Below are 57,671 nucleotides of genomic sequence, written 5' to 3' on the forward strand. Positions count from 1 at the left end.
GTGGCGCATTATAGGGAGTTTTACGGCGCTGACAATAGTTTTTTTCGATTTTCTTTCTGTTCGTATTTTTTTTCCTCAAAACGATGTAACAATCAGCAAAAAGGCTATTTTTGAGGCTCTTTATCACACGACATTTGCAAAAACGCCTCAGAAAAATAGTCTACCTGTTCCCAATCTGTATATTCGATTTCTTTTGTAGTATCTGTCTCCCCCCCAGTCATTCGCATAATGAGTTGAATCATGATGCGATCTAACCAGCGATAACGTGGATAAAGTAACGCTCCTGCAAAAACGCCACATAAATCCGGTTGCCACGGACTTTTGATTAAGAACTTACGTACGTAAGCATTCGTCTCTGGGGTTCTTTTTTCTGGTTTTCTCGCTGTTAAATTAACACCAAAGAAGGCCGTTGGCATTTGGTTCAATTGTTGTTGGTGGCGAGTGATAAACTTATGCAATACAGAATTGAAATGACCATAACGTATCGATGCCCCTATCATCACTTTTTGATAAGGCATCAAATTAATCTGTTTTACTGTAGCGAGATCTCTTAAGTCGCACTCAATACCCGCACGACGGAGATTTTCTGCGATACAAATGATAATTTTTTTGGTCTGTCCATCCTGAGTGGAATAAAGCAACAAATAACTCATAGATACGCCCTTATTAAATAACGTCTTATATATAAAGACGCTGTAGATAATTATTCACGCCAAAAAGTCGGGGTGAAAAGAACTAATAATGTGAACACTTCCAAACGTCCGAATAACATAGTTACGACCAATATCCATTTAGCTGTCGGATTCATGGCCGTAAAGTTATCAGCAACAGCTCCCAATCCAGGGCCCAAATTATTCAGGGTTGCGGCAGTGGCAGAAAAAGCGGAAAACTCATCAACACCCGTTGCAATCAATAACAGCATACTAATGATGAAAACCAGCGCGTAAGCAGAAAAGAATCCCCATACTGCTTCAATGATTCGTTCTGGTAATGCACGATGCCCTAATTTGATGGTGTATACCGCATTCGGATGCACCAGACGTTTTAATTCACGGGAACCTTGCAAAAACAGCAACAAAATGCGAATGACTTTCAGACCACCCCCTGTCGAGCCCGCGCATCCCCCAATAAATGCAGAGCATAACAACAAGAAAGGCAGGAACAGAGGCCATTTGGCAAAACTATCTGTGGTAAATCCCGCTGTTGTCGCCATGGAGACGACTTGAAAGAAAGCGTGATTAAGCGCTTCCAGTTCTGACGCATAAACGGAATAACGCCACAATATCAGTATACAAATCGCCAGTAATGCCAACTGAATGGTAATGAACATGCGAAATTCAGGATCGCGCCAATATACTTTCAAGCTTCGTCCAGAAAGGACCGCAAAATGCAGACCAAAATTACAACCTGATATCAGCAAGAAAATAGCTATGATGGTGTTAATGGTCGGACTATTGAAAAAACCGATGCTCGTATCATGAGTGGAAAACCCACCAATGGCGATGGTAGAAAAGCTATGGGAAATCGCATCAAATACCGACATACCCGCAGCCCACAGTGCTATAGCGCAGGCAATGGTCAACAATACATAAATCAACCAGAGCGTTTTTGCTGTTTCTGCAATGCGAGGACGCATTTTATTGTCTTTCAATGGCCCCGGCATTTCAGCTCGATAAAGCTGCATTCCGCCAACACCAAGCAAGGGCAAGATCGCCACAGCCAGAACGATGATTCCCATTCCGCCCAGCCATTGCAACATTTGTCGGTAGAAAAGAATGGCTTTGGGAAGAGAATCAAGACCAACAAGCGTCGTCGCTCCTGTTGTCGTCAAGCCTGAGAATGACTCAAAAAAGGCATCGGTAACTGAAAGATTGGGTTTTTCAGAGAAAATAAACGGTAACGCACCGACACTACCCAACACAGTCCAAAACAGAACGACGATCAAAAAGCCCTCTTTCGGTTTGAGCTCATGTTTTTGTTCTCGATTGGGTAGCCATAACATTAACCCAATAACGAGAGCAAAAATAAATGTCTGGCTGAATGCCCTACCTGCACCATCGCGATAAATCAATGCCACCAAACCCGGAATAATCATTGTGACAGAGAAAAGAATGACAAGTAGCCCAACAATACGGGTTATAGCGCGAAAATGCATTCGGCTGGTTCCTTAGAAATCCGATATAGCAAAATAATTATGATTTTGGTGTTAAAAACAGAGCACCACGACTTAGGTCTCGTAATTTATCACCTATTTCCCCCGCAAGGGTAGCTGGCAATGAAACTTGCAATGTGACGTTTTCAGCATAATCGCTGGCAATCACTTGCCCAGAAAATTGCTGTAGTAATTGCTCCACCATCGAGATATGCGAGTACTCACACTGTAATTGGTACAGCTTTTGCGGTACTTTGTATTCGGTTTCCAATAATTTCAGCGCTTGCTGCACGCCATTGCCATAGGCTTTTACCAATCCGCCCGTACCAAGTTTTATGCCGCCAAAATAGCGAACAGACACGGCAGTGATTTCACCAAAACCGCTTCCTATTAGTTGAGCAATCATGGGCTTACCGGCAGTTCCGGTCGGTTCTCCATCATCGGAAAAACCCAACTGCTGGGAATCATCCGGCGCACCTGCCACAAAAGCCCAGCAATGATGCCTTGCATCAGGATATTGTTTCTTGATGCTTTGGATAAATAATTTTGCCTCATCCACCCCGCTGGTGTGTTCCAGCAGGGTAATGAAACGACTCTTTTTTATTTCTTCAGTAAAACTGACTGAAGCCGCAGGGATCAAATAAGGCTTCATTACGATAATTGTAAATCTCTGGTCATGTTCTCAATTTTTCCATCGTGAATAACGATGTTATCTTCAAGACGAATACCACCATACGGTTTCAGCATGTCGATTTTTTTCCAATCGAAATGCTGACGGTATTCACTTTCGCGCCACTGCGCCAATAAGGTTTCAATGAAATAGAGTCCTGGCTCAATGGTTAAAACCATTCTCGGCTCCAAGATACGGGTACAACGCAAATAAGGATGCATTTCCGGGGCGGCCAGATGGGTTCCGCTATCATCTTGCATAAATCCCGCAGCATCATGTACCTGCAAACCCAGTGGATGACCGAGTCCATGTGGGAAAAATGGCGTTGTTAACCCTTTCTCAACCATGCTCTCCTCACTGATGCCATGAATAATGGAATGTTTTCTCAGCAGCTTGGCTATGCGGTGATGCATATTAATATGGTAGTCGGTATACCGAACTCCCGTTTTAATCGTGCTAATAATCGCTTGCTGTTCTTCATTCAGATCCTTGATCAATGAGGCGAAATCGTTATTAGATTTTGCTGCATAGGTTCTAGTGATATCCGCAGCATAGCCATTATATTCTGCTCCGGCATCAATCAAGAAACTGCGAATTTCAGAAGGTACGGTCTGCCGTAATTTGGTGTAATGCAAAACTGCCGCATTTTCATTCAGAGCAACAATATTATCATAAGGAACATCGGTATCACGGTGCCCCGTTGCCATCAAATAGAACATATTGATTTCAAATTCGCTCACACCAGATAAAAATGCGTCATAAGCCGCCTGATGACCATTAACAGCAGTTTTCTGAGCTTCACGCATACAAACCAATTCGTAATCTGTTTTATAAGAGCGATGGTAATTCAAATAATCCAAGACTGCTTTTGGGTTGATATTATGTTCAAGGATTCCCAAAGACTTAGCACGCTCAGTCTGCTCACCAATATAAGCTGCATTCTGTTTTGATAATCCACTTAATTGCGCGCTGATATCATCAGCTTTTGCCAAATGAATCATGTCTACTTCGTCAGTCCAATAACTATTGGGCAATGGCTCTACGCTATGCCAGTAATCCACTGGCGAATAAAACCAAAGTTTCGGTTTATTAACACCATCAATCCATAACCAGCAATTCGGTACTTTGGTTACAGGAACCCACGCTTTAAAGTGTGCATTTCCCTTGAAAGGATAATGGCTGTCATCAAGAAAAACTCGTAATAATTCACCAGAGTGAATAAGCAGGGCGTCAAGCTGGGTTCGTGCCAATATTTCACGGGCGCGTTTTTGTAACGTTTTAATATGTTCGTGATACAGAGATGCCAACTTTTCCATCTTAATTAGCCTTTTGTTTTTCTAGCAGAAGCTTAAATATTACCACAATTCATTATTTGGGGAGCTACCACGTGAAAAACAGCCTTTCTGGAGTTAAATGACAATATTTATATTTTTCAAAACGCTAACAAAAGATATTGCTCTCTGTCATAAATATTACCTGTGATCCGTCCTACAAAAAATTAATCATTAGTTTGCATTAAATTAACACACTAATCACAATCAACTGCATCTGGTCATACCAGATGGTATGCACTCATTGAGGAGAATGACATGCTCTACCTAAGTGAAACTATTCAAGTAAAATGGCTGAAAGATGGCATTGCAGAACTGATCTTCAATGCGCCAGCTGCAATTAATAAATTAGATACAAAAACGGTTGCTTCACTGGATAAAGCCGTTACCGCCCTTGAGCAACAAGCGGAACTGAAAGGGCTATTATTACGTTCTGAAAAACAAGCCTTTATCGTTGGTGCTGACATCACAGAATTTTTATCATTATTCAATGCACCAGCAGAAAAACTTCACGAACTGCTGAATCTCGCTAACAGTATTCTTAACCGCATTGAAGACCTCCCTGTTCCTACTGTCTCCGCCATCAACGGTTATGCTCTTGGTGGTGGTTGTGAAGTGGTACTTTCAACTGATTTTCGTGTTGCATCCCCCGATCTTCGCATCGGATTACCAGAAACTAAATTAGGTATTATGCCGGGCTTTGGTGGTTCTGTCCGCTTGCCACGCTTAATTGGTTCGGATAACGCCCTCGAAATTATTTCCGCTGGAAAAGATATTGCGGATGAAGAAGCGCTGAAAAATGGTCTGGTTGATGCTGTAGTTCCTGCCGAAAAGCTAGTTGACTCTGCCGTCTCGATTCTGGAACAAGCCATTAGAGGCGATTTGGATTGGAAGGCCGCCCGTCAGCCTAAACTGATGCCACTGAATCTCAATGAGATCGAACGTACCATGAGCTTTACCGTCGCAAAAGGCATGGTAATGAAAGTTGCTGGTCCCCATTACCCAGCACCAATCACTGCGGTAAAAACCATTGAGAAAGCGGCTACACTGGGTCGCGACGAAGCCCTGAAATTGGAATCCTCCAGTTTTGTTACCCTGGCGCACACCACAGTTGCTCGTGCTCTAGTCGGCATCTTCCTGAATGATCAATATGTCAAAGGGCTGGCGAAAAAACACCTGCAAGCAGTCACAACACCTGAACATGCGGCTGTACTGGGTGCAGGGATCATGGGTGGAGGCATTGCCTATCAATCAGCGCGCAAGGGTATTCCTATCCTGATGAAAGACATCAACCAAAAAGCGCTGGATTTAGGAATCAATGAAGCAGCCAAGTTGCTGAATAAGCAATTTGAACGCGGACGCCTGGACGCCATGAATATGGCCAAAATTTTGTCGTCCATTCAACCAACGCTTAATTATGCAGGTATTGAGCAATCTCAGATTGTTGTCGAAGCTGTGGTCGAAAATCCCAAGATTAAAGCGGCGGTTCTGGCAGAAACAGAAATACATATCAGCGATGGCTGTATTTTGGCGTCTAACACCTCCACAATTCCAATCTCTGACTTGGCAAAGTCGCTGAAACGCCCAGAAAATTTCTGTGGTATGCATTTCTTCAATCCAGTACATCGTATGCCACTGGTTGAAATTATTCGTGGAGAAAAAACTTCAGATAAAACTATTTCGACCGTCGTCGCTTATGCCAGCAAAATGGGCAAAACTCCGATTGTTGTCAACGACTGCCCTGGCTTCTTCGTAAACCGCGTCTTGTTCCCTTATCTGGCTGGTTTCGGCATGTTGCTACGCGATGGTGGTGATTTCCGTCAAATCGACAAAATCATGGAAAAAGAATTTGGCTGGCCAATGGGCCCTGCTTATCTCATTGATGTTGTTGGTATTGATACCGCCCACCATGCACAGACTGTCATGGCACAAGGTTTCCCAGACCGCATGAGCCGCAATTATCGGGACGCCATCGATGTATTATTCGGAACTCAGCGTTATGGTCAGAAAAATGGCGTTGGTTTCTATAAATACACCCAAGATAAAAAAGGCAAACCGAAAAAAGCGCAAGATGAGGCTGTCGATCAATTACTGGCAGACATCAGTAAACCGAAACAGACTTTCTCTGGCGAAGAGATCATTGCTCGTACCATGATCCCTATGATTAACGAAGTCGTTCGCTGTTTGGAAGAAGGTGTCATTGCTAGCCCGGCAGAAGCCGATATGGCACTGGTTTATGGTTTGGGATTCCCTCCATTCCACGGTGGTGTTTTCCGTTATCTGGATACCATGGGAACAGCAGCCTACGTGAAGATGGCCGAAAGTTATGCCCACTTGGGCGCACTCTATCACGTACCCGCTGGCCTGAAGGCGAAATCCGAAAGTAATGAAAGTTACTACCCTGCCCCAGCAGAACTTGCTGTTAATCCAGGCGAAAAAGCGTGAGGTCTGAAAACATGGAAAACGTAGTTATTATTGATGGTATCCGTACCCCAATGGGGCGCTCAAAAGGTGGTGTATTCCGTCAGGTCCGTGCCGAAGATCTCTCCGCACATCTGATGAAATCAATACTCAAGCGCAACCCGACCGTTCAGCCAGAGCATATCGACGATATCTCTTGGGGATGTGTGCAACAAACACTGGAACAAGGGTTCAACATTGCACGTAATGCCGCATTATTGGCAGGTATTCCCCATTCAGTTCCCGCTGTAACCGTTAACCGCCTATGTGGTTCTTCAATGCAGTCACTGCATGACGGCGCCCGCATGATCATGGCTGGCGATGCCCATATTGCGATGGTCGGTGGTGTTGAACATATGGGGCATGTTCCCATGACACACGGTGTCGATTTTCATTCCAAATTAAGCCGCAACGTTGCAAAAGCAGCAGGTGTTATGGGCTTAACGGCAGAGATGCTGGCTAAAATGCACAGTATCAGTCGCGAAATGCAAGATGAATTTGCCCTGCGTTCTCATCAACGTGCAGCACAAGCAACGGAGTCCAAGGCTTTCGCCAACGAAATAGCCCCTATATATGGGCATGATGCTGACGGAAATATGAAGCTCGTCGATTTTGATGAAGTTATCCGCCTTGGTACTAATTTGAAAGATTTGGCTGCTCTGCGTCCTGTCTTTGATCCTGTCACCGGAAGTGTTACTGCGGGTAACTCCTCAGCTCTTTCCGATGGCGCATCTGCAATGCTGATCATGAGTGAAAGTAAAGCCAAAGAATTAGGATTGAGGCCTCGTGCTCGTATCCGTTCAATGGCGGTTGTCGGCTGCGATCCTTCCATCATGGGTTATGGCCCTGTGCCAGCAACTCAAATGGCATTGAGAAAAGCTGGCTTAAATCTTTCTGATATTGGCCTAATGGAATTGAACGAAGCATTTGCTGCCCAATCCTTGGCTTGTATGAAAAGTCTGAATCTGTTGGATAGCATGGATGACAGAATCAACCTGAACGGCGGTGCAATTGCTCTCGGACACCCACTAGGTTGTTCTGGCACTCGCATCACAACCACCCTACTTAATCTGATGGAACGCAAGGATGTACAGTTCGGACTGGCAACCATGTGCATTGGGTTAGGTCAAGGCATTGCCACGATTATTGAGAGAGTGTAGTACTCAAGTTTAGCTATAGAGAGTATCTGATGATTGAGATTTGTTAGCATTTTTCCCCTTGTCTGTCTTATCTATTGCATCACTCTAATAAGTTGTTGCCGTAGTTTCCCGCCTGTCAGGGGCGGGTTTTTTTATTTTTATCGTTTTATTTCTTACCGGACAGCAGATCAGATAAACTCAAACGCATCACTATACATGCGATCAATAGATGCATCACGTTCACTGCAAAACCGCTCACGGGCAATTTTGACCATTTCAAAGCGACCAGCGATATAGATATCATGGCTTGTCAAACTACCGAAATCTTCCAAAACTGCGCTGAGAACTGTACCCGTTCTCCCTCGCCAGTGTTCATCAACCTGCTCAACGACAGGAACAACAGTCAAATTGGGATAGCACTCACTCAATGTCTGTAATGCTTTCAAATCATAAAGGTGTTGCAGCTCGCGCCCTCCCCAATAGATTGAGATTTCACGGTTAGGATTTTTTTCCAATGCAGCCAGTAAGATAGAGCGGGTATAGGAGAAGCCCGTTCCACCAGCAATCAATAACATAGGGTTTTCACTGTCTTCACGAAACCATGCTTGACCATGTGGAATATCAATATCGATGACTTTCTGATCCAGTATTCTGTCCATCACCGCCATTGCATAGAGATTTAGTTCAGAAGCCCCAATATGCAGCTCAATCGTCTGTTTTTCTGATGGGGATGATGCCATAGAGAAAGGACGCTTATCTCTTTCATCCATAACCACCATCAAATATTGCCCTGCACGGAAAGAAAAAGGCGAATCAGGTAATAAACGAACCCGATAAACTGTATCTGTAATGGAGTCAACCGATGTTACTTTACAGCTTAGTGTTGTCATGCGTTCCCTCTTATCGCTTCAAAATATCTAATTGATCCCAAATTTCATCGACACGGATCCGAATCTCATCACTCATCACTATCGGACGCCCCCACTCCCTTTGTGTCTCTCCTGGCCATTTATTCGTTGCATCTAATCCCATTTTCGATCCTAACCCAGAAATAGGAGATGCGAAATCGAGATAGTCGATTGGTGTATTTTCCATTAAGACAGTATCTCTCTGCGGGTCCATTCGCGTTGTTATCGCCCAAATGACATCATTCCAATCTCGAGCATTGATATCATCGTCACAAACGATAACAAATTTTGTGTACATAAATTGCCGTAGATATGACCAGACGCCCATCATGACTCGCTTGGCATGGCCTGCATATTGTTTTTTCATCGTAACGACAGCAAGCCGATAAGAGCAACCTTCTGGCGGCAGATAAAAATCTACAATTTCAGGAAATTGTTTTTGCAATATCGGCACCAGAACTTCATTCAACGCAACACCCAGCACCGCAGGTTCATCCGGCGGGCGCCCAGTGTAAGTGGAATGATAGATGGCGTCACTACGCTGAGTTATATGGGTTACCGTAAATACTGGGAACATATCTACTTCATTGTAATAGCCAGTATGATCACCATATGGCCCTTCTGGTGCCATTTCGCCGGGTTCAATGTAGCCTTCAAGAATAATCTCAGCACTTGCAGGCACTTCCAGATCATTGGAGACACATTTAACAACTTCGGTTTTATGTCCACGCAACAATCCAGCAAAAGCATATTCAGATAAAGTATCAGGAATTGGAGTAACCGCTCCTAATATCGTGGCAGGATCAGCCCCCAATGCAACGGACACAGGAAAATGCTCTCCCGGATGTGCCTGACACCACTCCTGAAAATCGAGCGCACCACCACGGTGGGATAACCAACGCATAATAAGTTTGTTTTTACCCAATACCTGTTGACGGTAGATGCCCAGATTTTGGCGTTCTTTATTTGGCCCCTTAGTTACCGTCAGTCCCCATGTGATCAACGGCGCAGCATCTTCTGGCCAACAATGCATAACCGGAATACGAGTGAGATCCACTTCATCCCCTGCCAAAATCTGCTCCTGACAGGGCGCAGAACTAAGGCGTTTAGTTGGCATGTTCAGAACCTGTTTGAATTTAGGTAGTTTACCTACCAGATCACGAAACCCTTTTGGCGGCTCTGGTTCTTTTAGAAAGGCCAATAACTTACCAACATCATGCAATGCCTTAACATCCTCCTGCCCCATTCCCATAGCAACCCGCTTAGGTGTCCCAAACAAATTGCACAACACTGGCATCGAATATCCTTTAGGATTTTCAAATAATAAGGCAGGGCCACCGGCACGAAGAGTACGATCTGCGATTTCAGTCATTTCCAGATAAGGATCCACTTCCATACGAATTCGTTTTAATTCACCTGATTGTTCCAGCAAGGAAAGAAAGTCTCTTAGATCGCGGTATTTCATATTGTTCATTTGTGCCGATTTTTAAGGGGGGAAGAACATTATAAGCCCTCCCATGAGGGTTACAAGGTAAACTCATAACTTACTAAAAAGCAATGAATTTAGTGTGATCTTGTGGGTTAAATACTTTAGATACAACGAAATGGAACCCAAGCCCCTAATGCCTGTGTATCAAATTGTTCAGGGAAAATGTTTTACTATGCTGGAAAATTTTAAGCCCTTCATTTCTACTGCTAGAATAATACAATTCTTCCCCTTTAATGTGCAAACCGCTGCCTTCACGTAATCCAATCACAATTTCCTCTGGATTAATGGCACAAAATTCTGCAATTCTCTCATCACGGGTTTCTCCCATATACCCACTGATATAGCCATCAATATAATGCGGATTAATTTGGACGGGGAATAATCCTGGGGAAGGCATCACAATGGCATTGCATACTGGCATATCGTTGGTCGTTCTAATACTAGGTGTAGCCACATTACAGCCCGCTGGATAGGTGTAATCAAACCCTGTTCATGTAATTGCTGATTCAGCAACCATGTATTGCCACCACTGACCAGTATACATTCGGCATTTTCAATCGCTTGAATGGGAAAAGCAAAATCTTCAATACAAGCCACCTTGATACCCAATGATGCTTCAAGTTCTTTCGCCCGTTCTCTATGGAAAGAACGAATAACAGCATAAGCAATAAATACCACAGATCGGATATTACGTTCTGAGAACATGACTGCCAGACGATCTTTTGCGTAACTTAGCCATTGATTATTATCGGGGAGTTTACCGTTACTCAGCAAAAATACTTCTATCTTCCGTTTCCTCTATGAAAATTAAATCATCATATCATTCATAATTAGTGGCAAACTTTCCACCATAACGTAATACATAGATTTTTACTGGAAATAAACACTACAGAACATAAAAAACATGGTTTACATCTTAAATAACTTTTAGCTTTATTGATGACCCCTTAGCACTGGTTTTGTTATGCTAGACATTCTAAGCAATGGAGTCGGAATATTATGGGAAACTGGTACCTTCTTTACTGTAAACGTGGACAAATCTCTCGGGCGATAGAAAACTTAGAGAGACAAGATGTTATTTGCCTGACACCTACAGCCAAAATTGAAAAAATCATTCGGGGTAAGCGAACCATCGTGACTGAACCATTGTTTCCCAACTATCTTTTTGTACGCTTTGATCCTGAGGTCATTCATACCACTACCGTTAATTCAACACGTGGTGTAAATAATTTTATTCGGTTCAGTACTTATCCAGCCATTGTCCCACAGACATTAATTGATGAGTTGATGTCCGTCACTGAACAGGAATATGTCGCACCAGAAACTCCAGTGACTGGTGATACTGTACTGATCACTGAGGGAATTTTCGAAGGTATTCAAGCAATTTATAACGAACCGGATGGAGAAACCCGTTCCATTCTCCTGTTGAATATTCTCAATAAAGAAGTATCTAAGATATTAGATAATAAGCAATTCATCAAAGTTTAATCAGAAAACGGGCAGAATTGCCCGTTTTCTGTTATTTATTTTCTATTTCACTATAGAGCTGTCTTCATACCGGATAATCAGTATGTTTTAACTAGTACTTTTGTTCATGCAGCCACTGCGCTACACGCTTGGCAAAATAAGTCAGGACGCCATCCGCTCCCGCCCGTTTGAAACACAACAGTGATTCCATAATGGCTGGCTGTTCTTTCAACCAGCCATTTTGAATGGCTGCCATATGCATCGCATATTCACCAGAAACCTGATAAGCAAATGTTGGCACACCAAAAGTATCTTTCACCCGCCGGATCACATCCAAATACGGCATACCGGGTTTCACCATGACGCTATCTGCACCTTCCTGCAAATCTTGCGCAATTTCCTGCAACGCTTCATCACTGTTTGCTGGGTCCATTTGATAAGTCATCTTATTACCCCCTTTCAAGTTACCACTGGAGCCGATTGCATCCCTGAATGGTCCATAGTAACAAGAGGCATATTTGGCAGAATAAGCCATGATCTGGGTATTAACATGTCCACCCACCTCAAGCTGATCACGAATAGCACCGATGCGACCGTCCATCATATCGCTTGGCGCAACAATTTCAGCCCCTGCTTCAGCGTGGGATAACGCCTGCTTGATCAGAATATCTTTGGTAATGTCATTAATAACATAACCATCCTGATCAATGACACCATCCTGCCCATGAGTGGTGAATGGATCGAGTGCCACATCCGTCAGAAGGCCCAATTCAGGCACAGCATCTTTCAGAGCACGTATGGAACGCTGGATCAAACCGTTTGGATTATAGGCTTCTTTCGCATCCAATGATTTTTTGTCCGCTTCAATGACCGGAAACAAGGACAAAACAGGAATACCCAGTCGGGCAATCTCTTCAGCTTCTTTCAGCAAAAGATCGATTGTCAGACGATACACTCCTGGCATTGAAGACACTTCCTGACGCTGATTAGTGCCTTCCATAACAAATACGGGATAGATCAGATCATTGACAGTAAGTTGATTCTCAGAAACCAAGCGGCGGGAAAAATCATGGCGGCGCACACGGCGCATACGACGACCGGGAAATGTTCCCGGAAATACATAGCTCATACTGCTCTCCTAATGTAAAACCCAGCGACAAGGCGCTGGGTTAATAGCCATCGCTTCGAGCTAATGATGTTAACATCATCAATCAGTTAGCGATAATCATAGATGACCGGAATCAAGTTATTTTTTAAGATTATCACCTGCATCACGGTCTGATTCATTTTCTGAATTGATTGATTTACGTTTACCCGATTTGCCAACATAGAACTGAGAAAGCAAAATCCCCAGTTCAAATAACAAATACATGGGAACCGCCAGCAAAGTTTGCGAGAAAACATCGGGCGGCGTTAACAACATACCAACCACGAACGCCCCTACCAAAATATAAGGACGTTTTCTTTTCAGTGATTCCGGCGTCACTATCCCACCCCAACACAACAGAATAATGGCAATCGGTATTTCAAATGAAACGCCAAAGGCCATAAATAACGCCATGACAAAGCTCAGGTAATTACTGATATCTGTCGAGATCAAGACTCCTGCTGGCACCGTCTTAATAAAGAAACCAAATACAATGGGAAAAACCACAAAATACGCGAATGCCATTCCCAGATAAAACAATAAACTGCTGGAAAATAGTAGAGGCATGACTAAACGGCGTTCGTGCTGATATAGCGCCGGAGCAATAAATGCCCAAACTTGATAGAGGATCATCGGTGCCGAAACAAAGATAGACACCATGATGGTCAGTTTTATCGGTGTAAAGAAAGGCGATGCGACATCCGTCGCAATCATATTTGCGCCTTTAGGTAATTGTTCCATTAAAGGCGCAGCAATAATCCGATAAATATCATTGGAAAAATAAACCAATGCCAAGAAAACTACCAGCACAGTAATCAAGCTATTTAAAATTCGCTTACGCAGCTCAATCAGATGACTGATAAGGGGTTGGGTATCATCCACAGGCATGTTTTAGTGTTCGCCATTTGCTTTTTCAGGGGATTTCTTTTTCTGCTGCTCTGGTTTTGCGGTCAATTGTTCTGGGGTTGATTGTTCAGAAGCAGACTGGGGCACAGAAGAGTGATAGTGTGTTTCATCTTCCTCTAATTCCCCAATTTCATCAGGCTTAAGCTGATACACATTTTTCAATGATTCAGCCGCTTCCCTTAACTCTTCCATTGATGCCTTCAATTCTGGAGACAGCGATTGCATATCGGCTTTTTCTTCCATTTTTTTCAGGCTATCCTGAAGTTCTTGCAATTTCAGTTCTTGAGCAAGTTCATTCTGGACATTAGCCGCCATCGAGCGTAATACCCGAAGCCATCCAGCCACTGTTTTGACTGCAATAGGCAAACGCTCAGGCCCCAGAACAATCAAACCAATAACCATCACCAGCAGCAGTTCACTAAAACCAATGTCAAACACGGTTTATACCTGCTCTTTATTTTTGCTCTCTGATTTTTCAGATTGTGCAGCCGTAGACTTTTCAGCGAGATTTTTAGTCTCGAAATCAGCATCATGGCTATGTTTTTCAGCCTGATCTGATTTCTCATCATCACTTATTGCCTTTTTGAAGCCTTTAATCGACGCTCCCAAGTCCGAACCCAAGGTACGAAGCTTATTAGTACCGAACAACAATACGACAATGACAGCAATAATGAGTAATTGCCAAATACTTATACCACCCATACTGACCTACCTCTATTCATAGGGAATATCATTAATGATTCCATTATAAACTACGAACTTTATGTTCGAAAATACCGCAATCATACCAAACGCCGCAGCAAAGTAATCTTTACTTACTTTTAACCTTACTTACTTTTAATCATCGCTGACGTTTGCTCAAGTTACGCCAACCTAATACCCACGATGTAATTCCGGCTCCCATCAGCCCCCATGACACATGTTTCTGGCCTGTGATGAAAAACAGGCTACCACAGATAAATAGTGCTGCGCCGATCCCCAATAAATAGAGAGACTTGCGCTGCCTGAGCTGCTGGTCTTTGAATTGTTGCGATATCTGATCAATGCTGATTTGCAAGCGTCTGTGCTGTTGGAGTGTGCCATATACCAGTTCAGGAAGTTCCGGTAGTTTTTCCGCCCAATAGGGGGCTTTCTCTTTAAAAGCACGCACAATAGCGGGTATCCCAACCTGATCATGCACCCAATTTTCCAGAAAAGGTTTTGCTGTTTTCCATAGATCAAGCTGAGGATAAAGTTGACGCCCCAAACCTTCAACATACAGTAACGTTTTTTGTAGCAGAACCAACTGGGGCTGAACAGCCATATTAAAACGACGGGCAGTATTGAAGAGATTTAACAGAACATGCCCAAATGAGATTTCAGCCAGTGGTTTTTCAAAAATCGGCTCACAGACAGTGCGGATGGCAAATTCGAAATCTTCCACATTGGTATCGGCAGGAATCCAACCAGAATCAACATGCAGTTCAGCCACTCGGCGGTAATCACGATTAAAGAAGGCAATGAAGTTTTCAGCCAGATAGCGTTTATCTTCTTTATTCAAGGAACCGACAATACCGTAATCGATGCCGATATAAGTAGGGTCTTCCGGTTTTTCATAACTAACAAAAATATTACCGGGATGCATATCCGCATGAAAAAAACTATCGCGAAATACTTGTGTGAAAAACACCTGAACACCACGCTCTGCCAACAATTTCATATTGGTGTTCTGTGCGTTCAAAGCCGTAACATCAGACACAGGTATGCCATAAATGCGTTCCATAACCAATACACTCTCCCGACAATAATCGGGATAAACTTCTGGCACGTAAAGCATCGGACTATCTTCAAAATTTCGACGCAATTGAATCGCATTTGCAGCTTCACGTAACAAATTCAGCTCATCAAGCAAAGTTTTCTCGTATTCGCACACGACTTCACGCGGACGAAGACGACGGCCATCCGGCAACAAAGGCACCAAATTCGCCAAACGATACATCAATCGTATATCGGCTTTGATGACAGGCAGGATATCCGGACGAATTACCTTCAGAACAACTTTTTTACCATTTTCCTTCAACCGAGCAGTATGCACCTGAGCGATAGACGCTGACGCCAATGGCTTCGGATCAAAATCCTCAAACCACGTTTCCAAGGGCCCCTCTAGTGCAGTTTCAATTGACTTTCGTGCCACAGCGCCATCAAAGGAAATAACCCTATCTTGCAGCATTGAAAGCTGATCAGAGATCGCCGTAGGGAACAAATCGCGACGGGTAGAGAGCATCTGACCAAACTTGATCCACACAGGGCCGAGTTCTTGCAACGCCAAACGTAAACGCTCACCGAGGGGTTTATCCTTATGCCGATTAGGTATCCAAAACAGGAAGTAACGCCCGAAACGCAACGGCCATGTCAGACGAATATTAGGAATAAGTTCATCCAGCCCATAGGAAAAAAATACTCGGATGATAAAGTAAAGTCGTTTGATTTCACTGGGTGTCATGTTTTCCCTCCAGCGCTGCCAATCGTTTTTCGATTTGAGTTATCTTATTAGCAACAGCATTAACTTCTTCACTGAAATACGCCACTTCCAGCGCGCTTGGGGCCATTTTCCATTCTTCTGTCAATGATTCAATGAAGTAAGTTTTCTTCCTTGCAATGGTATTACTGGCAAGCTTAAGGCATTTCTTCATTATCCGGCTGATACCTTCTGCAACAATATCGCCGACATAAGGGGAAAGGTAATGGGCAGGATCCCACTCAGACATATCCAGCAAAGCTGACCATTGCTGAATAACCTGCATATCCCCTTCAATGACAATTTCACCGCTGTTAATCAGCGCCGAAAGACACTGACGATCCCGTAGTTTGAATAATGCGGGGAGCGTCGTTTTCATTGAGCAATCCGCAGGTTCTAGCCATTGGCTCAAAACATCCACTTGTTTCTCACTGAATATCAATACTAGTGGCGTTTCGATTTCTTTTAATTCGATGGACAGTGTTTTGCCCGCCAGTCTCAGACGGGCAGGCTTTAATACGGTTTCACGGTATAACAGATGATTCAAGGTCGTTTCCAGAAAGGCCACCAGAACCGGAAATAATACCTTGTCATTCGATATCGTAGAATTTGATACCGCAGAATTTTCGCTATGACTTGATGAGGGTGTTTCCATTTCAGAATTTGAATCCTTTATGCAGTGCAACGACCCCCCCGGTCATATTGCTATAGGAAACTTGGTCAAAACCAGCTTCTTCCATTATGCCTTTTAAGGTTTCCTGATCAGGGTGCATACGGATGGATTCTGTCAGGTAACGGTAACTGTCCGCATCTTTGACAACCATCTGGCCAATTCGAGGTAATACATGGAACGAATAAGCATCATAAATTTTGCTCAACGGTGCCAATACAGGTTTGGAGAATTCCAGCACCAATAAGCGCCCGCCTGGTTTAAGCACCCGACACATGGAACGCAGGGCTTTTTCTTTATCCGTGACATTACGCAGACCAAAAGCAATGGTAATACAGTCAAAATAGTTATCTGGGAAAGGGAGTTCTTCTGCATTGGCTTGGACATAACTGACATTGCCCACAATACCGATATCACGTAATTTTTCGCGACCAACTTTCAACATCGAGTCGTTAATATCCGCCAGAACAACTTGTCCTTTTTCACCCACAATCCGGGAAAATTTCGCCGCCAAATCGCCTGTTCCACCAGCAAGATCAAGCACCTTATGACCACGGCGGACACCACTTGCCTCAATAGTGAAACGTTTCCAAATACGATGAATGCCAAATGACATCAAATCATTCATCAAGTCATATTTTGCGGCTACAGAGTGAAACACCTCTGCCACCATGTCTTTTTTTTCTTCTTTGGCTACGGTGCGGAAACCAAAATCAGTGGTTTCTTTTGATTGATCTGCCATGTTATTTGTCCGCTTTTTATTCAAAAAATTTATAGCAAGTGTACCAGCCTTTCCAGCAAAACCCTATCCAGACTTCACTCATTAACCTGCAACGATTGGAAAGATTTATCAATCAACTGTGAATCAATAGGGCGCTTCACATCCACACCTAAATCGCGAAATCCTTCGGCCTGACTAATCAAATTACCTCGCCCCTCGACCAATTTTTTCATTGCAAAATGGTAACTCGCCTGTGCTTTATTGAGGCTTTGCCCCAACCCTTGCATATCATCCACAAACAACCGCATTTTGTCATACATTCTGGCGGCCTTATCAGCAATCAGACGCGCATTTTGGCTCTGATATTCATAACGCCAAAGATTATTGATAGTACGAACAGCAACCAGCAAAGTGGATGGGCTAACCAGCATGATATTATGTTTCAGCGCTTCATCCAGTAACTCAGGCGACTGATTGAGTGCCACCAAATAAGCCGGCTCCACAGGGATAAACATCAAAACGTAATCCAGCGATCGTAAACCGGGCAATTGCTGATAATCTTTCCGGCTCAGGCCACGTATATGCCCTTTTATAGAGTTGATATGTTCCTGTAATGCCTGCGCCTGCTGTTCTTCATCATCACTGTTGAAATAACGTTCATAAGAGACCAAAGACATTTTGGCATCAATGATCACGTCTTTCCCCTGCGGCAGATGCACAATCACATCAGGCTGAAAACGCTCACTGTTTTCAGTTTTAATGTTAACCTGTGTATGGAATTCATATCCTTCACGCAAACCAGAAGCTTCCAGCACACGGGCCAACACCATCTCTCCCCAGTTCCCCTGAATTTTATTATCTCCTTTCAGGGCCTTCGTGAGATTAATCGCCTCTTTTGCCATCTGCGCATTAAGTTGCTGAAGATTACGAATTTCATGAGTTAAGGTATGACGCTCACGAGCTTCCTGCCCAAAACTGTCTTGCACCTGACGACGGAATCCTTCAAGTTGTTCGCGAAATGGCATCAGAAGATTATTGATATTTTGGCGACTATATTCGTCGGTACGGAGCCGATTTTGCTCAAAAATACGATTGGCAAGATTTTCAAATTGGGTATTCAGACGCTGTTCACTGTTGATCAATAAACGTTGTTTTTCCTCGGCCGCCAGTCTGCTTTCTTCAAGCCGAGTGCTCACTTCTCGTAACTCCGCTTCCTGTGCGCTATTAATTTCGCGCTGGGCCAGCAATTCCTGGTTTAATTGCTCACATTCAGTACGCCAATAGTGGGATTGTTCCAGCTTTTCATGACTGACAGCCAGTTGGCTATATAACTCACGTAGTTCCTGCTCTTTTTGTTGGATGCGCTGATGAACGGAAAGCCAGACGAAGCTCCCTCCGCCCAGCAGTCCACTTAAGCCGCCAATCAACATATATAACCACTGGATATCCACCTATACACCCTCGCTAACGCCGTTGTAGCTAAATTCCGGTTAACTCTTCTGGCTCTCTGGCCTCAATGTAAGTTAAATAGACGCTGTATAGATGTCCAGAGTATTTAATAGGTTTATTTCAGTTTGCAAAGCGGCTCGCAATTACTCCATCCGCTCTTATCCCATCCACTCGGCCAGCCAGCGCAGGCCGAAAGCTCCCGGCGCTAAAATACCGAATGCCCAGATCAATGCAGAAGCGAAGTTAGCGAGCTGAAAATGACGTTTTGGCATGGCACAAATTCCGGCTACCAGCGGCACAACGGCCCTCAAGGGACCAAAAAATCTCCCAATGAAAACGCCCCAAACTCCCCAGCGTTCAAAAAAACGATGGCCACGAACCAAAGTTTGAGGATGACGAGAAAGTGGCCACATCTTGCCGACATTTTCTTTGTAGTGGAAACCAAACCAGTAAGAAACCCAATCGCCAAAGAAGGCTCCTGCTGCTGCGGCTATCCATATTGGCCAAAAATTCAATCCACTTTCACCAATCAATGCCCCCAATCCCAATAAAATGATCGTCGCTGGCAACAATAGCGAGATAAATGCCAGTGATTCACCAAATGCAAGGAGGAAAATGATGGGAATTGCCCAAGCTTCATGCGCTTTTACGAAGTTCGTGACCAGTTCGATGATTTCATGCAGGCTCACATTAGTCTTTCCTGTGTTATCAGTGTGATGTCATAGGTTAGCACTGAAAAAACAAACCAATGCTAACCTAATATTTTTATTGAAGAAAATAAGATTGTATTTTTTCACGGGCAGCCATATCAAGCCCGATATCTTTTTCCAGCCAAATATCTACGCTGCCGTAATGCCGATTAATACTATTAAGCGCAGTCAGTAAAAACTCTTCCTTGACGGAATAAACATAAGCAAATTTTTCAACCACACTTTCATTCATGACTTTTGCGTGTTCATTCAATAAATAGTCTCGGTACTGGGCCAGAGTGATATTCGTCAGCAAATAATCTTCCATCACCGTATCCAAATCAGCGCCCAGTGTTAGCAAGACCAGAGCGGACCCAACCCCCGTTCTGTCTTTACCGACCGCACAGTGTTGCACAATCCCGCCTTTCTCTGGTTGCAGCAATAACGTAGCCAATTTTTTATAAGCCAGGTTGTTGATGGGGAGCAATTCGTATAGACGTGACATAAATACTTTGGCATCGAATTGCTCCAAAATCGCCTTATCTAACTTATCCAGATTAGCATCCACTTCTTTGGAAAGCGGGTTTGCCGGAGCATGATGATAATGAGCCCCATTCCATACCTGATCCGGTTTATCCATGATTTCGCTATTATCGCGATAATCGATGATCTGGAAAAGGTTATGATCCACTAAAAAAGCCTGATCGTTTTCTGTCAATCTGTCCAGTGAGCCGGAACGAAATAGCAGCCCTGATTTGATTTGAGCGCCATTACTCAGTGTCTTATTACCTAAGTCACGAAAGTTAATGCCGCCATTCAAAGGAAGTAGTGAAGGATGAGATAAAAATGTTGTGGTCATAGTCACTCTTATTGCGATTAAAATAGACCTTTTTCTTTCAAATTGCTGCCCTGTGGCGATAACTTGAAACCTATTGGTACAGAACGTTATGGAAACAAATAATTATTGATACTGTTGGATTCGATTGATAGTTATTAGCATAAATAGCTATTTATGCTAATAACTGTTAGCACAAAACGTTATGACATTATCAGATTTTAGAATGAAAGGAAGAGAAGATCACACAAACGATAGGGCCAGAACACTCTGACCCTTGATGTCAGGTATTACAGCAAGTGACGAGCAGCCTCAACAACAATTCCCAGCACGTTGCTTTCTGTTTTCTTCAGCAGCTCAGCATCTGGAATTTCCTGTTGGGTACGGTTAACAATTACACCTGCTACCATACCGGCACGCAATCCCTGACTTGCACACATGGTCAGCAAGGTTGCTGATTCCATCTCGAAGTTCATGACGCCCATTTCCTGCCACTCTTTCATGGAACCTTGGAAACGGCGAACAACACGGCCAGAATAAGTATCGTAACGTTCCTGTCCTGGGTAGAAGGTATCGGAAGAAGCCGTCACACCAACGTGAGTCGCAGAGCCGGATGCTTTCGCCGCTGCATACAGGGCATTGGTACACTCAAAATCAGCAACTGCTGGGAATTCCATCGGTGCAAAGTGCAAGCTGGCACCATCCAAACGAACTGCGGCTGTCGTAACCAGCACATCGCCTACATTAATGTGTGGTTGGATCGCGCCAGTCGTACCGATGCGCAGGAAAGTACGCACTCCCAATTGTGCCAATTCTTCTACAGCAATCGACGTTGAGGGGCCGCCAATACCTGTAGAGCAGACAATAACGGCTTTTCCGTCAATTTCTGCACGCCATGTTGTAAATTCACGATGGGAAGCCATATGCACTGGGTTATCCATCAATCGCGCAATTTTCTCAACACGGTTAGGATCACCTGGCACAATCGCCAAAGTTGCGCCTTGCAGGTCACTTTTAGTGATACCTAAATGAAATACATCAGACATATCAAACTCCTCAACGGATATGATTCAAAATATGGATACCTAAATTTAGTGAATACTCTGACACTTTTTAGTGATTAAAATCATCTTGAATTAATATAAAGAAGAAACGTATACATATATTTGTGACAAAAATCACAATTGAAAAATAAAATAATGCAGTGAGTATAATGCTGAAATAGCAACAATATTCGAAGAACAATCACAAAGCCTAAAAACAAAAAAGCGCCCTTTGCAGAGCGCCGTGACATTATTGACATGACAAGAGTGATTTACATGACAAGATTGAGAAGCAATACACCACACAGCCCAATCCCCCATGCAATTGTTGTAGGAATTGACCAGACGATCACTTGTTGCCTAGCATCTTTAATGCCCATCATCCGGTTAACCACCCAGAAAAAACAATCATTGAAGTAACTGAAGAACAGTGTACCTATCATCGCAGCTTGAGCCGCTACCAACATATTAATATCAGGTATATGCTTGATAACAGGAGCTGAAATAGAAGCGGCGGTAATCATTGCCACGGTGCCAGAACCCTGAATTATACGTATTAGCGTCGCAATGATAAACGGAATCAAGACCGGTGTTATTGGCAGGCTGGCAATATATTGTGCCAGTATCGTCCCCGTCGAACTTTCGTTTAATACGGCACCCAATGCACCTCCAGCCCCTGACACCAACAAAATAATACCTACGGTTTTTAACCCTGCCTCCAAATGTTCAATCACCTCGTGTTTACTGACTTTTGGCATTAGCGTATAAATTGCCAGCAAGACGCTGATTGCCAGCGCGATAATCGGTGAGCCAAGGAAATTAAAAGTCTGGAAATAGAAACAGTTTTCCTTACCAGCAAATGCCTCGCTTCTCAGTAGCATTCCATTAATTACATTAATCAAAATCAGAACAATCGGTACGACAATAGGCTGAAGGGAAAGAAATAGGCTCGGTAGCAATTTGTTGGATTTTTCTTCCATATAACGCTGATGAACTTGTTGCAAATCTTCTGAATTTTCGTCTATATCAGCAAGCTGGTATTCAGGATATTTAGTTTCCAACCACTTAGCATAAAGGGTTATGCCAATAACACATGGAACCGCCAGTATCATACCAGCCAACATCATTGAGCCTATACTCACCCCGAATATCCCAGCCACACCGAGCGGCCCCGGAGTCGGGGGAACAATATGGTGAGTCACCACCAGTCCCCCTGCCAGTGATACTCCCAGCGTCAATGTATTGCGTTTACCTTTCTTCGCTAATGCTTTCACCAGCGGATAGAGAATCACAAAAGCCGAATTAACAAATATGGGGATACTGACAATATAACCGGTAATCGCCAGAGCCCATTCTTCGCGCCTTTTCCCCAGCCATTTGATCAAGCTATAAGCGATCCGTTCAGTTGCACCAGACACCTCCAATATCCGCCCCATCATGCTTCCTAAACCAATCACAATGCCAATACTGCCTAATGTTGAACCAAACCCTTTGGTGATCACCTCAACGACATTGCTCATCGTTAAACCGCCAGAGATCCCCGCGATTATCGCAGCAATTAACATAGCAAGCAGTACGTGAATACGAGTGCGCAAGACCAGAAAAATCAGCGTAAATACCGCCACTCCCAATCCAATAATTGGAATGTAAAACTCAATCATAAAACCCCATTTCAATCTGTATTATTGGCAATAAATGCACGAATAACATTGCTGAAAGAATAACTACTGGCCCAAAACCTGCGCCACCAGTATATCCAAAGTTTCCTCCGTCATAGCCCCTTTGAGGCTATTTTTGTAAATTATGTAGTTTCAGGTTTATTTCCTGCAGGCAATTTACCAAGCCGATTCTTGAATCAGAAAGATTCACTCTGAACCCTATCCGCCAAATGCAAGGGCTAAACATATAAGATAAAAAAAGCAACGAATACATATAATTGTGATGAAAATTACAATTAAAAGAGGAAATAATGTAGTGAGTGTGATGAGACCAACGCCAGGGATTGTTCTGAAGCGCTGAGTTACGTCATCTATTACTACTCTTTGTTTTAGCACAATTTCCAACTCGGATATTTGTTCAATAAGGTAAAGATAAAGTTGGAATACCTGCTCTTATTAATGACTGTGCGATTCCCATCGCTCCCAGTCCTATAACCCCTATTTTTTGTATTGAATTATTCATGAGGTTCCCCGGTGTTGTGTGGCTATTTGTTACCTTTTAAATCTTCACGTAGATAATTTCACAAAAAAACGATAGATATCACATTCACCATTTATATTTCACAACATAAAAAAAGAGTAATTAATTGAATTAAAATATTTTTTTATGAATTAATTGGAGAAACCCATTCCACATACTAGTGTGATAAGAAAGTAATTAACATAAATAAAATTACTCAGTATTTAGATGCCTAACCATCCAAAACAAGGTGCATTTGAAATATTGTGCTACTGTAATAGTTAAATCTGTCATTTATCTTTATCTCATAGCATTTCTACTACTTTGTTCCTATGAACGTACCTAAATAAGTGTTTTATCCGGTAAAGCCGATAAAACCTCAATAAGAGGGGAAGTTACGATGGGCTTTTTTGATCAAATTGCTAATATGCTGAGTGGAGGGAAAAACCAGCAACTCCAGCATATGATGGACTGGGTTGAAGGTCAGGGAGGAATAAGTGGACTAATTGAAAAGTTTTCCCAGCAAGGGCTAGATGGCACGATCCATTCATGGATTGGTTCAGGAGAAAATTTACCTATTCATGCGGATCAACTTTCTTCTATTTTTAGCTCTTCTACGATCCAACAGTTGGCAGAAAAAATTGGGATAGATCCCAACGAAGCGTCTTCTTTGCTATCTAAACATTTGCCCAATTTAATCGATAAAGTCACGCCAAACGGTGAGGTTCCAGAAAATCTGGATTTAAAATCCGCTGGCATGAATCTGTTGAAAGATAAGCTGTTGAGTAAATGATCCTTTTTGCCCACCACATTTCATCATCTGTGGCGGGCATTTCAACTTATCTATCAATTTTCAAGTTAACTATTCACTGAGGAACGCAGACGTTTTGCTGCTTCTACCATATTCGCCAATGATTGTCTGGTTTCTATCCATCCACGGGTTTTCAGGCCACAATCTGGGTTTACCCACAAGCGCTCAACTGGGATGCGATCAGCCGCTTTACGCAGTAACGCTTCTATCCATTCAACACTTGGCACGTTTGGTGAATGAATATCATACACTCCAGGGCCAATCTCATTCGGATATGAGAAATCTTCGAATGAATCCAGCAGTTCCATATCCGAGCGAGAAGTTTCAATGGTGATCACATCTGCATCCAGTGCTGCAATGGAAGGCATGATGTCATTGAACTCGCAATAACACATATGGGTGTGGATCTGAGTGTCGTCTTCCGCAATTGCTGCACTCAGTTTGAAGGCATCCACCGCCCACTCCAGATACGACCGCCATTCTTCTCTGCGCAGTGGCAACCCTTCACGCAATGCAGGTTCATCAATCTGAATGATGCCAATACCAGCTTTTTGCAAATCATCAACTTCATCACGTAAGGCCAGCGCAATCTGTTTAGCGATAGTTTCACGGCTGACATCTTCCCTTGGGAATGACCAACAGAGAATCGTTACTGGCCCCGTCAACATTCCTTTCACCGGTTTATCGGTCAGGGATTGTGCATATGTCGCCCAATCTACAGTAATTGCTTCTGGGCGGCTGATATCACCAATGATGACTGGTGGTTTCACACAGCGGGAACCATAGCTTTGTACCCAACCATTTTGAGTGAAAACATAACCGTCAAAATGCTCACCAAAATATTCCACCATGTCATTACGTTCAGCTTCACCATGCACCAGCACATCCAGTCCCAGACGTTCCTGTTCTTGAATCGCTTGTTTGATATGTTCACTGATATTAGTTCGGTAATGCTGACTATCCACTCGGCCTTTTTTGAAATCTAGACGCAAGCCACGAATTTCCGTTGTTTGCGGGAATGAACCGATGGTTGTTGTTGGCCACAATGGTAAATTATAACGTTGGCGCTGGAGTTTGGCGCGCTCAGGATATGCTTGATTACGTTCACTGTCTTGTGGCTTGATTGCAGCAATCCGTTCAGCGACCGAAGAGTTGTTCACTCTTGTAGAGCTGCGGCGAGCACGAATGGGGGCGCTATAAGCATCCAGTTCAGCCTGTTTACTGCCTTCTGATGCATTCAGTGCCTGTGACAGCAAAGACAACTCCGCACATTTCTGCAATGCAAAGGCAAACCAGCTCTTCACTTCCTCATCCAGCCCTGTTTCATCATTCAGGTCAATCGGGCTATGCAGTAATGAACAGGAAGTGCCGATCCACACATATCTCTTACCTAACAACGATGTGACAAGTTGGTATTTTTCGCTCAAATCTGCTCGCCAGACGTTGCGACCATTAATGACACCCAATGAAAGCAACCAATTTCCTGGCAGGGATTTATCCAGATCCTCAAGGGAATCTTGCCCTGCGACCAAATCGACATGCAGACCCTGCACTGGTAATGATTTAATCGTCGCCAGATTATGCCCGATGCTATCGAAATAGGTCGTCAGCAGCAATTTCGTCTGCCCCTCAAGTGCCTGATAAGCCGTTGAGAACGCCTCAAGCCACAGTTCTGGCAGTTCCAGCACCAGCGCAGGTTCATCAATCTGTACCCATTCAATGCCACGTTTTGCCAGTTCTGCCAGTACTTGTTGGTACACAGGAAGGATATCGGCCAATAAAGATAAGCGATCAAAAGCCCTGCCCTTCACTTTACCAAGCCACAGATAAGTCACCGGCCCCAGAAGAACAGGTTTTATTTTATGTCCTAACGCCAGAGCTTCATCCACTTCATCCAGCAATTGCGTCCAGCCCAGTTTAAATTCCTGTCCTTCCTGAAATTCAGGCACGATATAGTGATAATTCGTGTTGAACCATTTGGTCATTTCCGAAGCGGCGGCTGGTGTGCCCGTTGGTGCCCTGCCACGGGCAATGCGGAACAGAGTATCCAAATCAATGTTGCCATCTTCATTTTGATGACGCGGTGGAACGTTGCCCAATAACAAGCTAGTGGTCAATACTTGGTCATACCAGGCAAAATCACCAACGGGGACTAAATCAACACCCGCTTCTTTTTGTTGTTGCCAGTGATATGCGCGCAATTCACGGCCTGTCTCCAGCAATTCCTGTTGAGAAATTTTGCCTGCCCAATAATTTTCCTGCGCCTTTTTTAGCTGTCTTTTCAATCCGATACGTGGAAAGCCTAATGTATGATTCAAAACTGTCATGTCGTCACCCGTGAATTTTAGCCATCTAGATGTTTACACTTCTATAATCAACATGTAGTGTATAAACCACAAGCGCAAATTATTCATTATCATCTTGAAGGTTTTTCATGATCGAAATAAAACATTTAAAAACGCTACAAGCATTGAACCATTGCGGATCGTTAGCAGCAGCAGCAAATTACCTGCATCAGACGCAATCTGCCCTCTCTCACCAATTCAGTGAGTTAGAACATCGACTGGGATTTAAGTTATTCATTCGTAAAAGCCAGCCCCTACGGCTGACTCCTCAGGGAGAAGTGTTATTAAGACTAGCAAATCAGGTATTGCCCTTGATTACGGCTTCTCTGCGTGAATGTAATGAACCAGAAGAGACGAATCTACGTATTGCCATTGAGTGTCATAGCTGTATTCAATGGTTAACACCAGCACTTAAACGTTTTCGTGATAGCTGGCCACAGGTTAACGTGGATTTTAAATCCGGTGTGACGTTTGATCCTCAGCCTGCGCTGCAACAACGGGAACTGGATATTGTTCTGACATCTGACATTATTGCGGACAGCAATCTGCACTATACGCCGCTATTTGACTATGAAGTGAAGCTGGTGATTGCCCCGGATCATCCATTGGCGAATAAGCGAGATATCAGCCCACAGGATCTTGCCTCTGAAACCCTGCTGATTTATCCCGTCCAGCGACAACGGTTTGATATCTGGCGACGTTTTCTCCAGCCTGCGGGGGTCACTCCGACATTGAAAACCGTCGATAATACCCTGCTGTTGATCCAGATGGTTGCAGCTCGTCTAGGCATTGCTGCATTACCGCATTGGGCAGTAGAAACATTCGAAAGGCAAGGATTGGTTGTAACCCAAACGTTAGGGGAAGGATTATGGAGCAGATTGTACGCTGCCAACCGAGAAGGAGAACAGCGCCAACCTGCCATTGATACATTTATTCGTTCTGCGCGCCAGCACGCGGTGGATAATTTGCCGTTTGTGAAGCGGGTTTCAGTATCCAGCGGTGATGTACCCAAAGTGACGCAACAATCAGGCTGCCTCCAATGGTAAAACTCAGCCAATCTGGATGCTGCTGCCAAATTGCAAAATTGACCAACAACCCTGCCGGAACCAGCATATTATTCATAATTGCCAATGTTCCGGCATCCACTTGGGTCGCGCCATAGTTCCACATAAAGTAGCCAATACCGGACGCCCCAACACCTAACCAAATCAGGACTCCCCACTGTAACTGAGATGTCGGTAGCTTTTGTGGATCACCAAACATCAGCCAACCGATAATCGCGACAGCACAAGCTCCTAAATAGAACCATGAAAACGCCACTCGCTGTGGGATCGGATGGACTTCCATCAAGCGCTTATAACCAACCTGACCAACCGCAAAGAAAATATTTGCCAATTGCACCAGCACCAAGCCAATCCAAAAAGATTCACTCAGTCGGTCATAACGAATGATCGCCGCACCAACCACAGCCAACAAAGAGCTCAGAGCATAACTCCAACGCAGCCGTTGCCGTCCCATCAAATCATAAATCAATGTGACATAGAGCGGTGTCATGATGGTAAACAGCAAAAATTCTGCCACGGTCAGGTAGTGATAGGCGTGAAACACAAACAAATACATCACACCAAGCTGACAAGCGCCAACAGCCATATAAAGTGAAATAACTTTCAGCGATAACCCACGCCAGCGCAAAAATGGCAAAAATACCATTGCAGCCAGCACTACCCTGACCAGCACAGAAAACCAGCTATCAACCTGACCAGCGAGATAAGCACCGATCAGGCTAAATGAAGCGGCCCACAAAAAAGTTGTGATTGTTAACAGCCACATAATTTATTGGTCTTTACCTACTTTTATTGATCTTTTCCGACTAAAAGCGCTTCTAGCAAATCAAGATCATGCAGTAACGTTTGTAGTGTTTCATTACTAATTTTACGGGTTGCACGCAGGTGATACAGCTCCCCGCGTTCAGCCCTTAATGCCGTCAAGCGGAAACGGCGTTCTAGCTCTTCAACCATCAGATCATGTTCGATTTCATCCGTACCCGCAGTGCGACGCCGCAAATAACCGGTAACTCGGGAAGCTATTTCACTAATAACTTCTGCATCCAGTTCTTCTTCGGTGCTGGCAGACAAGCGCTCTTCCATCTTGTTCATACTGACAATGGCAACTTCAGCCATTGCTGATTTTGCCATTCTGATTTCATTCAGATCCGCCTGCTTATCCCCCACTTTCATGCCACGCAGCAGCAATGGTAAGGCGACAACCCCCACAAACAGGGATAACAAAATCACACCCGCTGCAATGAAAATCAACTGATAACGTGCGGGGAATGGATCACCATCCGGCAGGAACAATGGCACAGACAGTGCACCTGCTAGCGTAATCGCCCCACGAACACCAGCAAACGAAGCCAGGCACAGCTCACGAGTAGTATAAGAAGCAAACTCCAGCGGTTTCTTTTTCATTAACACTTTGCTGATATTTTTCATCAGCCATAACCAGACAAATCGCAGTAATACCAAAGCACCGTAAATGATACCAACAGCAGCGAATAGCATCCAAGTTTCAACATGCGGATCAATCTCAGCCTGAGCCACCGAAGTTTCCCAGATACCCGGTAATTGTAGCCCCAGCATGATGAATACAAGGCCGTTGAAGACGAAGGCCAGCATTCCCCATACGTTATCGGCACGCAGACGCATATCCAGTGGGGCATTGCGGATCACTCCCGCCTTACTGATAGTCATACCCGCAGCAACCGCCGCCAGAATGCCTGATACCCCGATATGTTCAGCAATCATGTAGGAGGCGAATGGCAACAACATCATGAACATGATTTGAGTTGCAGGATCATCCCCACTCCAACGGCTCATCAGTCGCAGTGATTTACTGTACAACCATGTGATGGCGATACCAGACAACAATCCACCAATCGCAACCTTGAAAAACTCCACCGTTGCGCCAGTGACAGTAAAGACCATCGTTCCCATAGCAATTGCCACAGCAAATTTCAGAGCCACCAGACCAGAAGCATCATTCATCAATGCTTCCCCTTCCAGCACACTCATCATATTTTTAGGAATGCTCCCTTTTCCGACAATCGATGACAATGCCACCGCATCGGTTGGTGATAGCACCGCCGCCAGAGCAAAAGCAGCAATGAGTGGAATACTCGGCAATAACCAATAAATAAAATAGCCAATGCCGACAACCGTCACCAATACCAACACTAAAACTAAAATAACGATTTCGCGCCCATGCTGGAAAAACTCTCTGGTTGGTGTTTTCCAACCATCAACAAACAACAAAGGCGGGATAAGTAGAACGAGGAATAATTCAGGATCGAAAGTAACGTGTAAACCAAAATGAGGCCAGGCCAGCAGCGCCCCCATTGCTATTTGCACTATCGGCAAGGGAACACGGAACGGAATCATTTTAGTAAGAACACCAGAAACTGACACCACCAAAATCAAGATCAAAATAGTAAAGAATATTTCCATGTTACCCTTACAAATTGCCAAAAATCCGTCGGTGAAAAGATTGTGACTGTTTTTTACCGCTAATAACAGCGCTAATAACCATAAACATTATAGTTATTAAAGAAAATCAAAAAACAATCACATTATGAATCAATGACCAGCAAGTCATTAGACTATTTTATACTTATCGGTGAGAGTGTGTTGAAAAATTAGCAGTTTTTGAAATGTATCCGACGGAGGGAGGAATGCGCAAACGGTTAAGGCTTGCGCATGATTTTTTAATCAGATGGCCCAATTTCCGGCATAAAATATCACTAACACAATGGCAAGAATAACCGTACCAATATTCAGCTTACGCCATTCACCAGAGAAAATACGCCCAACCACCAATGCACTGAAACCCAACATAATGCCTGTAACAATGTTGCAGGTCAGTACGATAAATACCGCACACAGCAAGCCGGACATCGCATCAACAAAATCATCAAAGTTCAGCTTCCGCACATTGCTCAACATCAACAATCCGACATACATCAAGGCGGGAGCCGTAGCATAGGCAGGAACCAAATAGGACAATGGAGACAGAAATAAAATCAACAGGAACAAAATACCGACAATGGAAGCAGTTAAACCGGTTTTACCACCAGCAGCCGTTCCTGCGGCGGACTCAATATAAACTGCGGCAGGAGAAGAACCGATAGCCCCCGCAAAGATACTGCTCACAGAATCAGCCGTCAGTGCCTTACCACCATTGATAATCTGACCGCCCTTATCCAGTAAATTTGCCTGCCCTGCCACTGCCCGAATCGTTCCTGTCGCATCAAATATCGCTGTCATTACCAACGCTAAAACGCTCGGTAACACAACTGGCTGTAAAGCTCCCATAATATCCATGCTAAACATCAAGGACAGGCCATCTTCCCCTAACGTAGGAAATTTAAAGAGTCCTTGATATTTTACAGCCGGGTCAAAAATCAAGCCGAGAATTGAGATAGCGATAATCACCAGCAAAATACCACCGGGGACTTTCTTCCGTTCCAGACCGATAATTCCCGCCAGCCCTAATAACGTCATAATTACGGGAAATGCGGTCAATGAACCAAAAGCGACGGGCAAACCTGCGTGGGGATTCTTAATCACCAGCCCAACACCATTAGCTGCAATCAACAATAGAAACAACCCGATACCAATGCCTGTTCCATGTGCAATGCCCATTGGCATACTGCGCAAAATCCACGCTCGCACACCTGTCACTGAAATCAACGTAAACAGACATCCCATCAGGAAAACCGCGCCGAGTGCCACGGGAATACTCACCTGCTGCCCCAAAACCAGACTGAACGCCGTAAATGCGGTCAACGAGATCGCACAGCCAATCGCCATAGGCAAATTAACCCATAATCCCATCAATAATGAACCGATACCCGTCACCAGACAGACAGAAATAAATACGGCAGTATGAGGAAATCCGGCTTGTCCAAGCATACCCGGCACCACAATAACGGAATAGACCATCGCCAAAAATGTTGTTAATCCAGCGAGAACTTCCTGACGTACCGTCGATCCACGTTCAGTAATCTTAAAATACTTATCGAGTTTGCATTGAGTTGGTGCCTGCATACCAGACATGTTTTTCCCCTGCTTTTTGTTGAATATTTCATGTTGAAAATCTATCGCCATCTCTCTCTACCTCCAAAAGAAAACGATTACGTCACAAGATAGCAAAGATCGGCGCTGTACTCGTTGGTTCAGCCAGTTATTTACGCAATCGTTTGGCTTTTCAGGCAAAAAAATGGTGAGAAAATTTAAGGCGGATGATTATCCAGCGAATCAGGGAGAAGAATCAAGCAATAATCGAAAATTTTGTTTATCTAATGTAAATTAGATAGTTCCATTGATGGAGAAAATAAATAATAAAATACCATCTAATTAATCAATAGAATACTTCATATTTGTATTATTTTTTACTCAATAATATCGGATATACCTTTAACATAGGAAATAAAATGAAAAATCGGATAGTAACCTGTTCATTATTACTATTTTTCAGTAGCAAGCATACGCTTTTCCTTAAGTCGAATTATTGCTCCACAAATGATCGTATCATCAGGAATTACTGGAATATCTAACGCCTTTATCTATGTCTCTATTCTTGCCACTTTAATCGCCATTGTATTTTATACCTTTCGTCTTTCAAGCTGCAGCTTTGTTAGCTGCAACTATAAATCCATTGGGTAATATATTATTTTTTTAAAAAATTACAAAAAATAAATTAAAATTTCAAACTTCATCCAACGAATTACCTTTTTAAATAAAACATTATAAAATAAACCTTGTTATATTTTTAGTGTTTATTACTGACATATTATGAATACTAATAACATTAATCATTATTATATTTATAACATCCCCATTAATAAGCAATAAATAACGTGAAGTAGAGCTCTATTTTGATAACTTCTTTAGTCAAAACCAAAAACATTATGTAATGTCCGTTTCTCTGTACCATAAGGAGAAACTATGTTAATTAAAAAACAAAACGGTAGTCGCTTTTTACGAACAGTGGAATGGCTGGGCAACGCGTTACCCCATCCCGTTATTCTTTTTGTCATCCTTATCTCTATCTTATTGATCTCTTCAGCAATCGGACAATATTTTGATATTACGGCTATCGATCCACGCCCTGAAGGAGCAAAAGGGCGGGCAGAAGATGGGCTAATTCATATCGTCAGCTTACTTGATGCGGATGGTATCCGTAAGATCTTATCTAATCTGGTGACTAACTATACTGGCTTTGCTCCGTTAGGCACGGTGTTGGTTGCCTTGCTAGGTGTCGGTGTTGCAGAACGTTCTGGCTTGCTTTCTGCTCTGATGCGTCTGGTGGTCATGAAAGCCCCTCGCAAACTGACTACGTTAGCCATTGTGTTCGCAGGTATTATGTCAAATACCGCAGCAGAGTTGGGTTATGTCGTGTTGATTCCATTATCAGCGATAATTTTCCTCTCTCTTGGACGTCATCCACTGGCAGGATTGGCGGCAGCTTTTGCGGGCGTATCAGGCGGTTATTCCGCCAACTTGTTATTAGGTACGATTGACCCATTGCTTTCCGGCATCACCCAACAAGCTGCACAGATTATTGATCCGACTTATGTCGTCGGGGCGGAAGCCAACTGGTATTTCATGTTTGCCAGTACCTTCTTGATTTCCATTCTTGGTTACTATGTGACGGAAAAAATCGTTGAGCCACAGCTTGGACCCTATAAAGGGGAACTGGATGAGGATGAAAATACGCTGAAAAATTCAGCGAAAATCACTGGTCGCCGCATCACTGACATTCGTTGCACTGGCTGTGCTGTTGTCATTAAGTGTCCTACCTGAAAACGGCATTCTACGTAATCAGGAAACTGGATTAATCAGCAATTCCCCCTTCCTGAAATCGATTGTTGTTTTTATTTTTCTCTTCTTTGCTATTCCGGGAATGGTATACGGATATGTCGCCAAAACGATGAAATCCAGCAAGGATGCTGTGGATGCAATGGCACACTCCATGAGCACTTTGGGTTTATATCTGGTTATTATCTTCTTTGCCGCCCAATTTGTTGCTTTCTTTGGTTGGACTAATATCGGCCAAATCATCGCAGTGAAAGGCGCTAACTTCCTTAATAGCATTAACTTGAATGGCGGCCTGTTATTTATCGGTTTTATTCTGATTTGTGCCTTTATCAACCTGATGATTGGCTCGGCATCTGCACAATGGGCAGTAACTGCACCGATCTTTGTTCCCATGCTGATGCTGGCAGGCTATGCACCGGAAACTATTCAGGCAGCGTACCGCATCGGTGATTCAGTCACCAATATCATTACGCCAATGATGAGCTATTTTGGCCTAATCATGGCAATCGTAGTGAAATACAAGAAAGATGCAGGTATCGGTACGCTTGTTTCTATGATGCTGCCTTACTCTCTGATCTTTATGTTCGGTTGGTCGCTGTTCTTCTATATCTGGGTATTTATTCTGGGCTTACCTGTCGGCCCTGGTTCACCAATTTATTACAATCCAGCCAGTTAAGACGATAAAACTCATGCCCTGTATCTTTACAGGGCAATTTGTTAAAATTGATGCATATTTACTCAATAATTACGAGGATATGTATAAGGAGCCTTAAACAGTGTTTGCACAATTTTCCGGTGGTTCTACTGATTGGGGGCAAGGTATGTCGAGTCATAACAACGCAGGGGATCAAACAATGCCTTATTTGATCCACGATGCAGAATTCAATCGCAAATTACGTATTTCAGAGAAAAATAGAGAACATACTAAAATGTTCTGGAAAATGGCGTGAAAAATTTCACTTTTTCGGATTTCATAGCCCCTTATGGGTACCGTTTTGTGAAATCACTCAAGCAAGATCAATTTCGTATGATAACTACAGACGATAATCCGGAAACCGTTTATGCAGTTATGATTAGGTTCCGTAAAGACATTATCGTCGATAAAGAAACATGTACCCAAATCATGGTATGACATACTTTTTCTGCTGAACACCAAGATGCTATAAGCAGTTTCCCAAGGCAATTTTTCAAATACCTATTAGAAAACTACAACATTATTGTCACTGATGAAGAACAAACAGGCGATGGTAAACGTTTTTGGCAGGTAATGATTGCATGGTCTATCGCAACGGGCTATCACGTATATGTTTCTGATGGCACTGAAATAGACCGTCCATTAACACAAGTCCCATCAATGGACTAACTCATTGAAAAATTGGAAACATTCTGTTGGGGATATGATACCTAAATACACCGCCATCGCCTGATTGTTATCAGCAAAAATGCTTTGTTATGTTATAGGAAGCATTGCAATTGACTATATTTTGTGCAACCCTGAGATATAATTGATATAAACCATATCAACAATATCTACGTTCTATCTAAGTTCGGATAAGGGGGTCTAGCATGAGTATCAAGGCAGCAAGAAAAGGCAGAGCAAAGGAAAAAACGCTCAGCTTAGGTTATGTTTCCCTTCTTGATGTGCTTTCGCATCAACAAGAACACATTGAGCATATTCATGTCACAGAAATCCCTCCCAACGAAGCGGATCGTTTCTTACTTGTTGAATTACCTGAAGAGATAGCTGGAGATCTTGATGTCAGAGATCTACGTATCGCGCTGCTAAGTGCGCTAAATACAGCCACTTCGATTAAACGTAATTCTTCATCCAAAATGTTCAATCCTGAAATTTATGTCCATCCCGATGATCTGAGTGGAGACAACAAAAAAGAATCCTGGAGAACATCAAACCGGAAAGATCGGATTGATGCGCTAAAAAACACGATCCTGGAAGAATCAAAATGGCTCCCAGCATATGAATTAAGCCAGTCTGCGGGTTTTTCGTTGCTCAATCCTAGTGCTACCCCTAACCGCTGGAAAAAGGCTAAAAAAATCTTCGCCATTTCAGTCAAAGGAAAGGATTTATACCCACAATATGCGCTGGATGAAGGGGGGTTGCCTATTCCTATCATCAAAAGCATCATTGAAGTTTTTGATGGGAAAAAAACATCTTGGGGAATAGCTATCTGGTTTAGTACATCTAATTCATGGTTAGGCAAAGAAAAACCGAAAGACGTTTTGATGAGCCGCCCAAATGATGTGTTAAATGCAGCAAGGCAAGAAGCAGAGGGGCCAATACATGGTTAATTCCCTCAATGGAAAGTCCGTCAAAACGGATATCTGGAAAGCCCAAAAACCGATTGAGCGTATTCATCATCAAGCATACAAAGGCGCTGAGTTTAATCCGGGAGAAGGAAATGCCAGATTCAGCCCCTGCAAAAATACTCAAGATGCTCCCATCCCCACGATCTATGGTGGTGAGAATATCTCCGTTGCCGTGATGGAAACCATTTATCATGACGTGCCAACAGGATGCAATAACCTGCCTTTTGATCTGGGAAAATTAGATAAACTTGTCTATAGCCAACTTATCCTTGGCGTCGATCTCATCACGGTAGATATCAATATGCGAGTATTACGGAAGTGGGGCCATGATCCAAAAGATGTTTTACTCTCCGATGCCGAAAACTATCCCCACACTCAAGAAATAGCGAGCCAAATCTACCGAGATAATCCATCAGCTCAAGCGATAACTTGGGCATCAAAACAACATGGTGATAAAGCGATAATGCTATTCGGTGATCGGCTTAAAGAAAACAAGCTGACAATATCCATTGAATCACTACCACTCTGGTCATCTAACAAAGTGATAAAAGCTGTGGATTTACTGGCAGATGAAATGGGCCTTATGACCTATACCAATCAAGAGATTATTTAATTCCTACCCTCTGGCAAAGAAAAGATTATAACTGCGGCTCGAATCTGTATTACATCAAAAAGTGAATTTTGTTGTGAAGCAAAAGCCAGTTTCATCTGTCAGAACACATCAATGATAAACAAATCATGATGAACAAATAGGAGCTGCTATGGATACATCTTTTACCTCAACGTTTACCTCAACAACCTTTCCTGATGATTACCGCCAAAAAATCCGCCAAATGAAGCAAGCCATGCGTAAGCAAATTGGCGATGTCGAAGGCTTGTTCAAACAGGTCTGTGACAAAATAGAAAAAGAACTCGCCGCCGCTCGGGAAGATGAAAAAAACATGGGTAGCGCCTGGCCTGAAATCCACTGGCGTGACTTGGTCGAAAAGCGAATCACAGCAGAAACCATACAAAAGATTAAACGCCGCGGATGCTTAGTCATCAGACAGAACTTTCCGCGTGATACCGCGCTTGCATGGGACAAATCCATGCTTGATTACCTTGATTTGAATAATTTTGATCGTGTGTATCAAGGCACTGGTGATAGTTATTTCGGTAGCCTTGAAGCATCCCGTCCAGAAATTTACCCCATCTACTGGTCTCAAGCACAGATGCAAGCCCGACAAAGTGAAGAAACCACTCAAGTTCAATCTTTTCTCAATCGCCTGTGGAAATTTGAATCAGATGGATCGTGTTGGTTTGATCCTGATGTCAGCATTATTTACCCCGACCGTATTCGCCGCAGACCGCCGGGCACCACTTCCAAAGGGCTTGGCGCTCATACTGATTCTGGCGCTTTAGAGCGTTGGCTGCATCCTACTTATCAAAAAGTGTTCAGAAATATTTTCAATAATCAATTTGCAGAATACGATCCTTGGGATGCGGCCTATCGTCCAGAGATGAATGAATACGAACTGGATAACGTAACCCGATGCTCCGTTTTTCGCACATTTCAGGGCTGGACGGCGCTGTCAGATATGGCGCTCAATCAGGGGCTTCTGCATGTTGTCCCCGTGCCAGAAGCCATGGCCTACCTGTTGTTACGGCCTTTACTAAATGATGTGCCTGAAGATGAACTGTGTGGCGTTGCTCCTGGTAAGGCGCTGCCAGCTTCTGAGAAATGGCATCCGCATCTTGTCCGTGGGTTATGCAGCATTCCATCATTACAAGCTGGGGATTCGGTATGGTGGCACTGTGACCTTATCCATTCCGTTGCTCCCGTGGAAAATCAGCAAGGCTGGGGAAATGTCATGTATATCCCCGCCGCACCTCTGTGTGGCAGAAATCTGGATTATGCACATAAAGTGGCAGATTCGCTTGAAAATGGTATATCTCCGGCTGATTTTTCCCGTGAAGACTATGAAACGAACTGGCAAAACCGTTTTACTGCTGCCGACTTAACCCCCATCGGCCTGCGTGGTCTTGGCTTGAATTAAACCGTTAACCTAGCGCCGATGTCTCTGTCGGTGTTAGGCCCCGCTAAATAACACAATTAAGACTATCTCTTTCACTAATAAATACTTTTTTACAAAGGGAATATTATTCCCCATTTCTCGTGGATTTATTATTTAATTGATATCTATCTGGTTATATAGGCGTGGTTTTCTGATATTAATTGTGATTATTGATTTGTATCAAAGTCCTCCATGCTGTTCTTTTTTAAGCTAACCCAGCCTGTTTTGTTAACATTATACTGTTACTGGGGTGTTAAATGAGCATGTTAAAGCTTTGTATTATCGGTAATGGAATGGTCGGCCACCGCCTTATTGAAGACTTAATGGATAAAGCCGGGCATGAACAGTTTGAAATTACAGTATTCTGTGCAGAGCCGCACTTAGCTTATGACCGTGTCCATCTCTCCTCTTATTTTTCCCACCACACCGTTGAAGAATTATCCCTTGTTCGGGATGGTTATTATGAAAAACATAATATCCGTGTGCTACAAGGTGAACGGGCTATCATGATTAATCGGGATGAAAAAGTCATCCATTCTAACAGTGGCAGGATAGTGGAATATGACAAACTAATCATAGCCACAGGCTCTTCCCCTTGGATACCACCAATAAAAGGCCATGAAGGTTCCAATTGTTTTGTTTATCGCACAATTGGGGACTTGAACGCGATAGAAGCATGTACCAAACGTAGTCGTCGGGGTGCCGTTATCGGTGGCAGTCTGCTCGGGCTGGAAACCGCCGGAGCACTGAAAAAGTTAGGGATAGAAACCCATGTCATTGAGTTTGCATCTGTATTAATGGCCGAACAGCTTGACCCAATGGGGGGCGAGCAGCTAAGAAAGAAAATCGAGCGTATGGGAGTCAAAGTTCATACCAATAAAAATACATTGGAAATCTTCCATTCAGGCCATAGCTATAATAAAACCATGCTGTTTGCTGATGGCGATTCGCTAGAAGTGGACTTTATTGTGTTCTCCACAGGAATTCGCCCTCAGGATACATTGGCCCGCCAATGTGGGCTTACCATTGCTGAACGGGGTGGCATTGTCATTAATAATAATTGCCAGACATCTGATGAAGATATCTACGCGATTGGTGAATGTGCTTCATGGCAAGGAAAAACCTATGGTCTAGTCGCGCCGGGTTACAAGATGGCTCAAGTGGCAGTCGATCACATACTGGCAAGGAGTAATGCTTTTCTTGGCGCTGACCTGAGTGCAAAACTGAAGTTGCTGGGTGTCGATGTCGGAGGAATAGGTGATGCCCATGGCCGCCAGTCCGGCTGTCGCAGCTACATTTATCTGGATGAAAATAAAGAAATTTATAAAAGACTAATAGTCAGCGAGGATAACAAATATCTGTTGGGGGCTGTTTTAGTAGGTGATACCACTGATTACGGCAACCTGCTACAGATAATGCTGAATAATATTGAGCTTCCAGCTAACCCAGACTCATTAATATTACCTACACATGCCGGAGGTAGTAAGACTTTATTAGGGAGTGATGCATTACCTGATACTGCCCAGATATGCTCCTGCTTTGATGTGACGAAAGGCGATATTATTCAGTCTGTGCAAAGAGGCTGCCATACGGCGGCGGCCATCAAAGCAGAAACCAAGGCCGGTAGCGGGTGCGGAGGTTGCATTCCGTTAATCAGTCAGGTTCTCAACGCCGAGCTGATCCGTCAGGGTATTGAGGCCAATCATCATTTGTGTGAGCACTTCGCCTACTCACGACAGGAACTTTATCATCTGATCAAAGTGGATCGGCTCACATCATTCCGGCAACTGGTGGAAAAATATGGCAAGGGCTATGGTTGTGAGATCTGTAAACCGACGGTGGCTTCTTTACTGGCTTCCTGCTGGAATGACTATGTTCTGAGTGATGATCTTGTGCCGTTGCAGGATGCAAACGATAACTTTTTGGCTAACATCCAAAAAGATGGCACCTATTCTGTCATTCCCCGTTCTCCCGGCGGAGAAATCACTCCGAATGGGCTGGTAGCCGTGGGAGAGATAGCCAAAGAATTTAATCTATATACTAAAATCACTGGCTCTCAACGAATAGCGATGTTCGGTGCACAGAAAAATGACCTGCCACTCATCTGGCAACGCCTGATAGATGCCGGATTCGAAACAGGCCATGCTTATGCCAAGGCATTAAGAATGGTGAAAACCTGTGTAGGCAGTACTTGGTGCCGGTTCGGTGTTGGCGATAGTGTCGGTTTGGGCGTTGATCTGGAAAATCGCTACAAAGGCATTCGTACCCCTCATAAGATGAAATTCGGTGCCTCCGGCTGTACACGTGAATGTTCGGAAGCTCAGGGTAAAGATGTCGGTGTGATTGCGACAAATAAAGGCTGGAACCTGTATGTCTGTGGTAATGGGGGAATGAAACTCCGACATGCAGACCTATTAGCGTCTGATCTCGATAAAGAGACTCTCATTCATTACATTGACCGTTTTATGATGTTCTATATCAAAACTGCCGATAAATTACAGCGCACTTCCGTTTGGCTGGAAAATATGGAAGGCGGGATAGATTACCTCCGCACGGTTATTATTGATGACAAACTCGGGCTGAATAATCAGCTAGAGCAGGATATGGCTGAACTGAGAACACGAGCAGTCTGCGAATGGCAGCAAACCATAAATGATCCTCATGCGCTGATCCGTTTTTCCCACTTTATTAATAGTACTGAGCGTGATCCCAATATTCAGATGGTCGCAGAGCGGGCGCAGCATCGGCCTGCACGCCCACAGGAGAGAATTGCAATCAGGCTGGTTAAATCTGAGGAGGAAACAACATGAGTCAATGGATAGAAGTCTGTCTGCTAGAAAATATTGTTCCCAGTACAGGTGCTTGTGCTCTGGTTGGGGATCAGCAGGTCGCCATCTTTCGGCCTTTTGATGACGAGCAGTTATTTGCGTTAAGCAATATCGACCCCTTTGCCTCTGCCAGCGTACTGTCCCGTGGGCTGATTGTTGAGCATGATGATGTGCTATGGGTTGCCAGCCCATTGAAAAAACAGCGTTTTAGGCTAAGTGATGGCTTTTGTTTGGAAGATGCGGCTTACTCTGTCCGTTCATTTCCGGCCAGAGTGAATAACGGGTATGTGCAGGTTTTTCTTGGACAAAACATTCCAATTTTTCACTCTTAGCAAGAAATATCGACCTTTTGAGACACCCTCGCATCGGGCGAGGGTTTACGGCGTTTTTCGCTAGAATATCGATACATTTTTATGCGGCCTTTATACCCTTCGTCTTTCAAACTGCAACTTAAAATCCATTGGGTATATGCTTGACCTTGTGTAAAATCTCCTCAATTTGACTGGTTCATTAGGACATATACCATTTCGTAAGACTTAAGGAGCAACACCATGACAACTTATGCCCTGGTAGGCGATATCGGCGGTACAAATGCACGGCTGGCATTATGTGATGTGGATACTGGGCAACTGAGCGCAGTCGAATTCTACCCCTGTGCGTATTATGCTTCGCTTGAAATTGTTATCCGCCAATACCTGAAACAACAAAACTGTGAAGTCAATTATGGCTGCATCGCCATTGCTTGTCCGGTGACGGATGATGTTATCAGTATGACCAACCACAGTTGGCGCTTTTCCGTTAGCCAAATGAAAGCATCCCTGGGATGGGAACGTTTTGAGGTGATTAACGATTTTACCGCCGTTTCCCTCGCAATTCCGGTTCTGGGGGCAGATGATGTGATTCAGATTGGCGGAAAGCAGCCTCAAGCCAAGCGCCCCATCGCGGTTTATGGTGCAGGAACTGGATTGGGTGTCGCACATCTTATTCACACAGGAAACCAATGGATGAGCCTGTCCGGTGAAGGCGGTCATGTGGATTTTGCGCCAGACAGCGCAGAAGAAGATCATCTGTTGAATGTATTGCGGGAAGAATATGGTCATGTCTCTGCCGAACGTGTTCTTTCCGGACCTGGAGTGGTGAATATTTATCGTTCGCTAATGAAACTTAACGGTCAGCCAGTAGAAGACCTTACCCCGCGCGACATTTCCGATCGTGCGCTGAGTGGAAATTGCCCTACCTGCCAACATGCGTTGGAACTGTTTTGTACGGCGTTGGGACGTTTTGGCGGAAATTTAGCACTGAATATCGGTGCATTTGGCGGTGTTTACATTGCGGGAGGGATCGTCCCACGTTTCCTTGATTTCTTCCAAAAATCGGGTTTCCGGCAAGGATTTGAAAGCAAAGGCCGATTTACGAGTTATTTACAGGATATTCCTGTGTATCTGATCACCCATGATAAACCGGGGTTATTAGGTGCCGGGTCTTATATTCGTCAGGCGCTGGGTAAAGCGATTGGGTAAATAGATTCGATATATCCTATATATAGTTGCTCATGCTATTTATTTGTTTGATTTGCAGAGAACAAATTTCAGCGGTATTTAGCATGAGTGGCAATATCCTTAATAGTAATTTGTGAATCAATGTGTTACCTCAAACAGCAAGTCCAATTGCCCGCCGCTCAATGAATTATCTAACACTGCATCGTTCCTTTTCTTTGAACGACGCGCTTTGATTTGCCTGCACATGGAATCAATTTGCTCAACAATCCCCCATTTCTCGTTAACTAAGAGATGCTTTGCAAACCAACTTAGGTAGTTGGCTATTGCTGTAAGCCGGAAATACTGGGTGCCGTTGCTGATAATATCGGTAGACTCATCTAACCCATTGAAATGAAATACAGAGTTGAAAGAATAAATAGTGGGTAACTTATGCCTTTTTCGTTGAGTGAAGTCGCAAAGAGCATCAAGTTCGAAGTCCTTGAAAAATTGCTTTGTCAGTATTCTCTCTTCAAGATCAATATTTCATCAATCAATAAACTGAAGAAACACAATAAAATGACTGACCTCTGCTTCTATTGGTGCAAAGGCTACACTCCTATTACGGCGTTGTGTTGTGAAATAAAGGTTGAGGGTAATAAAGTGGGAGGCCAACAGAGCGATCCACGACCAAACAGCAGCGATCTCCACTTTCCATGACAAAGCGATTTATCCCATACGAATTAGCCATAAGGATAATCTACTAATTTTACATTTTTTAAATGTAGACCTTTTCTCTTTTTCTTTCTAAATTTATTTACTATAAAAAACAGAAGAAAAAAAGGCTCTAATTAACAGAGCCTTATAATAATTTTTTACCAATTAATTCTCAGGTAAACGTCAGAACGGAATATCATCATCGAAATCCATTGGGGGCTCATTGCTCTGTGGCGCAGGAGACTGTGCCGGACGAGATGGCGCACCGCCGCCGCTGAATTGCTGAGATGCTTGTGGCTGCTGTGGCTGTCCCCAACCGCCGCTTTGTGCTGGTGCTTCTTGCCCTGCTGCACCGCCGCGACCGCCCAGCATCTGCATGGTGCCGCCAACATTTACCACGATTTCGGTGGTGTAACGGTCTTGACCACTCTGATCCTGCCATTTGCGAGTCTGCAAAGAACCTTCGATATAAACCTGAGAACCTTTGCGCAGGTATTCACCGGCAACTTCTGCCAGTTTGCCGAAGAGCACTACACGATGCCATTCGGTTTTCTCTCTCATCTCACCGGTTTGCTTGTCACGCCAGCTCTCAGACGTTGCTAGAGTAATGTTGGCGACTGCACCGCCATTCGGCATATAGCGAACTTCCGGGTCCTGCCCCAAATTACCCACTAAAATAACTTTGTTTACGCCTCTGCTGGCCATTGGGAATACTCCTGATGAAATGAATTTTGCTAAAAACGGATTTCTTTAATTATAAGCGAAGTAGTTTACCATGCGAGGACTAAGTTTAAACATAGACCCGTTATATTATACTTTGCGAAGCGAATCGTACTTTACATTGTCATGGTTGCAGCATGATTACCCGTCAAATACTGTATATCCAATCAGCAATGTTTGTGCAATAATAACGCGTTTATGAGTTTTGCTCTATCAATAATCTGGGAAGTGGTATATGGATAACATCGAAGTTCGGGGCGCCCGCACCCATAATCTCAAGAACATCAATTTAATAATTCCCCGTGACAAGCTGATCGTCATTACTGGGCTGTCTGGCTCCGGTAAGTCATCTCTGGCTTTCGATACGCTGTATGCGGAAGGTCAGCGTCGCTATGTGGAATCACTCTCTGCGTATGCCCGCCAGTTTTTGTCACTGATGGAAAAACCAGATGTCGATCATATCGAAGGGCTATCCCCCGCCATTTCCATTGAGCAAAAGTCTACTTCCCATAACCCGCGCTCTACTGTCGGGACGATCACCGAGATTCACGATTATCTCCGCCTGCTGTTTGCACGTGTGGGTGAACCGCGCTGTCCCGAGCACGATATCACGCTGGCAGCCCAAACTATCAGTCAGATGGTGGATAATGTACTGGCACTGCCGGAAGGCCAACGGCTGATGCTGCTGGCTCCTGTCGTCAAGGAGCGTAAAGGCGAGCATACCAAGCTGCTGGACAATCTCGCGGCACAAGGCTATATCCGCGCCCGTATTGATGGTGAAGTGTGTGATCTTTCAGATCCACCCAAACTGGAATTACAGAAAAAACATACTATCGAAGTGGTCGTCGATCGTTTCAAAGTGCGTGCCGATCTCGCTCAACGGCTGGCAGAATCATTCGAAACCACACTGGAACTATCCGGTGGCACTGCTGTCATTGCCAATATGGATGATGATCAGGCCGAAGAGCTGGTTTTCTCCGCCAATTTTGCCTGTTCGGTCTGTGGCTATAGTATGAGCGAGCTGGAGCCTCGCCTGTTTTCTTTCAACAATCCCGCAGGGGCTTGCCCAACTTGTGATGGTCTGGGTGTTCAGCAATTTTTCGATCCTGACCGTGTTGTTCAAAATGAAGATATCTCCCTTGCCGGAGGTGCAATCCGAGGTTGGGATCGCCGTAATTTCTATTACTTCCAGATGCTGAGATCACTATCTGAACACTATAAGTTCGATATTGAAACGCCATTCAATCAATTGAGTCCAGACATTATAAAAGTGGTTTTATACGGTTCAGGCAAAGAATCCATTGAATTTAAATACACCAATGATCGTGGCGATGTGACCGTTCGTAACCATCCGTTCGAAGGTGTTTTGCACAATATGGAACGCCGTTATAAAGAGACGGAATCCAGTGCTGTACGTGAAGAATTGGCAAAATATATCAGCAATCGTTCCTGCGTCTCTTGTGAAGGAACCCGATTGCGTAAAGAAGCCCGTAACGTCTTTATCGAAAGCACCACTCTGCCGCAGATTTCGGATTTCAGCATCGGTCATGCGATGGCGTTTTTCCAAAATATCAAACTGAGCGGACAACGCGCTAAAATTGCCGAAAAAGTCCTGAAAGAGATCCGTGATCGCCTGAAATTTCTGGTTAATGTGGGATTGAATTATCTGACTCTCTCCCGTTCAGCAGAAACCCTTTCCGGTGGTGAAGCTCAACGTATCCGTTTGGCCAGCCAGATTGGTGCCGGTCTTGTCGGAGTGATGTATGTGCTGGATGAACCCTCCATTGGCTTGCATCAACGAGATAATGAGCGTTTGCTGGAAACTTTGCTGCATCTGCGCAATCTGGGTAATACCGTTATCGTGGTCGAACATGACGAAGATGCCATCCGTGCGGCTGACCATATTATTGATATCGGGCCTGGGGCGGGCGTGCATGGCGGCGAGATTGTTGCCGAAGGGACTATCACCGATATCATGGAGAGTAAAAAATCTCTCACAGGAAAATTCCTGAGTGGTGAATGTAAAATTGCCATCCCAGAGCAGCGTGTACCTGCCAATCCAGACAAGATGCTGAAATTGATTGGCGCAAAAGGCAATAACCTGAAAAAGGTGACATTAAAACTGCCTGTTGGCCTGTTTACCTGTATCACAGGGGTTTCTGGTTCGGGTAAATCAACGCTGATCAACGATACGCTATTCCCTATCGCACAGCGCCAGCTAAACGGGGCAACAAACATTAATCCTGCACCTTATATCAATATCCAAGGTCTTGAGCATTTTGACAAGGTAATCGATATCGACCAAAGCCCGATCGGCAGAACCCCCCGTTCAAACCCGGCCACTTATACTGGTGTGTTTACCCCTGTGCGGGAATTATTTTCAGGCGTTCCTGAATCTCGTGCCCGTGGCTATACACTAGGGCGTTTCAGTTTCAATGTTAAGGGGGGACGCTGTGAAGCCTGTCAGGGCGATGGCGTGATAAAGGTTGAGATGCACTTCCTGCCTGATATTTATGTGCCTTGCGATCAATGTAAGGGCAAGCGTTACAACCGCGAAACGCTGGAAATCAAATATAAGGGCAAGAATATTAATGAAGTGCTGAATATGACCATTGAAGAGGCCCGGGAGTTTTTCGATGCGGTTCCAGCCCTCGCCCGCAAGCTGCAAACTTTGATTGATGTCGGCCTTTCCTATATTCGCTTGGGGCAATCCGCAACGACACTTTCAGGTGGGGAAGCACAGCGAGTAAAACTGGCGCGGGAATTATCCAAACGGGGTACAGGCCAAACACTGTATATCCTTGATGAACCGACAACTGGCCTGCATTTCGCGGATATTCAGCAATTACTGTCTGTTCTGCATCAACTGAGAGATCAAGGAAACACGATTGTTGTGATCGAGCATAATCTGGATGTGATCAAAACGGCTGACTGGATTGTCGATCTTGGCCCTGAAGGTGGCAGCGGCGGCGGTGAAATATTGGTATCGGGAACACCAGAAGAAGTAGCTCAATGTAAAGCGTCTCATACTGCCCATTTTTTGAAGCCAATACTTGAGCGTGACTAGTTTACTTTAGTAACCAAAATAATCTACTATCCTCCCCACACCGTGGGGAGTTTTCATCTGTTTTATAACCAATTGTTAACCAAACCCACCCCCATACGTGCAAAAAAGACTTTTCTTGCAGTCATTTCGAATGAAATAACCTTTCGTAAATCAGCATCGTATTGTTGATCTAATATTATTAATGATCACATTGCCGATGTACTAATGTCATAATGACATAACATATGCTCTAAATTTATAATGGAGATTCTACATGTATATGTTTTTACCATTCTTAATTGCGCTAGTTATCATTGTCACTGTCATTACCGGCAAGAAAAAGCTGACGTATACGCTTTGGTTTGCTTTATTCGTCATCACGGTATTTTGGTTTAAATATCATGCTACTGATGCATTGAATCTTTCTTTCTAATCGGAGCCCGTAATGAATAATACAATGTCATCACCAAGTAATATTAACCTGGCAACAGCCTTGAATATTCTCGGTCTGTTCGGTATTAGTGTGATTTTGATAGTCGCATTTTATTATCAATTAGCGCGTTTTGAACTTCCTTGCCCATTATGTTTATTGCAACGCGCAGGCATCATAATGATTGGTTTCGGCTTTTTGTTTAATATTTATTTTGGCATAAAAAATGCCCATTATAGCTTCTCACTACTTGGCTGTATTGTGACTGGATTCGTTGCCATGCGTCAGGTTTCTCTACATATCCTGCCGGGAGATACTGGATATGGTTCAACTTTCTTCGGATTGCATTTTTATACTTGGGCTGCAATTCTGTCTATTCTGACCATCATTGCCATCGCGGTTATTATGCCTCTGAAAGCAGGCAATACTGAATCGGCAAGATACTCCCCTCCAACATTAGGCAAAATTGCCATGGGTTTGTTCGCATTTTTAATCGCAGCCAATCTGGTTTCTACCATATTGGAATGTGGCAGTGGGCAATGTGATGACAACCCAACGTTCTATCAGTTACTGAAAAAGTAATCTGTCCATATTGGAACCATTAAGCAGAAAGGCTGCGGTATTCTGGCAGCCTTCTACTTTCGACAAAAAGCCTCAGCAATACATTCCGCAATTATCGATTCAATATAACCGAATCGATGAAATAACAGACTTCATGAGCCTCTTCTGGCGTTGGAACCTCCAACTTGCCAAGCATTCGATCCATCACCTTATCCGGTACCGCATATTGGCGATTACTGTTCTGCTGCCGCCAGCACTTGTAGTCTTGTTCAATGTAAACAACCCTAACTCTGGCATTATAACTCACGAACAATTTGATCAACTGCTGACGCATTTTCCCTGTCAAATTAGTGGCATTCCAGATGAAATCTTGCCTATTGCGTAGATTCTCTCTGGCTTGCTGCTTCGCCTGCTGTACTACCCAACCATTAGCATCTTTATCTTCTGGGCTAATTTGATGCTCGCGACGAATTGCATCCAGACTGATGACTGGCATTCTTTTACCATGCTGTTGGATAAAATGGTCTTTACCCATACCCGGCAATCCACACAGCAAAATCACCTTACTGCCATAGTCATCATAAGGCTGATAATCTGGCTGTTCACTGTCAGTAGAAAAGTAATGGAAACGGGCTTCACCAGAAGAAAATGCCCATGGCTCACACCAACAGTCCTGCTCACGACAGTAAAGTTCAAACAGTTCAATACGCTCAAGCAACTCTCGCGTATCATGGCATGTGCGCCCCAATACATCCGCTTTTGCCAGTAAAGTCAGCAAATAAGTATCGACACGTAATGACGCCGCCAGTAGTGCTTTTTGTGGACTCGGTTTTTCCATTAACCACAATGGCAATCCATGAAAACGCACAAGTGCAACGATTTGTTCCCGTATTACAAATGGCGTAGGTATTTGCTGAAACAAAATTTGTCTGACCGTCAATTCACCTTTACGGGCGTGACCCGGAGAAATAGTGCGTCCATCCCAATCCTCCCGCGTCGTGCTACGCTTCTCTACATCATGCAATAGTGCTGCTGCCCAGAGAATCTCCTGTTCTTCAGCCGTCAACAATGAGTATTCCGGCAATTTTTCCAATGCAGCCAATACCATTTGAGTATGGATTGCGACATCACCTTCGGCATGATGAGTCGGATCTTGTTGAACTCCATCCATATCAGCGATAAAAGAGAAAGTTGAGGATAAGTAATCCCATGCTTTATTGTGACTGAATACCCAACTCATTCTCTTTCTCCTTTCGCACTATATTTCTTCAGGTTAGAAAATTCATTCGAATTAGAAAGACATTCAAAATAGAGAGGAGCCCTTTGCCAATGACGCTTCCAATGAATATCCGTTTTGACATGGTTTTTTCGCACATATTTAAAAACATGATGTGCAAAATCAGTAAATAAATATTCCCCTGCATCGCGGCTAACAATACCCTCCATCGAACACACCTGTTTGGTTTGTGTATCCCATGAAGAAAAATAACTTCCCTGCTTTACCGTTTTGATAATATTTTGCATAAATTGAGATTCATTCCGCGTTTCAGGAATGCTGATTTCAGGCACAGTCGGAAAATCGAATAACGCGGCATAAAATTTGACTTCTTCCCAACTGAGCCAGCTATCTTTAATGCGTACCGCAAACACAAAAAAATATTCTTCAAGATGACGATATTCAATGGAGTGAATGGCATAAAGATTTTCGCCAAAGATCTCGATATCACCTAAATCATCTTTGAGCAATTGCCAACGCTGGCGAATTTGTTGAGTCCATGCCGATTGTGTTGGTGCAGCATGAGATCGGGCAAATACGCCATATCGATTCAGACAGTTATTTTCACCGTCTAACTTTTCTGTGTGAACAAGCTGCTTAATTTTTTGCACATCTTGCCACCAATGATGATTAATGCGATCGTCACTGGTCGTGCCTGGTGAGAACGGGTAATGGAACGTTCTACCATATTTTCTTGATTGCATATCCATAATGCTTTGACTCTTTTAATAATTATCCCAATAAAAGCGCAATAACGCTTTTACAGACTAATGTTCATCCTAATAATCGATGAAAGAGCTCAAGAGTTGGTATTACATTTTCTTTATTTCCATTCAGTTAATCTTTTAGCATCAAAAGATTGAATTATATCTTCGATTGGATTGGGTATTACAGTGAAAGGGAGTTGTTAAAAATTTAGACGCTAGTATATATAAAACCGTTATAGATTGACATGGAGAACAAACTTCAAGCAAAAATAACCAATAAAAATCTTCTACTTTGAGCTATCACAGGGATATCTGTGATATGAAAACTCATGTTATCTTGTTATGCGAAATATTCTGTATTACTAATCCTACGGACTGAAACCTTTAATTCACGTGGTTGTGGAGTTTCCCCTGTCCACTATTAGAACAGGGGATGTGTAAATCCTACTGCGGAAAATTACTAACTCACCGCAGCAAACGCCTCAGCAATGCGTTGTACGTTGTGATGGTTCACTCCCGCCATGCAAACGCGGCCAGAACCCACCAAGTAAACGCCAAATTCTTTACGCAGTCGATCAACTTGCGCCTGACTGAATCCGGTATAACTGAACATACCGTGCTGTGTCAGTAAATGGTCAAAATTTTTCTCTGGCAAAGCTTGTTTCAGTGCATTAACCAACACTGTCCGCATTTCTCGAATGCGCAAACGCATCCGTTCAACTTCTTCCAGCCATTGGCTTTTAAATTCAGGATTACCTAAGACCCTGGCAACAACCTGAGCACCAAAATTCGGTGGGCTAGAATAAATACGGCGTACACCCGCTTTCAATTGCCCCAAGACACATTCTGCGGCTTTTGTATCATCACCGATAACTGATAATCCACCGGCACGCTCACCATACAGTGAAAAGATTTTCGAGAATGAATTACTGACCAGACAAGGTAATTCTGCATTTGCCATTGCGCGGATTGCATAGGCATCTTCTTCCATGCCATCTGCAAACCCCTGATAGGCGATATCAAGGAAAGGGATTAACGCCCTCTCTTTAGCAATCTGAACTACCTGATCCCATTGGTCATTAGTTAGATCTGATCCCGTCGGATTATGGCAGCAAGGATGCATCAAAATAATGCTTTTTGCTGGCAGTTGCTTGAATTTTTCCAGCATTTCGTCAAATTTTACCCCTTTGGTTTTGTCATCAAAGTAAGGGTAATAATTCACCTTGATCCCTGCTCCGGCAAAAATTGCAGCATGATTTTCCCATGTTGGATCACTGCACCACACTTCAGAATCAGGGAAATAACGGTGTAAAAAATCTGCTCCCACTTTCAATGCGCCTGAACCACCCACTGTTTGAATGGTCGCAATACGTTTCTGATTTAACAATGGATGATCTTTACCGAACAGCAATTCCTGAATTGCTACTCGATAGGCAAGTAGTCCTTCCATGGGGAGATAAAGAGAAGCAGACTGTGGCAAAGCGCTCATTTGCTCTTCAGCGGTTGCAACAGCCTGCAATTGCGGGGTGATGCCTTGTTCATCGTAATAGAGCCCGATGCTCAAATTGATTTTTTCTGCTCGAGGATCGTTATTAAATTCTTCCATCAACGACAGAATAGGATCACCTGCATACGCATCAACATTCTGGAACACTACGTTATACTCCCTGCTACTGAGTTATATAAAAGACGTACTAGCAGACAATATAACTTACCGGATTATTCGTCTAGATATTCCATCGCAACACGCGAAGTCAATTTAGTGATCAATTCATAAGCACTGATCCCCGAATGTCCAGCGATTCTTTCAACTGGCAGGACACTGCCCCAAAGGATAACTTCATTCCCAACTTTATCCTGACATGCAGGCCCTAAATCCACAGTAATCATATCCATGGAAACACGACCAACAAGTGGCACTTCCCGACCATTAATAAATACTGGCGTGCCGGCTGGAGCACTACGGGGATAACCATCACCATATCCCATTGCCACGACACCAAGACAGGTGTCACGTTCACTACTCCACGTACCGCCGTATCCTACCGATTCACCTACTTTATGTTTACGTACAGCGATTAAACTGGATTTTAGTGTCATGGCAGGGATCAAATTGAAATCAGCAGCGGTTTTGTCCACCATCGGTGAGACGCCGTACACCATGATGCCAGGACGAACCCAATTCAAATGCGCTTGGGGCCACAATAAAATTCCACCCGATGCAGCTATGGATTTCTCGCCAGATTTATCCGCAATAAATGCCATAAAATGATCAATTTGTTGGCAAGTCGTCTCTATGGTAGGTTCATCTGCACGGCTAAAATGGCTGACGATATTAACGGGCTGTTCAACGTTATGGCAGCGGCTCAAGCGTTGATAAAACGTCTCAGCTTCATCAATCCTAACTCCCAAACGATGCATGCCTGTATCCAGTTTCATCCACACTTTAATCGGATGGGACAAATCTGCCTGTTCCAATGCTTCGAGCTGCTCAATGCTATGCACCACGGTTTCAATATGATTGACGACAAGAACGGGTAAATCCGCCGCCTCAAAAAAACCTTCTAATAGCAAGATTGGTTTGACGATCCCACCACTACGCAGGGCGAGAGCTTCTCCAATTCGAGCGACACCAAAACAATCAGCGTCTTCCATTGTGTACGCAGTTTCTAATAAACCATGTCCATAGGCGTTTGCTTTCACAACTGCAATTACTTTACTGTCAGGAGCTTGTACCCTAACCTGTTGCAGATTATGTCGCAGAGCGCGGCGGTCGATAACAGCAGTTGCCGCTTTCATTTTGTCCCCTTTTGATGATTTTCCAGTCAGGCCTGGTAAATAACAGCCTATCCCCATAGATGCTGATTATTGCAAATCATTTGAACATGAACGATAGGCCGCTAGATTTATTCGTCGCTATAGGTTGGCCCAGCGTAATTATCGAACCGTGACCATTGACCATTAAACGTCAACCTTACCGAACCGATAGGGCCGTTACGCTGTTTACCAAGGATGATTTCTGCCACACCTTTCAGTTCACTGTTGTCGTGATAAACCTCGTCACGATAGATAAACATGATCAAGTCGGCATCCTGTTCGATAGAGCCTGATTCACGCAGGTCGGAGTTAACCGGACGCTTATCGGCTCGCTGCTCCAAACTACGGTTAAGCTGGGAGAGTGCAACAACCGGCACCTGAAGCTCTTTCGCCAACGCTTTCAATGAACGGGAAATTTCCGCAATCTCCAGTGTTCGGTTGTCAGATAAAGAAGGAACCCGCATCAATTGCAGATAGTCGATCATAATCAAGCTCAGTCCGCCATGTTCACGGAAAATCCGTCGCGCACGGGAGCGCACTTCTGTCGGCGTCAAACCGGATGAGTCATCGATATACATATTGCGTTTTTCCAACAAAATACCCATGGTGCTGGAAATACGCGCCCAATCTTCATCATCAAGCTGACCGGTACGAATACGCGTTTGATCCACGCGAGAAAGGGACGCCAGCATACGCATCATGATCTGGTTGCCGGGCATCTCAAGACTAAAAATCAATACTGGCTTATCCTGCATCATCGCTGCGTTTTCACACAGGTTCATCGCAAAGGTCGTTTTACCCATCGAAGGACGCGCGGCCACGATGACTAAATCTGATTTTTGCAGACCCGCGGTTTTTTTATCCAGATCTTGATAACCTGTAGAAACTCCCGTCACACCGTCATGTGGACGCTGATAGAGCTGTTCAATTCGTTCAACGGTTTCTTCAAGTATCTGCTCAATGCCTTTCGGGCCATCTTCTTTGTTGGCCCGATTTTCTGCAATCTGGAATACCCGTGATTCCGCCAGATCCAGTAATTCTTCGCTGGTTCGCCCTTGTGGATCATAACCCGCATCTGCAATTTCATTTGCCACTGAGATCATGTCACGAACTACCGCCCGTTCACGGACGATATCAGCATAAGCATTAATGTTCGCTGCACTTGGGGTATTTTTTGACAATTCTGCCAGATAGGCGAATCCACCGACATTATCGAGTGCACCATTCTGTTCAAGAGATTCCGATAACGTAATCAGGTCGATAGGTTTACCCGTTTCGAGCAAACGCTGCATCTCAGAGAAAATACGCCTGTGTGGTCGGCTGAAAAAATCATTGCTGACAACACGCTCGGAAACATTATCCCAACGCTCGTTATCCAGCATCAAACCGCCCAACACTGATTGCTCTGCTTCCAAAGAGTGTGGTGGAAGTTTCAGCCCTTCCATTTGGCGATCTTTTGGTTCAGCCATACTGTTGTTAGTTGGTTTTTTTCCAGCCATGTATACCGCTTCAATCCACTAAACAAGAACAAAATAGCGCATCAGTATACGCCATGAAAATAGCCTTGAGTAATTATATATAGAATGTAATGATTTCGGATACATTAACGCCGTTTGCAGCGGTTTCATTTCAAACGTGCGAGGCTGTTCCCAATATTTTTAAAATAATGAGAGGGTTATCATGGCAAAACACATCGAATTTTCCGCAACTGGCAGCCCCGAAGTACTCCGATATTGTGAATTTATCCCAGTCGATCCCGCACCTGATGAAGTACAAGTCGAAAATAAAGCTATCGGGATTAACTATATCGATACCTATATACGTAGCGGGCTATATCCACCAGCCAGTCTACCCAGTGGCCTCGGAACTGAAGCTGCGGGCATTGTCACCAAGGTTGGCTCAAATGTGACATCAATTAAGATCGGTGATCGTGTAGTTTATGCCCAATCAGCCTCTGGTGCTTACAGCGAGGTACATAATGTACTTGCAAGCAAATTAGCGCTGTTACCTGATGAAATTTCATTCGAACAAGCTGCGGCATCATTTCTAAAAGGCTTAACCGTTTATTATCTATTCTACCTGACACATAAAATCCAAGCAGGGGAAACATTTCTGTTCCATGCAGCCGCCGGCGGTGTTGGTTTAATTGCCTGTCAGTGGGCAAAAGCGCTGGATGCTAACTTGATTGGGACGGTTGGCTCAGACGAAAAAACAGCCCTCGCCAAAGCGGCTGGGGCATGGCAGACCATCAATTACAATCGAGAAAATATTGTGGGGCGGGTCTTAGACATCACTAACGGGGGAAAAGTTGGTGTGGTCTATGATTCCGTTGGCAAATCGACATGGCTGGATTCGTTGGATTGTTTGAAACGACACGGTTTGATGGTCAGTTTCGGCAATGCTTCGGGGCCAGTAACGGGAGTAGACTTAGGCATCCTTAATCAGAAAGGTTCTCTATTCGTCACGCGCCCTGCCCTTAACGGTTATATCACTACTCGTGAAGAACTAAATGAAGCCAGCAAGACTCTGTTTGATTTGATTGCCAGTGGCAAAATTAATGTCGATGTGCCAGAGAACCAAAAGTTTCCATTGAGCGAAGCAGTAAGGGCACACCAGACACTGGAAAGCCGCGTAACTCACGGTTCCAGCTTGTTGATTCCTTAACGGCATTGATGATTATCTGCATGGTCAATGTCATAACAAAAACATGACAAAAAAATGCACGAGCGGACTACATCCGCTCTGTTACCATTTCCAGTGCTTTTTCAATTACCACAATATCAGCGCCGGGTTTATGAGCGTTTTCACTCAAATGACGACGCCACTGACGTGCACCGGGAATACCTTGAAAAATTCCCAAAATATGGCGAGTGATATGCCCCAAATAGGCGCCTTTTGACAATTCCTGTTCGATATAAGGATAAAGCGCCTTAACCGCATCAACCGTATTTGCCACTGGAACTGTTTGGTCAAACAACTCACGATCCACATGTGCCAGAATAGATGGATTCTGGTAAGCTTCCCGCCCAATCATCACGCCATCCACATACTGCAAATGCTGCTTCGCTTCTTCCAATGATTTGATACCGCCGTTAATGGAAAACGTCAGTTGTGGGAAATCTTTCTTCAATTGATAAACCCGAGGATAATCCAATGGTGGAATTTCACGGTTTTCTTTTGGGCTCAAGCCAGACAGCCACGCCTTGCGCGCATGGATAACAAAATCATCGCAATCACTATTTCTTACGACAGTATCAATGAAATCGCATAGAAACTCGTAGCTATCCTGTTCATCAATCCCGATGCGAGTTTTGACAGTAACAGGAATATCTACCACATCCTGCATCGCCTTAACACAATCAGCTACTAGTGCCGCATCTCCCATTAGACAAGCGCCAAAACGACCATTCTGCACACGATCAGAAGGACAGCCGACATTCAAATTAATTTCATCGTAACCCCGTTCCTGCGCAATCTTGGCACATTGCGCCAATGCCTGAGGATCACTGCCGCCCAATTGCAATGCCAGTGGATGTTCATGCTCGTTATAAGCCAGATAATCCCCTTTGCCGTGAATAATCGCGCCCGTTGTGACCATTTCTGTGTAAAGCAGCGCTTCCTTACTTAATAAGCGGTGGAAGTAACGGCAATGGCGGTCAGTCCAGTCTAACATGGGTGCAACAGAGAAGCGGGACGGTTTGAATTTCCCGCTATCTGTTGATATGGCAGTGAATTTACTATGTTTTTGAGTCTGTATATTTTCGTGCATTTCAGGTCATTTTAGGCTATTTTTGGATTATCGGCACCCCAAACAGAACCCCATTAATATGGGGACCTGAACAGGAGAGCATCAAAGATGGCCTACTATAGCATAGAAAAGCGTCCCCGCGCAGATGGTACAGTTCGTTACCGTTGCACCGTTGGTGTTAAGTCTGGCGGTAAATATATTTACAGAGAGAACCGCACATTCGGAAAACAATCCCACGCCAAAACATGGGGTGCCATGCGGGTGGCTGAACTGGAGCAAAACGGGGTTCCTACGCAAAATGATACCGAAGATTTAACAGTTGGCGATCTACTACATAAGTACATCAATGACCCTGATCTAGGCGGAAAAGTAGGAAGAACTAAAAAGTATGTGTTAGATATGCTCTTGGATAGCGAGTTAGCAAAACTAGCTCTTTCTGAATTATCAGTAAGTCATGTTATTGAGTATTGCAAGCAAAGGTATTCTACAGGCATCACTCCCTCAACTATTAATCATGATGTCAGCTACTTAACATCAGTATTAAAATCAGCTAAGCCAATCTATAACATAGATTATGTCTCAAATCCCGCATATGAAGCGAGACCTTTATTGCTTCAAATGGGATTAATAGGTAAATCTAAACGCCGCAGTAGAAGGCCTATGCTTGATGAGATTGACAAGCTTATTGAGGGGTTACGTAAACGTAGCAATCATAGAGAAGGAAAGATTCCCTATGAGGAGATCTTGAATTTTTCAATCCTGAGCTGTATGCGTATAGGTGAGGTATGTAAAATTAGATGGGACGACGTGGATAACGAGCAAAGGTCTGTCAGGGTGAGAGACAGGAAAGACCCAAGGAAAAAGACAGGTAATCACATGTCAGTCCCTTTATTAGGAGATGCTTGGGAGATTGTTCAGCGCCAACCAAAAACAAGCGAATTAATATTCCCTTACAACCCCAAGAGCGTGACCGCTGGGTTCCAAAGAGTTCGTAATGCTTTAGGTATCCAAGACTTGCGCTATCATGATCTGCGTAGAGAAGGTGCGAGCCGCTTATTCGAGGCTGGTTTCTCAATTGAGGAGGTTGCGCAGGTTACAGGACATCGTTCTCTCAATATATTATGGCAAGTCTACACAGAACTGTTTCCAAAAACTCTGCATGACAAATTCAATAAACTCATGCAG

The 57,671-nt window shown here is 43.9% G+C and carries 47 protein-coding genes and 2 pseudogenes (1 of these 49 running past the window's edge); 19 read left to right on the forward strand and 30 right to left on the reverse strand.

Annotated features, from left to right (window positions below):
- Positions 1 to 104: 104 nt before the first annotated feature.
- Genes hemG through pepQ form a run of 4 tightly spaced genes read right to left on the reverse strand, consistent with a single transcriptional unit; the run spans position 105 to position 4,138 of the window.
- Entirely contained in the window at positions 105 to 653 is a 549-nt protein-coding gene (hemG, locus tag H8A87_RS14030) for a menaquinone-dependent protoporphyrinogen IX dehydrogenase (RefSeq protein WP_198690570.1), read from the reverse strand.
- 50 nt (positions 654 to 703) lie between these two features.
- Positions 704 to 2,155 (reverse strand): Trk system potassium transporter TrkH, encoded by a 1,452-nt coding sequence (gene trkH, locus H8A87_RS14035; protein WP_198690571.1) that lies wholly within the window; start codon positions 2,153 to 2,155, stop codon positions 704 to 706.
- Positions 2,156 to 2,192: 37 nt separating this feature from the next.
- Complete coding sequence (locus H8A87_RS14040; RefSeq protein WP_198690572.1) at positions 2,193 to 2,804, reverse strand: IMPACT family protein; 612 nt, start codon at positions 2,802 to 2,804, stop codon at positions 2,193 to 2,195.
- Positions 2,804 to 4,138, reverse strand: a complete 1,335-nt coding sequence (pepQ, locus tag H8A87_RS14045; protein WP_198690573.1) for a Xaa-Pro dipeptidase — start codon at positions 4,136 to 4,138, stop codon at positions 2,804 to 2,806. The genes H8A87_RS14040 and pepQ overlap by 1 nt, the downstream gene beginning before the upstream one ends.
- 273 nt (positions 4,139 to 4,411) lie before the next feature.
- On the opposite strand from pepQ, the gene fadB reads away from it, so the two are divergent.
- Together fadB and fadA are read left to right on the forward strand one after the other, a co-directional pair.
- Positions 4,412 to 6,598 carry a fatty acid oxidation complex subunit alpha FadB gene (gene fadB / locus H8A87_RS14050; protein WP_198690574.1) on the forward strand — a complete coding sequence of 729 codons (2,187 nt, stop codon included), beginning with the start codon at positions 4,412 to 4,414 and terminating at the stop codon, positions 6,596 to 6,598.
- A gap of 11 nt (positions 6,599 to 6,609) precedes the next feature.
- Complete coding sequence (gene fadA, locus H8A87_RS14055; RefSeq protein ID WP_198690575.1) at positions 6,610 to 7,773, forward strand: acetyl-CoA C-acyltransferase FadA; 1,164 nt, start codon at positions 6,610 to 6,612, stop codon at positions 7,771 to 7,773.
- Positions 7,774 to 7,940: 167 nt separating this feature from the next.
- Here the strand turns inward: fadA and fre are convergent, their stop codons facing one another.
- The 3 genes and pseudogenes from fre to pepE all read right to left on the reverse strand — a co-directional run bounded on the left by fre (position 7,941) and on the right by pepE (position 10,935).
- Positions 7,941 to 8,642, reverse strand: coding sequence for an NAD(P)H-flavin reductase (fre, locus tag H8A87_RS14060; RefSeq protein ID WP_198690576.1), 702 nt, complete (start codon positions 8,640 to 8,642; stop codon positions 7,941 to 7,943).
- Positions 8,643 to 8,652: 10 nt separating this feature from the next.
- Entirely contained in the window at positions 8,653 to 10,125 is a 1,473-nt protein-coding gene (gene ubiD, locus H8A87_RS14065) for a 4-hydroxy-3-polyprenylbenzoate decarboxylase (RefSeq protein ID WP_198690577.1), read from the reverse strand.
- Between the two features lie 125 nt (positions 10,126 to 10,250).
- Positions 10,251 to 10,935 (reverse strand): annotated as a pseudogene (gene pepE / locus H8A87_RS14070) (dipeptidase PepE).
- 213 nt (positions 10,936 to 11,148) lie between these two features.
- On the opposite strand from pepE, the gene rfaH reads away from it, so the two are divergent.
- On the forward strand, positions 11,149 to 11,637 hold the full coding sequence (rfaH, locus tag H8A87_RS14075) for a transcription/translation regulatory transformer protein RfaH (protein ID WP_198690578.1): 489 nt from the start codon (positions 11,149 to 11,151) through the stop codon (positions 11,635 to 11,637).
- Between the two features lie 91 nt (positions 11,638 to 11,728).
- On the opposite strand, the gene hemB is transcribed toward rfaH, so the two are convergent.
- The 12 genes from hemB to H8A87_RS14135 all read right to left on the reverse strand — a co-directional run bounded on the left by hemB (position 11,729) and on the right by H8A87_RS14135 (position 23,234).
- Positions 11,729 to 12,745, reverse strand: coding sequence for a porphobilinogen synthase (hemB, locus tag H8A87_RS14080; protein WP_198690579.1), 1,017 nt, complete (start codon positions 12,743 to 12,745; stop codon positions 11,729 to 11,731).
- 117 nt (positions 12,746 to 12,862) lie between these two features.
- Complete coding sequence (tatC, locus tag H8A87_RS14085) at positions 12,863 to 13,651, reverse strand: Sec-independent protein translocase subunit TatC (RefSeq protein ID WP_198690580.1); 789 nt, start codon at positions 13,649 to 13,651, stop codon at positions 12,863 to 12,865.
- A 3-nt stretch (positions 13,652 to 13,654) separates the two neighbouring features.
- Positions 13,655 to 14,107: a Sec-independent protein translocase protein TatB gene (gene tatB / locus H8A87_RS14090; protein ID WP_198690581.1), complete on the reverse strand. Its 453-nt coding sequence runs from the start codon at positions 14,105 to 14,107 to the stop codon at positions 13,655 to 13,657.
- A gap of 3 nt (positions 14,108 to 14,110) precedes the next feature.
- Positions 14,111 to 14,371: a Sec-independent protein translocase subunit TatA gene (tatA, locus tag H8A87_RS14095; RefSeq protein ID WP_198690582.1), complete on the reverse strand. Its 261-nt coding sequence runs from the start codon at positions 14,369 to 14,371 to the stop codon at positions 14,111 to 14,113.
- A 139-nt stretch (positions 14,372 to 14,510) separates the two neighbouring features.
- Positions 14,511 to 16,151, reverse strand: a complete 1,641-nt coding sequence (gene ubiB / locus H8A87_RS14100) for a ubiquinone biosynthesis regulatory protein kinase UbiB (protein ID WP_198690583.1) — start codon at positions 16,149 to 16,151, stop codon at positions 14,511 to 14,513.
- On the reverse strand, positions 16,138 to 16,821 hold the full coding sequence (ubiJ, locus tag H8A87_RS14105; RefSeq protein WP_198690584.1) for a ubiquinone biosynthesis protein UbiJ: 684 nt from the start codon (positions 16,819 to 16,821) through the stop codon (positions 16,138 to 16,140). The genes ubiB and ubiJ overlap by 14 nt, the downstream gene beginning before the upstream one ends.
- Before the next feature lies 1 nt (position 16,822).
- Positions 16,823 to 17,578, reverse strand: a complete 756-nt coding sequence (gene ubiE / locus H8A87_RS14110) for a bifunctional demethylmenaquinone methyltransferase/2-methoxy-6-polyprenyl-1,4-benzoquinol methylase UbiE (protein WP_198690585.1) — start codon at positions 17,576 to 17,578, stop codon at positions 16,823 to 16,825.
- 74 nt (positions 17,579 to 17,652) lie between these two features.
- Positions 17,653 to 19,008, reverse strand: coding sequence for a DNA recombination protein RmuC (gene rmuC / locus H8A87_RS14115; protein WP_198690586.1), 1,356 nt, complete (start codon positions 19,006 to 19,008; stop codon positions 17,653 to 17,655).
- A gap of 156 nt (positions 19,009 to 19,164) precedes the next feature.
- Entirely contained in the window at positions 19,165 to 19,695 is a 531-nt protein-coding gene (locus H8A87_RS14120) for a DedA family protein (protein WP_198690587.1), read from the reverse strand.
- Between the two features lie 76 nt (positions 19,696 to 19,771).
- The gene (locus H8A87_RS14125) at positions 19,772 to 20,554 is read right to left on the reverse strand and encodes a tyrosine-protein phosphatase (RefSeq protein ID WP_198690588.1); all 783 of its coding nucleotides are present in this window, start codon (positions 20,552 to 20,554) and stop codon (positions 19,772 to 19,774) included.
- A gap of 266 nt (positions 20,555 to 20,820) precedes the next feature.
- Positions 20,821 to 21,576 carry a uridine phosphorylase gene (gene udp, locus H8A87_RS14130; RefSeq protein ID WP_198690589.1) on the reverse strand — a complete coding sequence of 252 codons (756 nt, stop codon included), beginning with the start codon at positions 21,574 to 21,576 and terminating at the stop codon, positions 20,821 to 20,823.
- 269 nt (positions 21,577 to 21,845) lie between these two features.
- The gene (locus H8A87_RS14135) at positions 21,846 to 23,234 is read right to left on the reverse strand and encodes a GntP family permease (RefSeq protein WP_198690590.1); all 1,389 of its coding nucleotides are present in this window, start codon (positions 23,232 to 23,234) and stop codon (positions 21,846 to 21,848) included.
- 917 nt (positions 23,235 to 24,151) lie between these two features.
- Here H8A87_RS14135 and H8A87_RS14140 point away from each other — a divergent pair.
- Positions 24,152 to 24,544 (forward strand): YidB family protein, encoded by a 393-nt coding sequence (locus H8A87_RS14140; RefSeq protein ID WP_198690591.1) that lies wholly within the window; start codon positions 24,152 to 24,154, stop codon positions 24,542 to 24,544.
- A gap of 65 nt (positions 24,545 to 24,609) precedes the next feature.
- Here the strand turns inward: H8A87_RS14140 and metE are convergent, their stop codons facing one another.
- Positions 24,610 to 26,889 (reverse strand): 5-methyltetrahydropteroyltriglutamate--homocysteine S-methyltransferase, encoded by a 2,280-nt coding sequence (gene metE, locus H8A87_RS14145; protein ID WP_198690592.1) that lies wholly within the window; start codon positions 26,887 to 26,889, stop codon positions 24,610 to 24,612.
- Between the two features lie 107 nt (positions 26,890 to 26,996).
- Between metE and metR the strand changes: the two genes are divergently transcribed.
- Positions 26,997 to 27,953: an HTH-type transcriptional regulator MetR gene (gene metR, locus H8A87_RS14150; protein ID WP_198690593.1), complete on the forward strand. Its 957-nt coding sequence runs from the start codon at positions 26,997 to 26,999 to the stop codon at positions 27,951 to 27,953.
- Here the strand turns inward: metR and H8A87_RS14155 are convergent.
- From H8A87_RS14155 to H8A87_RS14165, 3 genes are all read right to left on the reverse strand, one after another.
- Entirely contained in the window at positions 27,838 to 28,737 is a 900-nt protein-coding gene (locus H8A87_RS14155) for a carboxylate/amino acid/amine transporter (RefSeq protein ID WP_198690594.1), read from the reverse strand. The genes metR and H8A87_RS14155 overlap by 116 nt on opposite strands.
- Before the next feature lie 23 nt (positions 28,738 to 28,760).
- Entirely contained in the window at positions 28,761 to 30,410 is a 1,650-nt protein-coding gene (locus H8A87_RS14160; RefSeq protein WP_198690595.1) for a Na+/H+ antiporter, read from the reverse strand.
- A 261-nt stretch (positions 30,411 to 30,671) separates the two neighbouring features.
- Positions 30,672 to 32,018 (reverse strand): NCS2 family permease, encoded by a 1,347-nt coding sequence (locus H8A87_RS14165; protein WP_198690616.1) that lies wholly within the window; start codon positions 32,016 to 32,018, stop codon positions 30,672 to 30,674.
- A gap of 891 nt (positions 32,019 to 32,909) precedes the next feature.
- On the opposite strand from H8A87_RS14165, the pseudogene H8A87_RS14170 reads away from it, so the two are divergent.
- From H8A87_RS14170 to H8A87_RS14210, 9 genes and pseudogenes are all read left to right on the forward strand, one after another.
- Positions 32,910 to 34,458: pseudogene (locus tag H8A87_RS14170) on the forward strand (AbgT family transporter).
- Positions 34,459 to 34,558: 100 nt separating this feature from the next.
- The gene (locus tag H8A87_RS20335) at positions 34,559 to 34,732 is read left to right on the forward strand and encodes a hypothetical protein (protein ID WP_332460375.1); all 174 of its coding nucleotides are present in this window, start codon (positions 34,559 to 34,561) and stop codon (positions 34,730 to 34,732) included.
- A gap of 616 nt (positions 34,733 to 35,348) precedes the next feature.
- Positions 35,349 to 36,089 (forward strand): hypothetical protein, encoded by a 741-nt coding sequence (locus tag H8A87_RS14180; protein ID WP_198690596.1) that lies wholly within the window; start codon positions 35,349 to 35,351, stop codon positions 36,087 to 36,089.
- A complete protein-coding gene (locus H8A87_RS14185; RefSeq protein WP_198690597.1) occupies positions 36,082 to 36,720 on the forward strand; it encodes an RES family NAD+ phosphorylase in 639 nt (212 codons plus the stop codon). Before H8A87_RS14180 ends, H8A87_RS14185 begins: the two co-directional genes overlap by 8 nt.
- Positions 36,721 to 36,868: 148 nt before the next feature.
- Positions 36,869 to 38,143 (forward strand): DUF1479 domain-containing protein, encoded by a 1,275-nt coding sequence (locus H8A87_RS14190; protein WP_198690598.1) that lies wholly within the window; start codon positions 36,869 to 36,871, stop codon positions 38,141 to 38,143.
- Positions 38,144 to 38,418: 275 nt separating this feature from the next.
- A complete protein-coding gene (nirB, locus tag H8A87_RS14195; protein WP_198690599.1) occupies positions 38,419 to 40,971 on the forward strand; it encodes a nitrite reductase large subunit NirB in 2,553 nt (850 codons plus the stop codon).
- Positions 40,968 to 41,321, forward strand: a complete 354-nt coding sequence (gene nirD / locus H8A87_RS14200) for a nitrite reductase small subunit NirD (RefSeq protein ID WP_198690600.1) — start codon at positions 40,968 to 40,970, stop codon at positions 41,319 to 41,321. The genes nirB and nirD overlap by 4 nt, the downstream gene beginning before the upstream one ends.
- Positions 41,322 to 41,540: 219 nt before the next feature.
- Positions 41,541 to 42,509 (forward strand): glucokinase, encoded by a 969-nt coding sequence (glk, locus tag H8A87_RS14205; protein WP_198690601.1) that lies wholly within the window; start codon positions 41,541 to 41,543, stop codon positions 42,507 to 42,509.
- 408 nt (positions 42,510 to 42,917) lie between these two features.
- Complete coding sequence (locus H8A87_RS14210; RefSeq protein ID WP_198690602.1) at positions 42,918 to 43,184, forward strand: hypothetical protein; 267 nt, start codon at positions 42,918 to 42,920, stop codon at positions 43,182 to 43,184.
- Between the two features lie 180 nt (positions 43,185 to 43,364).
- Here H8A87_RS14210 and H8A87_RS14215 read toward each other — a convergent pair whose 3' ends face one another.
- On the reverse strand, positions 43,365 to 43,886 hold the full coding sequence (locus tag H8A87_RS14215; protein ID WP_198690603.1) for a single-stranded DNA-binding protein: 522 nt from the start codon (positions 43,884 to 43,886) through the stop codon (positions 43,365 to 43,367).
- A 250-nt stretch (positions 43,887 to 44,136) separates the two neighbouring features.
- On the opposite strand from H8A87_RS14215, the gene uvrA reads away from it, so the two are divergent.
- From uvrA to H8A87_RS14230, 3 genes are all read left to right on the forward strand, one after another.
- Complete coding sequence (gene uvrA / locus H8A87_RS14220; RefSeq protein ID WP_198690604.1) at positions 44,137 to 46,968, forward strand: excinuclease ABC subunit UvrA; 2,832 nt, start codon at positions 44,137 to 44,139, stop codon at positions 46,966 to 46,968.
- A 253-nt stretch (positions 46,969 to 47,221) separates the two neighbouring features.
- Positions 47,222 to 47,380, forward strand: a complete 159-nt coding sequence (locus tag H8A87_RS14225; protein WP_198690605.1) for a DUF5993 family protein — start codon at positions 47,222 to 47,224, stop codon at positions 47,378 to 47,380.
- 12 nt (positions 47,381 to 47,392) lie between these two features.
- Positions 47,393 to 47,959 (forward strand): disulfide bond formation protein B, encoded by a 567-nt coding sequence (locus H8A87_RS14230; protein ID WP_198690606.1) that lies wholly within the window; start codon positions 47,393 to 47,395, stop codon positions 47,957 to 47,959.
- A gap of 91 nt (positions 47,960 to 48,050) precedes the next feature.
- Here H8A87_RS14230 and H8A87_RS14235 read toward each other — a convergent pair whose 3' ends face one another.
- The 5 genes from H8A87_RS14235 to dnaB all read right to left on the reverse strand — a co-directional run bounded on the left by H8A87_RS14235 (position 48,051) and on the right by dnaB (position 54,237).
- Positions 48,051 to 49,178: an AAA family ATPase gene (locus H8A87_RS14235; RefSeq protein ID WP_198690607.1), complete on the reverse strand. Its 1,128-nt coding sequence runs from the start codon at positions 49,176 to 49,178 to the stop codon at positions 48,051 to 48,053.
- Positions 49,175 to 49,924: an RNA ligase family protein gene (locus H8A87_RS14240; protein WP_198690608.1), complete on the reverse strand. Its 750-nt coding sequence runs from the start codon at positions 49,922 to 49,924 to the stop codon at positions 49,175 to 49,177. Before H8A87_RS14240 ends, H8A87_RS14235 begins: the two co-directional genes overlap by 4 nt.
- A gap of 457 nt (positions 49,925 to 50,381) precedes the next feature.
- On the reverse strand, positions 50,382 to 51,575 hold the full coding sequence (locus H8A87_RS14245) for an amino acid aminotransferase (protein WP_198690609.1): 1,194 nt from the start codon (positions 51,573 to 51,575) through the stop codon (positions 50,382 to 50,384).
- A gap of 65 nt (positions 51,576 to 51,640) precedes the next feature.
- Positions 51,641 to 52,720: an alanine racemase gene (gene alr, locus H8A87_RS14250; protein WP_198690610.1), complete on the reverse strand. Its 1,080-nt coding sequence runs from the start codon at positions 52,718 to 52,720 to the stop codon at positions 51,641 to 51,643.
- 107 nt (positions 52,721 to 52,827) lie between these two features.
- Positions 52,828 to 54,237, reverse strand: coding sequence for a replicative DNA helicase (dnaB, locus tag H8A87_RS14255; protein WP_198690611.1), 1,410 nt, complete (start codon positions 54,235 to 54,237; stop codon positions 52,828 to 52,830).
- 181 nt (positions 54,238 to 54,418) lie between these two features.
- Between dnaB and H8A87_RS14260 the strand changes: the two genes are divergently transcribed.
- Positions 54,419 to 55,402 carry a quinone oxidoreductase gene (locus H8A87_RS14260; protein ID WP_198690612.1) on the forward strand — a complete coding sequence of 328 codons (984 nt, stop codon included), beginning with the start codon at positions 54,419 to 54,421 and terminating at the stop codon, positions 55,400 to 55,402.
- A gap of 67 nt (positions 55,403 to 55,469) precedes the next feature.
- Here H8A87_RS14260 and dusA read toward each other — a convergent pair whose 3' ends face one another.
- Positions 55,470 to 56,507, reverse strand: coding sequence for a tRNA dihydrouridine(20/20a) synthase DusA (gene dusA, locus H8A87_RS14265; protein WP_198690613.1), 1,038 nt, complete (start codon positions 56,505 to 56,507; stop codon positions 55,470 to 55,472).
- 87 nt (positions 56,508 to 56,594) lie between these two features.
- On the opposite strand from dusA, the gene H8A87_RS14270 reads away from it, so the two are divergent.
- Positions 56,595 to 57,671 carry the 5' portion of a tyrosine-type recombinase/integrase gene (locus H8A87_RS14270; protein WP_198690614.1) on the forward strand. Its footprint extends 15 nt past the window's final position, so the window shows 1,077 of its 1,092 coding nt (coding positions 1-1,077); it begins with the start codon at positions 56,595 to 56,597; its stop codon lies off the right edge, out of view.

Origin of the sequence: Xenorhabdus lircayensis, assembly GCF_016306625.1 — a bacterium.
GTDB classification, from domain to species: domain Bacteria; phylum Pseudomonadota; class Gammaproteobacteria; order Enterobacterales; family Enterobacteriaceae; genus Xenorhabdus; species Xenorhabdus lircayensis.

Excerpts from the sequence above, each read along its gene's own strand:
- hemG (WP_198690570.1), bottom strand. The coding sequence starts at position 653 with ATGAGTTATTTGTTGCTTTATTCCACTCAGGATGGACAGACCAAAAAA.
- trkH (WP_198690571.1), bottom strand. The coding sequence starts at position 2,155 with ATGCATTTTCGCGCTATAACCCGTATTGTTGGGCTACTTGTCATTCTT.
- H8A87_RS14040 (WP_198690572.1), bottom strand. The coding sequence starts at position 2,804 with ATGAAGCCTTATTTGATCCCTGCGGCTTCAGTCAGTTTTACTGAAGAA.
- pepQ (WP_198690573.1), bottom strand. The coding sequence starts at position 4,138 with ATGGAAAAGTTGGCATCTCTGTATCACGAACATATTAAAACGTTACAA.
- fadB (WP_198690574.1), top strand. The coding sequence starts at position 4,412 with ATGCTCTACCTAAGTGAAACTATTCAAGTAAAATGGCTGAAAGATGGC.
- fadA (WP_198690575.1), top strand. The coding sequence starts at position 6,610 with ATGGAAAACGTAGTTATTATTGATGGTATCCGTACCCCAATGGGGCGC.
- fre (WP_198690576.1), bottom strand. The coding sequence starts at position 8,642 with ATGACAACACTAAGCTGTAAAGTAACATCGGTTGACTCCATTACAGAT.
- ubiD (WP_198690577.1), bottom strand. The coding sequence starts at position 10,125 with ATGAAATACCGCGATCTAAGAGACTTTCTTTCCTTGCTGGAACAATCA.
- rfaH (WP_198690578.1), top strand. The coding sequence starts at position 11,149 with ATGGGAAACTGGTACCTTCTTTACTGTAAACGTGGACAAATCTCTCGG.
- hemB (WP_198690579.1), bottom strand. The coding sequence starts at position 12,745 with ATGAGCTATGTATTTCCGGGAACATTTCCCGGTCGTCGTATGCGCCGT.
- tatC (WP_198690580.1), bottom strand. The coding sequence starts at position 13,651 with ATGCCTGTGGATGATACCCAACCCCTTATCAGTCATCTGATTGAGCTG.
- tatA (WP_198690582.1), bottom strand. The coding sequence starts at position 14,371 with ATGGGTGGTATAAGTATTTGGCAATTACTCATTATTGCTGTCATTGTC.
- ubiB (WP_198690583.1), bottom strand. The coding sequence starts at position 16,151 with ATGACACCCAGTGAAATCAAACGACTTTACTTTATCATCCGAGTATTT.
- ubiJ (WP_198690584.1), bottom strand. The coding sequence starts at position 16,821 with ATGGAAACACCCTCATCAAGTCATAGCGAAAATTCTGCGGTATCAAAT.
- ubiE (WP_198690585.1), bottom strand. The coding sequence starts at position 17,578 with ATGGCAGATCAATCAAAAGAAACCACTGATTTTGGTTTCCGCACCGTA.
- H8A87_RS14125 (WP_198690588.1), bottom strand. The coding sequence starts at position 20,554 with ATGACCACAACATTTTTATCTCATCCTTCACTACTTCCTTTGAATGGC.
- udp (WP_198690589.1), bottom strand. The coding sequence starts at position 21,576 with ATGTCTGATGTATTTCATTTAGGTATCACTAAAAGTGACCTGCAAGGC.
- H8A87_RS14135 (WP_198690590.1), bottom strand. The coding sequence starts at position 23,234 with ATGATTGAGTTTTACATTCCAATTATTGGATTGGGAGTGGCGGTATTT.
- H8A87_RS14140 (WP_198690591.1), top strand. The coding sequence starts at position 24,152 with ATGGGCTTTTTTGATCAAATTGCTAATATGCTGAGTGGAGGGAAAAAC.
- metE (WP_198690592.1), bottom strand. The coding sequence starts at position 26,889 with ATGACAGTTTTGAATCATACATTAGGCTTTCCACGTATCGGATTGAAA.
- metR (WP_198690593.1), top strand. The coding sequence starts at position 26,997 with ATGATCGAAATAAAACATTTAAAAACGCTACAAGCATTGAACCATTGC.
- H8A87_RS14155 (WP_198690594.1), bottom strand. The coding sequence starts at position 28,737 with ATGTGGCTGTTAACAATCACAACTTTTTTGTGGGCCGCTTCATTTAGC.
- H8A87_RS14160 (WP_198690595.1), bottom strand. The coding sequence starts at position 30,410 with ATGGAAATATTCTTTACTATTTTGATCTTGATTTTGGTGGTGTCAGTT.
- H8A87_RS14165 (WP_198690616.1), bottom strand. The coding sequence starts at position 32,018 with ATGTCTGGTATGCAGGCACCAACTCAATGCAAACTCGATAAGTATTTT.
- H8A87_RS14180 (WP_198690596.1), top strand. The coding sequence starts at position 35,349 with ATGAGTATCAAGGCAGCAAGAAAAGGCAGAGCAAAGGAAAAAACGCTC.
- H8A87_RS14185 (WP_198690597.1), top strand. The coding sequence starts at position 36,082 with ATGGTTAATTCCCTCAATGGAAAGTCCGTCAAAACGGATATCTGGAAA.
- H8A87_RS14190 (WP_198690598.1), top strand. The coding sequence starts at position 36,869 with ATGGATACATCTTTTACCTCAACGTTTACCTCAACAACCTTTCCTGAT.
- nirB (WP_198690599.1), top strand. The coding sequence starts at position 38,419 with ATGAGCATGTTAAAGCTTTGTATTATCGGTAATGGAATGGTCGGCCAC.
- nirD (WP_198690600.1), top strand. The coding sequence starts at position 40,968 with ATGAGTCAATGGATAGAAGTCTGTCTGCTAGAAAATATTGTTCCCAGT.
- glk (WP_198690601.1), top strand. The coding sequence starts at position 41,541 with ATGACAACTTATGCCCTGGTAGGCGATATCGGCGGTACAAATGCACGG.
- H8A87_RS14210 (WP_198690602.1), top strand. The coding sequence starts at position 42,918 with ATGCCTTTTTCGTTGAGTGAAGTCGCAAAGAGCATCAAGTTCGAAGTC.
- H8A87_RS14215 (WP_198690603.1), bottom strand. The coding sequence starts at position 43,886 with ATGGCCAGCAGAGGCGTAAACAAAGTTATTTTAGTGGGTAATTTGGGG.
- uvrA (WP_198690604.1), top strand. The coding sequence starts at position 44,137 with ATGGATAACATCGAAGTTCGGGGCGCCCGCACCCATAATCTCAAGAAC.
- H8A87_RS14225 (WP_198690605.1), top strand. The coding sequence starts at position 47,222 with ATGTATATGTTTTTACCATTCTTAATTGCGCTAGTTATCATTGTCACT.
- H8A87_RS14230 (WP_198690606.1), top strand. The coding sequence starts at position 47,393 with ATGAATAATACAATGTCATCACCAAGTAATATTAACCTGGCAACAGCC.
- H8A87_RS14235 (WP_198690607.1), bottom strand. The coding sequence starts at position 49,178 with ATGAGTTGGGTATTCAGTCACAATAAAGCATGGGATTACTTATCCTCA.
- H8A87_RS14240 (WP_198690608.1), bottom strand. The coding sequence starts at position 49,924 with ATGGATATGCAATCAAGAAAATATGGTAGAACGTTCCATTACCCGTTC.
- alr (WP_198690610.1), bottom strand. The coding sequence starts at position 52,720 with ATGAAAGCGGCAACTGCTGTTATCGACCGCCGCGCTCTGCGACATAAT.
- dnaB (WP_198690611.1), bottom strand. The coding sequence starts at position 54,237 with ATGGCTGGAAAAAAACCAACTAACAACAGTATGGCTGAACCAAAAGAT.
- H8A87_RS14260 (WP_198690612.1), top strand. The coding sequence starts at position 54,419 with ATGGCAAAACACATCGAATTTTCCGCAACTGGCAGCCCCGAAGTACTC.
- dusA (WP_198690613.1), bottom strand. The coding sequence starts at position 56,507 with ATGCACGAAAATATACAGACTCAAAAACATAGTAAATTCACTGCCATA.